The following is a 55761-nucleotide window of genomic DNA, read 5'->3' as shown; positions in this document are numbered from 1 at the left end:
TCGGACCAACCCCTTTGATCTCCTTGAGGTTGTCCGGACCACCTTCGCGCGCCTCGGCCAGCGTTGCAGGCTTGGACCCTTCTTCGGCCCCTTCGTTCTTGCCGTCACCATCGTAGTCCGGGGTCGCGGCCGCAGGCGCAGCTTTGGCGGATGTGCCGCTGCCACCTTCGTATTTCCATTCGCCCTTGCGTGATGCGAGGTCTTCCTGACCTGCCAGACGCGCGGACGGCTTGACCGCGGGACCGCTCTCGGCTGCGGGTTTGGCCGCAGCTGCCGGCGCTTCGGTCTTTGCTTTCTCGGTCGGTTTGGCCTCAGTCGCTGCGGCAGCGGCTGCCGGTGCAGCAACACCGACGGGTGCGGCTTTGGCAGGGCTGGTCGCTTCATCTGCTGTGGGCGCAGGCGGAACGGACGGCGGCGGCGCGTTGGGCGACGCAGCTTTCGGCGCAGACGCCTTGGGCGCAGGTGCGGACGTGTTTGCAACGCCCGACGTATCGATATTTCCCGGACCACGCGCCTCAGGAAGGCTGCGGCAGAAGATCCAGCTGAAGGCGAGCCCCAACACGACAAATGCAAGCCCGCCCATGAAGATCGAGCCAATCACGCCCCATCCACCGACGACCAGCAGCAGGATAACGACAAGTAAACCAACCCCTGCAGCCAAGGCCCATGACCAAAGCGCGCAGCTTATCCCGGAATTCTGTTGTTGCATTCGTACTCTCCCTGTCCGTGTTCAGATGTTACTTGTCGTAAACATCACCTTTCTTGACACGTGCAGAAAACTCTGTCTCGCCGCCTGAGGCAAGTGTCTTGGCCTGTTCAACCCAATTATCGCGGGTCACACGACCCTTGAAACCTTCAAGGTTCTGATCAACCCAAGCGACCTCGTCGGCCGTCCAGTTGGCGATCTGATCGAAGTGGAAAAATCCAAGACGATTACAGAGCGCGGCCAGTTTCGGACCGATGCCTTTTATGCGCTTCAGGTCGTCGCCTTTACCATCCCGCGCCTCGCTAAGGGTCTCGGGCTTGGTTCCCGGTCCTTCGGCAACCGGCGCTGCGGAGGCGGCGTCTTCTTTTTCGACCTGCTGTGCAGTGGTCGCCTTGGCGTATTTCCACGTCCCCTTCCGGGCTGCGAGTTCCGCCTCTCCCGCCAACTCCGTCGACGGTTTGATCACGGAGGTGTCTTCCGGCTTCGGCGCGTCTGCGGGTTTGGGGGCGGCCTCGGCTGCGGCGCGCGACGGCGCCACGGCCTCGTTGGCGGCCTTCGCCTGACTCTGCGGACGCCCACCGGCGTCCCCCCAGGGATGCAGCAGCGGCACTTCGGTGCCGTCGATCCGCTTCACCGTATCGCCGATATCGGTCGCCAGTTGCACCGATGCATTGTACTCATGCCGCCCGCTTTCGAAATCGGTCAGGCTGGTCAGGCCGGATTTCGGCTCTGCCGCATAGCGTCCATTCTGCGGGCCGGGCACCGGGACCTTGCCAGCGACCAACTCGTCGAGGATTTCACCAAACCGTTCTGCGGTCAGATCTTCGTAGTAATCCTTGCCGATCTGGGCCATCGGCGCGTTGGCACAGGCCCCGAGGCACTCGACCTCTTCCCAGCTGAGCTTACCATCGGCGGACAGAGTGTGCGGCTTCGCAGCGATCTTTTCCTTGCAGACAGCAACCAGATCCTCGGCGCCGCAGATCATGCAGGACGTGGTGCCGCAAATCTGGATATGCGCAACAGAACCAACCGGTTGCAGCTGAAACATGAAGTAGAACGACGCCACTTCAAGCGCCCGCATATAGGCCATCCCCAGCATATCGGCGACCGCCTCGATCGCAGGACGGGTCAGCCAGCCTTCCTGCTCCTGCGCGCGCCACAACAGCGGAATGATCGCGCTGGCCTGGCGACCTTCCGGGTACTTGGTGATCTGCGCTTCCGCCCACGCTTGGTTGTCCGGCGTGAAGGCAAAACTTGCGGGTTGTTCGGAATGAAGGCGTCGTAGCATATCGTATCCTATTGCGTCATCATGCAGACAACGGGAAAAGTCTTGGACGAGTGGTCGCGGCCCATCAGGCGCATATCCAACCCCGTCCGGATCATTCCGGTGCGCAGCTCCCTGTGATCAGGCGAACGCCACCATTCTCAAGCTTGACGGCTTGCTCGGATGCCACACGGAACGAAGCCGTTTGAATGACCTGTTCACGGGTCAGTCCAGTTTGAAGCTCAACCGGCAAGTAGTCGCTTTCGCCCACAAGATCGCATCCGATCGAGGCCACCGCCTCATCGAATGCCACAAGATCCTCCTGCGACACGCCTTCAGGCGGCATGGCACAGGCGGTCAGCAGGCCAAGACCTGCCAGCGGAGCGAAAACACGCGCACTCATCTGTCGATTTCTCCAAACACAACATCCATCGTACCGATGATGGCGGCCACATCGGCAAGCTGGTGCCCGCTCGCCACGTGGTCCATCGCCTGCAGGTGCAGGTATCCCGGCGCGCGCAGTTTGGCGCGGTAGGGTTTGTTGCTGCCATCGGCCACGAGGTAGACGCCGAATTCGCCCTTGGGCGCTTCGACAGCGGCGTAAACCTCACCGGCCGGAACGTGGAAACCCTCGGTATAGAGCTTGAAGTGATGGATCAGCGCTTCCATCGAGGTCTTCATCTCGGACCGCTTCGGCGGCGTGACCTTGCCGCGGGCAAGGATGTCGCCCTGCCCTTCGGGTGCACGCAGCTTCTCGATCGCCTGCTTGATGATCTTCAGCGACTGGCGCATCTCCTCCATGCGGACAAGGTAGCGGTCATAGCAGTCGCCGTTCTTGCCGACGGGGATCTGGAAGTCGAATTCATCGTAGCACTCATAAGGCTGTGCACGACGCAAATCCCACGCAAGACCAGAGCCGCGCACCATGACGCCCGAGAACCCCCAGTCGAGGATTTCTTCTTCGGTCACGACACCAATATCGGCGTTCCGCTGTTTGAAGATGCGGTTTTCCGTCAGAAGTCCGTCAATGTCCGCGATCACACGCGGGAACTCGTCGGCCCACTGGTCGATATCGTCGATCAGATCACCGGGCAGGTCCTGATGTACCCCGCCGGGGCGGAAATAGGCGGCGTGCAGACGCGCGCCGCAGGCACGCTCGTAGAACACCATCAGCTTTTCGCGCTCTTCAAAGCCCCAGAGCGGCGGCGTCAGCGCGCCCACGTCCATCGCCTGCGTCGTGATGTTCAGCAGGTGGTTCAGGATGCGGCCGATTTCGGAATAAAGGACCCGGATCAGCGATGCGCGACGCGGCACTTCCACGCCTGTCAGCTTTTCGATCGCCAGACACCACGCATGTTCCTGGTTCATCGGCGCCACGTAGTCGAGGCGGTCGAAATACGGCAGGTTCTGCAGGTAGGTGCGGCTTTCCATCAGCTTTTCGGTGCCACGGTGCAGCAGGCCGATATGCGGGTCGCAGCGTTCCACGATCTCGCCATCCAACTCAAGCACAAGCCGCAAAACGCCATGTGCCGCAGGGTGTTGCGGGCCGAAGTTAATGTTGAAGTTGCGGATCTTCTGCTCACCAGAGATCGCGTCAACACTTCCGTCGTCAAACTTGGAGCCGTCCATCATGACCGTCCTCCGCCACCGTTGTCCTTGAACGCCATGATCCAGAGAAAGACCAATGCGACCAGCGGGAAAATTGTCAAAAGTGCTGCCCAACTGGGCAAACCATAGCGTGGCAGGAGCTTCCAGAATGGAACGACGATCAACACGCCGATGATCAGAAACCAAATAAGGCCTCCGCCGCCCATGCCGTAGCCACCCATCACGCCTTCTCTTCCGTCTTTTCATCCCCCGGCAGCACGTATTGCGCGCCTTCCCAAGGGGACATGAAATCGAACTGCCGGTATTCCTGAACAAGGCTCACCGGCTCATAGACCACGCGCTTCTTTTCTTCGTCGTAGCGCACTTCGGTATAGCCCGTGGTCGGGAAGTCCTTGCGCAGCGGATAGCCGCGGAAACCGTAATCCGTGAGGATGCGGCGCAAGTCCGGATGCCCGGAGAACAGGATGCCGAACATGTCGAAAACTTCGCGCTCGAACCAGTTGGCGCTCGGATGCACACCGGTGATCGACGGAACCATCTCGTCTTCTCGGATGCTGACCCGCAGACGGATGCGGTGGTTCTGGTACATCGACAGGAAGTGGTAGACCACGTCAAACCGCTTGGGGCGATCCGGGTAATCCACAGCCGTAATGTCCACCAGAGATGAGAACTTGCAGGTCTGGTCAGACTTGAGGAAGTCGACGAAGCCGGCAATGTTCGACGGAGCCACGTCAACGTTCAGTTCGCCATGGGTCACATCCCAGGCAAGCACACAATCAGTACGCTTCAGCTCAATATGCTGGCCAAGTTCCTTGAGGGCTTCGCTCATCGTACAATTGTCCCTGTCCGGCGAATCTTCCGTTGCAGCGCCATGATGCCATAAAGCAGCGCTTCGGCTGTCGGCGGGCAGCCCGGCACGTAGACGTCAACCGGAACGATCCGGTCGCAGCCCCGCACCACGGAATAGCTGTAATGGTAGTACCCGCCCCCGTTGGCGCAGGACCCCATCGAGATCACGTAGCGCGGTTCGGGCATCTGGTCGTAAACCTTGCGCAGCGCCGGGGCCATCTTGTTCGTCAGCGTGCCCGCGACGATCATCAGATCCGACTGACGCGGGCTCGCGCGCGGCGCGGTGCCGAACCGCTCAAGGTCATAGCGCGGCATCGAGGTGTGCATCATCTCGACCGCACAACAGGCCAGACCGAAGGTCATCCAGTGCAGCGACCCGGTACGCGCCCAGTTGATGATGTCCTCGGTCGAGGTCAGCAGAAAGCCCTTGTCCGCAAGCTCGGAATTCAGCGCCTGCGTCGCGTATTCCTTGTCCGCACCAGCGGTATTGGCTCCGGTCATCACTCCCATTCGAGTGCTCCCTTCTTCCATTCATAGGCAAAGCCGATGGTCAGGACCGCAAGGAACACCATCATCGACCAGAAGCCCACCATGCTCACATCCTGGAACGCCACCGCCCAGGGGAAGAGGAACGCGATTTCGAGGTCGAAGATGATGAACAGGATCGACACGAGATAGAACCGAACATCGAACTTCATCCGGGCATCGTCAAAAGCATTAAAGCCACATTCGTAGGCCGACACTTTTTCCGGGTCCGGGTTGCGCACCGCGATGATCACGGCAGCGAGGATCAGGACGAGCCCCAATCCGATTGCAATGGCCAAAAATACGAGGATTGGCAGGTATTCCCGCAGCATGTCTTCCAAGACGAGGCTCCTTTTCCCATCGCGCACCGACACGCGCCGTCAAGTGGCGAGGTTGACTTGAGGCTGATCTACTCCCGTCTCTTCCGGGGGTCAACCGCAGGGCGACATCTTACCGAACTCTGCTATCCGCTTGAAAACAAGGCGCTTACCATGAAAATACCCCCTGTTTTGAACAACATGCGTCAATCGGTCGGAGCTTGGCCACCACCGATTCCGCACGGGTCCGCCGCAAAAGCGGCTCATCAAGTGTGCAATTGTATACCTTGATAGGCTTTGCACCTATTTCCGATACACCTCATGGCAGGCTTTACAGGCCGCGCCGATCCGACCCAGACCCGCGCGCAACTGCTCTTCGGTCTCGATGCTCGCCGCCAAAGCATCCGCTACCGCTTCCAAAGCCAGCGACTTTTCGGTGAAATCGTCGAAACGATCCCAGATCACCGGCAAAGCTTCGGAATTCGGATCGGTTTCCTGAACTTCAAACAAAGCAGGTGTCTGCCCGGCCAGCCTTGCTATCTCAGCCGCAGCGGCGCGGGCCGTGTCTGCATCGAAGCTGCGTTCGCCCTTGGCCATGGCCCCAAGCACCTTTGTGCTCTCCTGGGTCTCTTTCATTGCCTCCATCCGCGCCAATACGGTCGGGTTCTTGACCCCAGTATGCGCCACGGCCAGCGTTGCGAAACACAGCGACACAATTGTGACGGGTAAAATGATGCGAGTCATCCGCACTCCTTTCGTTCGGCTTTGGTATGCGCAGGGCGCGTCAGGCCGCCCCTTCATATCTTGTGAATACGTCTGTTGTGCCATCGCGACGGATCAGATGCACATCATAGGCTTCACGCTGGTTTTCCGGCCCCATCCCGGGAGATCCGAATGGCATCCCCGGAACGGCCAACCCGATCGCATCCGGACGTTCGCTCAACAGCCTGCGAATGTCGCGGGCCGGAACGTGACCTTCAATCACATACCCGTCCACATCAGCCGTATGGCACGACGCCATGTTTGCCGGAATGCCGCGCTTGATCTTCTCCTGCACAAGCGCACCGTTTGTGCGGGCTTCGGTGGTGATCTGGAAACCATCCTCTTCAAGAATATCGATCCAGGCCGAGCAGCATCCGCAATTCGGGTCCTTGAACACATGCATCCGGGGAGCGGTCTGCGCCATTGCGCCCATCGGCATCGCAATCACCGTCGCTGCACCACCTAGAAAAGCTCTGCGAGTGAATGTCGTCATCTTGTCCTGCATCCCTTTCGATACCTTTCCTTGGGGGACTAGGCCTTCCAGTGGGGGCAAGGTCAACAGCCACAGACACGTTTATTCACGCCAAAGCACCCGCAATCCTTCACGTCATCGCGAGCGTCGGACAGTGCTTGTGAGAGCTTAAACACTCCTCCGATCGAGAAATAGCGTTGTGCGGATGCGCGAACAGCCTCTCAGCAGAACCATGTCTTTTCGCAGTCTGAACTGCTGCAACGATGATGGTGCCGCATTCCTCCACCCTGTTATCCTGCCGCCTGCAACAAAGACCGAGGTCGTTTTTGGCCGCGACAGAGGGCCCGGAGCGCGCTGACAGTGGGTACGCCGATACCTGAAAGCCAGATCATGCAGCACCCCCTCTCCGACTTTCTCCATGATACGACCTACTCGGACATTCCCGAGGATGCCCGCCGTCTCGCCCGTCAATGGATGCTCGACCTGATCGGTGTGGCCGCCGGAGGTCAGCAGACGTCCCTGTCTCGCATCATACGCAACCACGCAGCACGGCAATTCGGGGGATCGGGCGCACAGATGCTCTTCGACGGGCGCGAGGTCAGCCCGGCAGGCGCGGCCCTCGCAGGAGGCATGACAATCGATGCTCTCGATGGCCATGACGGGCACAAGCTGACCAAGGGTCACGTCGGCTGCGGCATCTTCCCGTCACTGCTCGCCCTGTGCCAAGCAGAAAAGGACACAGAAGCGCAGCATTTTCTGACCTCCCTCGTGATCGGCTACGAGATCGGCACCCGCGCCGGGATCGCCCTGCACCGGACAGCACCGGACTACCACACGTCAGGGGCGTGGATCGCGGTGGCGGTGGCAGCCCTTGGCGCCCGTGTGCTGCGCTTGGATGCCGCGAGGACCCGCGAGGCAATGGGCATCGCCGAATACCACGGACCACGCAGCCAGATGATGCGCACAATAGATCATCCGACAATGGTCAAAGACGGATCGGGCTGGGGCGCGATGTCGGGGGTCTCTGCGGTCTATCTGGCAAAAGACGGGTTCACCGGTGCACCGGCTGTAACGGTCGAGCACGGCGACGTGGCGGACCTTTGGTCAGACCTTGGTCAGACATGGCGGATCCGCGAGCAGTATTTCAAACACTTTCCCGTCTGCCGCTGGGCGCAGCCCGCCCTTCAGGCCGTTCTCAACCTGCGCGCAGATCACGACCTGACATCGCATGATGTTGACCGTATCGAAATCACGACCTTCCACGAATCCCGCCGCCTTGCCGTGACAGACCCACGCACAACCGAAGAGGCGCAGTATTCCACCGCCTTCCCGACCGCTGTCGGTATGGTGCGTGGCACCTGTGGCCCGAAAGATATGCAGGAAAGCAGTTTTGCCGAGCCGGAAATCCAACGCCTCGCCCACTCAATGGACATCCGCGAAAGCGACACCCTTAACGCGGCCTTTCCTGCCCGCCGGATCGCCGAAGTGACGCTTGTTCTCAAAGATGGCCGGGAACTGAACTCCGGTCCGACCGAGGCCCTCGGCGATCCGGAAGACCCCGCAACCCTCGACACGGTGGTTGCCAAATTCCACGCCTATGCCGACCCGCTCCTTGGCGCAGAACGGGCAAATACCATTGAAGACCACGTTCTCAATCTGGGGACAGATTCCGGGGACGACATGTCGTTGCTTCTGTCCCTGCTAACCGCGCCTGTCTGAAGCGTCAGGCCGTCAGCACAACAAGCGCCATCGCCGACATGACCAGCGTGATCGGCCCCCAAACCGCCCGTTCCGGTTTGGACGGGGTAATCCAATTCAATACGGTTGTCACAACCTGCACCACAAATGCGACCCAGCCCGTCCATGCAGGCCAGCCCAGCCCCGGGAAGCCCGCCGCAGACAAGATGGCCAATCCCTGAAACAGCACCACCGGAATCGACACGGCCGCGATAATCCGCCCCGAGATCGGCAAGGCGCCCTCGTTCTGGCCACCCTGCGTATACCGGCCCAATGGCGCACCAAGGATCAGCGCAACCTGAAAAAACGCAATCGCCAGCGCGGCAGTGGCATAGAGATGTGCAATCTGTACCGTCATTGCCAGCTTGGGCTGCGCTTGTCGAAGAAAGCCCCGACCCCTTCGCGCGCCTCGTCCGATTGCCAGCGCCGCGCCAGAGCGTCGATGGCCAAGTCCACCTGCTCCTGCACCACCCGTCCAGCCAGATCGCGCATCAGCGCCTTGGCCTCGGCCACCGCCCCCGGCGCACAGGACAGGTAAGGCAGAACTTCAGCGTCAATGGCCGCATCCAGATCGTCGTGCTCAACCGTTCGGCTCAACAGGTTCAACCGCACGGCCTCTTCTGCCCCAAAGATCCGCGCCGACATAAAGACCTCCGACGCCCGCGTCGCCCCCATCCGAGCCAGCACATACGGCCCGATATTTGCCGGGATCAACCCAAGCCGCGTTTCGGTAAAGCCCAGCTTGGCCCCGGAAACCCCGATTGCCACATCGCAGACCGACACAAGGCCCACACCGCCACCCAGCGCATTGCCCTGCACCCGCCCGATCAGCGGCTGCGGCAGATCGTACAGCGCACCCAGCACGGTTGCGATCCGACGGCTTTCCACCCGGCGCGTCTCCGCATCCATGTCGAACTGCTCACGCATCCACGCCAGATCGCCACCGGCGCAGAAGGTCTTGCCGTCTGCTGCCAGCACCACAACCCGAACCTTCGTGTCTTTGGCCAAGCCCCGGGCCGCGTCCTCCAATTCGGTCATCATCTGCGCTGACAACGCGTTGTGCTTCTCGGCCCGCGCCAGGGTCAGTGTCGCAACGCCGCGTGCATCGGTCTCCACCCGGATCAAACTCATCCCCGCATCCTCCGCGCCATGTCGGCCGCCTCGGCCACCACATCCATGTCGAGCCCATGCTCATACCCCAAGGCAGCCACCCGTGCCGCCACCGCTTCTGTCGCCACATTGCCCGCAGCACCCGGCGCGTAAGGGCACCCTCCAAGGCCGCCGACGGCCGCATCGAACACCCGCAGCCCGAGGCCCAGCGATGCCTCGACATTGTCACAGGCCAGACCACCCGTGTCGTGGTAATGCCCGGCCAGTCTCTCGGCTGGCATCTCGCCCAAGACCGCTTTCAGCATCGCGACAATCCCCTCGGGCGTGGCGCGACCGATCGTGTCACCCAAAGACACCTCGTAGCAGCCCATATCGCGCAACGCCGCCACCACGCGCGCCACTGAGGCGGGCGCAACAGGGCCATCATAGGGACACTCCACCACGCAGGACACGTATCCCCGCACCGGCAGCCCCCGCTCAATCGCGGCCGCTGCCACCGGGCGGAACCGCTCCAGACTCTCTTCGATCGTCGCGTTGATATTGGCCTTGGAAAACCCTTCGGAGGCCGATCCGAAAATCGCCACCTCGTCAGCCCCCGCCGCCACCGCATCCTCAAACCCGCGCATGTTCGGGGTCAGCGCCGCATAGGACACGCCCGGCATCCGCGTGATCCCCGCCAGCACAGCACCCGAATCCGCCATCTGCGGCACCCATTTGGGGCTGACGAAACTGGCGCATTCGATCCGCCGGAACCCGGCACGTGACAGACAGTCGACCAGTGCGATTTTTTCCTCGACCGGGATCAGCCGCGCCTCATTCTGCAACCCGTCGCGCGGCCCCACTTCAAAGATCTCGACCCGTTCAGCCACAGTGCCACGCCCCTGCTTCTTCTTTTTCAAAATATGCACGGCGCGCCATCAGCCCGCCGCCTCCCACGCCGGGTAGAAGTCCTGCGTATAAAGCCGCGCCCCGCCCTCTGCCGGCAGGGATTTCTGAAACTCCGGCCGCTCGGTGATCCGGTCGTACCAGTCGGACACTGCCGGATGACCGTCCAGCGCCGCGAAATGACGCGCCATGTAGACCGCCTGCCCGACCGACACATCCGCTGCGGAAAACCCCGAGGTCAGAAGGTAATCGCGATTCTCCACCGGGGTGGACAGCCGCGCCTCAATCGCATCGTAGCATTTCTTCAATCGGGCCGCCTCGAGCTTCATCACGACGGGCGAGCGCATCGCATCCTCGTAGAGCATGATATGCTGCTGCGTCAGCGCCGCGGCATGCTGACTGATCGTCTCGGCGAAATGCACCCAGACGAGCCAGGCCATCCGGTCCGGATCCTCCGGCCCGCGCCCCATGTTCGCATCAGGAAACCGTTCACAAAGATATTCGGTGATCGCACCCGTCTCGAACATCCGTTCGCCATCGATTTCCAGCGCCGGAACGCGCCCGGCCGGCGACAGCGACAGGTATTCCGGGCTGCGCAGCGACTTGTCGAAGGCATGCAGAACAACCTCGAACTCGACCTCAAGCTCGTTAAGCAGCCAGAGCGTGCGCATCGACCGTGTCTGCGGGCAATGATGCAAACGGATCATGTCTCTTCCTCTTCCAGCCGGATCAGAACGGCCCCTGCCTCGACCTGCGATCCCGCCTCGGCCATCACTTCGGCCACAGTACCATCTCGCGCCGCAAGCAGGCTGTGCTCCATCTTCATCGCCTCGAGGATGGCCAGCCGATCGCCTTTGGAAACGCTCTGCCCGGCAGAGACGAAAACCTGCCGCACCAGCCCCGGCATCGGTGCTTCGATCAGATCGCTTGACGCCCCCGCGCCCGCTTCGACATCCAGCGGATCGACATGGCGCACCACCCGCGTCGGATCGCCAAACACCGTGGTAACGCCGCTTTCGACAAACACCGCCCGCGCGGGCTGACCGTCAAAGCGCCAGCCATTGGCCCCGTGCCGCGCCTGTACCAGAGTGTCATCCACGGTCACGTCAATCTCACCCGGCCCATGGGTCACAACACGGCAGGTCAGGACCTGCTCATCACAGGACACGACCACATCCTGCGCAATCGGAGCCCAAAGAGCAAACCCGTCCAGCGGCTGCGGCTCCCTGTTCAGACCGACAAGCGCCAGCGCCGCCTGCGCGATGCCCGCAGCACCGGCTTGCCCAACCGAAACGAGCGTCTCCAGATCGCGCCCGATCAAGCCGGTATCCACGATGCCGTTTGAAAAGCCCTCGTGCCGCGCCAGCGCTCCAAGGAAAGCGAGGTTCGTCACCGTTCCGGCAACCTGAGTTTCCGCCAAGGCCTGGCGCAGCTTGCGCAAGGCCACCGCGCGCGACGGACCGTGCACGATCACCTTGGCGATCATCGGGTCATAATGCGGGCTGATCACGTCGCCCGTCCGCACCCCGGTATCGGCCCGCGCGCCCTTGGGAAAGGCCAGATGCGCCAACCGCCCGGTCGCCGGCAGGAACCCGGCCGGCACGTCCTCGGCATAGAGCCGCGCCTCGAAGCTGTGGCCGCTGATCGACAGATCACCTTGAGCACGAGGCAACGGCTCACCCGCCGCCACCCGCAACTGCCACTCCACCAGATCGACACCGGTGATGGCCTCGGTCACGGGATGCTCCACCTGCAACCGCGTGTTCATCTCCATGAACCAGAACCCGTCGGGGCGCAGCCCGTCCGAACCATCGACGATGAACTCCACCGTGCCTGCGCCCTTGTAGCCGATGGCCTCGGCCGCGCGCACCGCCGCCTGTCCCATCGCCTCGCGCATCTCGGGCGTCATTCCGGGCGCGGGTGCTTCCTCGATCACCTTCTGGTGCCGCCGCTGAAGCGAGCAATCCCGCTCAAAGAGATGCACCGCTTTTTCACCATCGCCGAAAACCTGCACCTCGATGTGGCGCGGACTGGTGACGTATTTCTCGATCAGAACAGCGTCATTTCCAAACGCGCCCCGTGCTTCGGCCTTGGCGCTTTCCAGACCGTTGACGAAATCCTCGGCGCGCTCGACCAGACGCATCCCCTTGCCGCCGCCTCCGGCCACCGCCTTGATCAGCACCGGATACCCGATGGCCGCAGCCTCGACCTCCAGATGACCGGGATCCTGATCGGTACCGTGATAGCCCGGCACGACCGGTACGCCCGCCTTTGCCATCAGCGCCTTCGCGGCATCCTTCAGCCCCATCGCCCGGATCGCCTTGGCCGACGGGCCAATGAACACCAGCCCCGCCGCCTCGACCGCCTCGACGAAATCCGGGTTCTCCGACAGGAAGCCATAACCCGGATGGATCGCCTGCGCGCCTGTCGCCTGCGCCGCCGCAATAATCGCTTCCCCGCGCAGGTAACTCTCGCCGGGCGACGCGCCGCCAAGCGACACCGCCACATCCGCCATCTCCACATGACGCGCCTGCGCATCGACGTCGGAATGCACCGCCACGGTGCGCACCCCAAGGCGTCGGCACGTGTCGATCACCCGGCAGGCAATCTCGCCCCGGTTGGCTATCAGGATCGTGTCAAACATCTCGCACCACCGCTTCTCTTCATCTTGCCCGTAAACTCCGGGGGTTTGGGGGCTGGCCCCCAATGTGACCTGAGGTTTGGGGGTCGGCCCCCCAATTACATGCGGAACACGCCGAAACGCGTGTCCTCAATCGGTGCATTCAACGCCGCCTCCAGCGACAGCGACAGCACCGCGCGCGTCTTGCGCGGGTCGACGACCCCGTCATCCCACAGCCGGGCCGAGGCATAGAGCGGATGCGCCTGTTCCTCGAACATCTCGATGGTCGGGCGCTTGAATTCCGCTTCTTCCTCGGCCGACCACGAACCGCCGCCGCGTTCGATGGCGTCGCGCTTCACGGTCGCCAGAACGCCCGCTGCCTGTTCGCCGCCCATCACGCTGATGCGCGAGTTTGGCCAGGTCCACAGGAAGCGCGGCTGATAGGCCCGACCGGACATGCCGTAGTTGCCCGCACCGAAAGACCCGCCGACCAGCATGGTGATCTTCGGCACCGAGGTGCAGGCCACAGCCGTCACCATCTTCGCCCCATGCCGCGCGATGCCTTCGTTCTCGTATTTCCGACCCACCATGAACCCGGTGATGTTCTGCAGGAACACCAACGGGATCTTGCGCTGCGAACAGAGCTCGACGAAATGCGCACCCTTCTGTGCGGCCTCGGAAAACAGCACGCCGTTGTTCGCGATGATCCCCATGGGCCAGCCGTCGACATGGGCAAAGCCCGTCACCAAAGTCTCGCCAAAGCGCGGTTTGAACTCGTCGAAATAAGACCCATCGACCACACGCGCGATGACCTCGCGGATGTCATAAGGCGTGCGCAGATCGCCGGGGACAACGCCGAAAATCTCGTCAGGATCATATGCGGGATCTTCCGATGCTTGCCGCAGACCGGATTTCGGCGCTCCGCCCAATGACCCAACCGCCCGCCTTGCCAGCGCCAAGGCGTGTGCGTCATCCTCGGCCAGGTAATCCGCCACACCCGAGAGCCGCGTGTGCACATCACCGCCGCCCAGATCCTCGGCCGTGACAACCTCGCCTGTCGCCGCCTTCACCAAAGGCGGACCGGCGAGGAAGATCGTGCCCTGCTCTTTCACGATGATCGTCACATCCGACATCGCGGGCACATAGGCGCCGCCCGCCGTACAGGACCCCATCACCACCGCAATCTGCGCGATACCCTTCGCGCTCATCCGCGCCTGATTGTAGAAAATCCGCCCGAAATGGTCGCGGTCGGGGAAGACTTCGTCCTGATTGGGCAGGTTCGCGCCGCCCGAGTCGACCAGATAGATGCAGGGAAGATGGTTCTCTTCCGCGATCTCCTGCGCGCGCAGGTGTTTCTTGACGGTCATCGGGTAATAGGTGCCGCCCTTCACCGTGGCGTCGTTGCACACGACCATGACCTGACGGCCCATGACCCGGCCCACACCCGCGATCACACCGGCACAGGGCGCGGCCCCGTCGTAAAGCCCATGCGCAGCTGTGGCACCGACCTCCAGAAACGGCGATCCGGGATCGAGCAGGTTCGCCACACGGTCGCGGGGCAGCATCTTTCCGCGCGAGACGTGCCGTTCCCGTGCGCGGTCGCCCCCACCCGCAGCGGCCAGCTCTGCCGCCTCGCGCACCACGCGCAACGCCTCTTGGTGGGCAGCGATATTCGCCTTGAACTGTTCAGACGAGGCAATCGCCTGTGATCGAAGTTTCATCTTAGTGTCCCCGCATGTCGCGCAGCTCGATCGCGCGTCCGGCTGTCATGGTCAGGTGGCAGTTGGCCGCCACGATGGAACGGATGGTTCCATCCTGCCACATCGCGTAACGCGCGGCGCAATCGGCATCGCGAAAGGCAATCCACGCCCGTTGCGCATCGCGCAGGGCATCCGTCCGGTCCATGACCTGCGACAGCCCCTGTTCGTCGGCGGTTTCATTCGCCATCTGCGTCCACTTGTATTCCTCGTTCAGGATCACATCCCACATCGCGGTTTCGGCCTGGATGCACTCGGTGATCCCGATGGTGGTCGATCCGCCAGGCCGCTCCTGACATTGGCCCGATGCCTGCCCCAGACAGAGCGGATACAGCGCCCCGATCTCGGTGTTTTCAAAGCAATCCCGAACGAACTGTTGGTCGATTTTCAAGTCCCGCGCTCCGCCCATCTGCGGGGCGCACACCAGCGCCACGATCATCACTATGCGCTTCACGCCTGACCCTCCCGACTGGCCCGCGCCTTGAGCTCTTTGCGGATCACCTTGCCGGTGACGGTCATCGGCAACTCGTCCAGAAATTCGATTTCCCTTGGATAAGAATAACTTGCAAGGCGAACCTTAACCCAATCCTGAAGATCCGTTACCGAAGCGTTAACGCCGTCCTTGAGCACCACATAGGCCTTGACGATCTCTGTCCGCAGCGCGTCGGGTTTGCCCACTACACCACAGGTTGCGACCGCTGGATGGGTCAGCAGGCAATCCTCGATCTCTGCAGGTCCGATGCGATACCCGGCTGAGGTGATCACGTCATCCTCGCGCCCCAGAAAGGTAATCGTGTCGCCCTCCATGACCCCACGATCCCCGGTGACCAACCAATCGCCGCGATACTTCTCAGCGGTCTCTTCGGGCTTGCGCCAGTATTCCAGCATCATCGACGCCGATCCGCGCCGCACGGCGATGTCGCCCTCTCCGTCGCAGGGCACCCCATCCGGCCCGATCACCGCCACCTGATGCCCCGGCACAGCGCGACCCATCGACCCCGGCACAGCGTCAAAAGACGCGCCACAGGACGACACGATCATGTTGCATTCGGTCTGACCGTAGAATTCGTTGATCGTCACGCCAAACGCGTCGCGTCCCCAGGCCAGCATCTCGGCCCCGAGCGGTTCGCCGCCACTGGCGACCGAACGCAGACCGTCGATCCGGGCATCCGCCGCCTTGAGCATCCGCAGGGCGGTTGGTGGGAAAAACACATTGCGCACAGTGCCTTCCCGGCAAATCCTCGCGCACTCCTCGACCGAAAACTTCGGCATCCGCGCCGCAACCACCGGAACCCCAAGCGCCAGACCCGGCATGAGCACGTCGAACAGACCGCCGATCCACGCCCAATCGGCGGGCGTCCAGATCACGTCGCCGTCCTGCCCCAGGAAGTCGTGGCTCATCTCGACACCGGGCAAGTGCCCGGTCAGCACCCGATGCCCATGCAGCGCGCCTTTGGGCGCCCCCGTCGTGCCACTTGTGTAGATCAGCACCGCCGCGTCATCCGGTCCGGTCTCGACCATCGCGCGGGTGCCGGATGATGCGCCCAGATCGCTTCGGGTGACTGTTGCAACGCCCAGCCCGGTCAGTTGGACAACGCCTTCGAGGTCGGTCACGACAACGCCGAGCCCCGCATCTTCAATCCGCGTGCGCAGCGCTTCGGTCTTGAACAGTTTGAAAAGCGGGACCGAGATGGCGCCAAGCCGCCACGCCGCGATATGGGCCGCGGCGCACAAGGGGGATTGCGACAGCAAGACGCCCACCCGGTCGCCCTTCATCACGCCGCGCTCGATCAGCGCCACTTCAACCTGCCGTGACCGATACCAAAGATCGCCATAGGTCACGGGGCGCACACGCTCCGGCGTCACCTCGATGATCGCAACGCGCCCCGGATCGGTGGCGGCCCAACCATCACAAACCTGATGCGCCATGTTCAGCGATGCTGGCAGGTCCCAGTCGAAGCCTTTGCACAGCGCATCATATGGCGCGGGTTTGAGCATCGGGCGCGCGGTCATATCGATGGCCCCTCCGGCAAAGTCTGCCCCTCGGTGGACATCAGACGACCAAATCGGGTGACGTGATAGACCAGATCATTGCATTTCACGGTAATCCACGCCCCCTCGACCTGCCCGGCAAGCCCGACGCAATCGCCGACCTGCGCGGTGGAGCCGCCGTCCTGTGTGACATAGCGCGTGGCAATGGCGTTGATCACATCGGTCTCCGTTATCGTTGCCGCGATCCAACCATAGCGGAACGCAAGCAATGCGCCCACCAGCGTGGCAAGTCCCAGAGGCACGAACCACACCCAGCCTGGCATGGTCAGCTCATCGCCGCCATCATTTCGCGACCCACCAGCATACGCCGGATCTCGGACGTGCCCGCCCCGATCTCCATCAGCTTGGCATCGCGGAAGATGCGCGCAACCGGCGCGTCGGACAGGAAGCCCGCGCCGCCCATCGCCTGAACCGCCTGATGCGCCTGCACCATTGCCTGTTCGCTGGCATAGAGACAGCAGGCGGCCGCGTCCTGACGGGTCACATCCCCCCGGTCGCAGGCTTTGGCGACTTCGTAAACATAGGCGCGGGCCGAATTCATCGCCGTGTACATATCGGCCATCTTGCCCTGCATCAGTTGGAAATTGCCAATCGGCTGGCCGAACTGCTTGCGCTCGGCCATGTAGGGCATGATCTCGTCCAGACAGGCGGCCATGATGCCGAGGCCGATGCCTGCAAGGACCACGCGCTCGTAATCAAGGCCGGACATCAGCACGCGCACGCCCTTGCCCTCTTCGCCCAGCACGTTTTCGAAGGGCACTTCGACGTCGTCAAAGATCAGCTCGGCGGTGTTCGACCCACGCATCCCCAGCTTGTCGAAATGCGGGGAGGTGCTGAACCCTTTCATCGACTTTTCGATCAGGAAGGCGGTGATCCCCTTGGACCCGGCATCGGGATCGGTCTTGGCGTAGACAACCAGCGTGTCGGCATCCGGACCGTTGGTGATCCAGTACTTGTTGCCATTCAGCCGGTAGTGGTCGTTGCGCTTTTCGGCGCGCAGTTTCATCGACACCACGTCCGACCCTGCCCCGGGTTCGGACATCGCCAACGCGCCGACATGCTCACCGGAGATCAGCTTTGGCAGGCACTTTGCCTTTTGATCGGCGGTGCCGTTCAGCTTGATCTGGTTCACGCACAGGTTGGAATGTGCGCCATATGACAGCGAGACCGAGGCCGATGCCCGCGCCACCTCTTCCACGGCGACGGTATGTGCAAGATAGCCCATGCCGGCACCGCCGTATTCCTCGTCCACGGTGATGCCCAAAAGGCCAAGTTCGCCCATCTCGGTCCAAAGCTCTGCCGGGAAGTTGTTGGATCGGTCGATTTCGGCCGCCATCGGCTTGACGCGTTCCTGCGCCCAGCGATGCACCATCTCGCGGAGGCTGTTGACGTCTTCTCCCAGATCGAACTGCATGGTGGCATTGAACATACGCTGTCTCCCCCGACGCGATTTATTGAACGCTTGTTCAAATACTAATCGCAACCTAAGCCTTCGGTCAAGCGTTGGCTTCGTGTAGCCTCTGCACGTCTGCACGGCAGGCCCTCAGATCAAGGATTGTCCCATGCGAATTCTTCTCACCGCTGCCCTCCTCACTTGCGCCGCTCCCGTTTTTGCCGAGGAAGTCGGACAGGTTGGGGTCGACTGGGTCGGCAATGACATCATCATCGAAGCCATCAACGACCCGGATGTGGCTGGCGTGACGTGCCACATTGCCTATTTCGAGCGCGGCCTGATTGACCGGCTCAGCAAGGGCAACTGGTTCGAAGACCCGTCGAACGCGTCGATCTCATGCCGCCAGACCGGACCAATCACGATTGGTGATATCGACCGGAGTGACAGCGGCGAAGACGTGTTCCGCGCCTCGCGGTCGATCATCCTCAAATCGCTGCGGGTGAAGCGCATCTTCGACGAGAAGAATCAGACGCTGATCTACGTCGCCCACGCGGCGGAATTGACCGACGGGTCGGCCAAGGTGTCGATGTCCACCGTGCCGCTTTACGGGTCAGATTGAGCAGCCATCCTTGGGTTCGACCCGAAGGTGACTTCGTTTACCTACCCCAGCAGCCGCACCACGACCTCGGGCAGCTCGTCGAAGTGCTGGATGATCGCGTCCGGTTCCAGCGCGGCCATGTCCCCACCCGCAGGGCCGAATCCGACCAGCACACAGGCAACCCCCACAGCGCGTGCGGTGTCGCGATCCGTGACCGTGTCCCCGATCAGACAGCTTTGTCCGACAACGCCCCCCGCCCATTCGACCGCAGCGATGTAAGGCGCTGCATCCGGCTTGCGGGTGGGCAGCGTGTCAGCCCCGATCAACGAGCTGAACGCATCCCGCACCCCAAGGCGCGTCATCAGCGTTTCCGCCAGACCTTCGGGCTTGTTGGTGCAGATCCCTACAGCCATTCCATGTGACTTGAGCGCCTCAACCGCCTCCATCGCACCGGGATAGAGAACGGTATGCGTGTCAATCGCATCGCCATACGCTGACAGAAGCACCGGGTAATACTGGTCGATCAGATCAGCGGAATACTGCCCAGAGCGTTCCAACCCGAGCGTCAGCATCGCTTTTGCTCCACGCAGCGCCGTACCGGCATCCCCCATGGGGTCAAGCCGCGAGTCGAAACCCATACGCTCAAAGCAATGATTGGCTGCCGCAATCAAATCCCCACTGGTGTCGGCCAGCGTTCCATCGAGGTCAAAAATCACCGTCCGCACCGCATCTCTCCTGTCACATCTCGCAACCACAAGTGAAATAAGCCGCCTTGCGGCACTCGGCCAGAGCGATAAAAGGAGCAGAGGCAAAAGACAAAGAGAAACTCGATGAGCACAGCCCTAGTCATTCTAGCGGCGGGCAAAGGCACCCGCATGGAATCGGACCTTCCGAAAGTCCTGCACAAGATCGGCGGCGCGCCGCTCCTGCACCACGCGATGCTGTCCGCCTCGGCCTTGGAGCCGGAGCGCACAATCGTCGTGACCGGGCATGGAGCCGAGCTTGTCGATGCCGCCGCACAGGAGTTCGACCCAGACGCGATTGCCGTCCGCCAGGAAGAACAGTTGGGTACAGCCCATGCCGTCGCCCAGGCACGCGACGCGCTGGACGGCTTTGATGGCGACGTGATCGTACTTTACGGCGACACACCTTTCATCACCACGGATACGCTGGAACAGATGATCGCTGCGCGCGCGGCACATGATATCGTTGTGCTTGGGTTCGAGGCTGCTGATCCCGGTCGTTATGGCCGGTTGATCATGGATGGAACAACGCTGGATCGGATCGTCGAATTCAAGGACGCAACCGATGAAGAACGCGCCATAACACTCTGTAACTCTGGTGTTATCTGTGCCGATGCCCGCACGCTCTTTGATCTGGTGGCAGACGTGGGCAACGACAATGCCTCTGGCGAATACTACCTGACTGACATCATCGGTCTCGCCAACGCGCGCGGCCTCAAGGCCACCGCCGTCACCTGTGACGAGGCGGAAACACTTGGCATCAATTCCCGTCTGGAACTGGCCAATGCCGAAGCGCTTTTCCAACGGAACAAACGCCGCGCTTTGATCGAAGATGGCGTGGTGATGCAGGCCCCCGACACGGTGTTCCTGTCCTTTGACACGATCATCGGCCGCGACGCGGAAATCGAGCCCAACGTGGTCTTCGCCCCCGGCGTCACTGTCGAATCCGGCGCCCGCATCCGCGCCTTCAGCCATCTCGAAGGCGCGCATGTCAGCCGCGGTGCCACCGTCGGCCCGTTCGCCCGCCTGCGCCCCGGTGCCGAACTGGCGGAAGACGTGCATATCGGCAACTTCGTCGAGATCAAGAACGCTGCAATTGATGAAGGCGCAAAGGTCAATCACCTCACCTATATCGGCGATGCCGAGGTTGGCGCGCGGTCGAACATCGGAGCAGGCACCATTACCTGCAACTATGACGGCGTGATGAAGCACCGCACCACCATCGGACGCGACACGTTCATCGGATCGAACACCATGCTGGTCGCCCCGGTGGCCGTCGGCAACGAAGCGATGACCGCGACCGCCACCGTGGTGACCAAAGACGTCCCGGACGGCGCAATGGCCATCGCCCGAACGGAGCAGACCAACAAGGACGGTTTCGCGCGCAAGCTTTTCAGCATCCTGCGCGCCAAGAAAGCCAAGCAGGCAAAGGGTTAAGCGTATGTGTGGAATTGTGGGCGTTCTCGGAGAACACGAGGCAGCACCGCTGCTTGTCGAAGCGCTGAAACGGCTGGAATACCGCGGTTATGACAGCGCAGGGATCGCGACAGTCAACGAAGGCACACTGGATCGCCGCCGCGCCGTCGGCAAGCTGGTGAACCTGTCGGATCTGCTGGTCCATGACCCGCTGCCCGGCAAATCCGGCATCGGCCACACTCGCTGGGCCACCCATGGAGAGCCCAACACCAAGAACGCCCACCCGCACCAGTCCGGCCCGGTGGCGGTTGTCCACAATGGGATCATCGAGAACTACAAGGAACTGCGCGCCGAACTGGCGAGACACCAGATCACCCCGGAGACCGACACGGACACCGAAACCGTTGCCCTGCTGACCCATCACTACATGAAGCAGGGGATGAGCCATGTGGACGCGGCCCGTGCCTGTCTTGCACGACTGGACGGCGCTTTTGCGCTGGCGTTCCTGTTCGATGGCGAAGACGACCTGATCGTTGCCGCCCGCAAGGGCAGCCCCCTGGCCATCGGCCATGGTGAGGGCGAAATGTTCGTTGGATCGGACGCCATTGCGCTGGCTCCTCTGACGGATACGATCACCTATCTCGAAGAAGGCGATTGTGCCGTTCTGACCCGGCAAACGGTTGATATCTTTGATGAAAGTGGCGCCCGCGTGACCCGCCCAAGCCGCAAGATCAACACGGATGCGACCCGTGTGGACAAAGCCGGCTACAAACACTTCATGGCCAAGGAAATCGCCGAGCAACCCACGGTGCTTGCCGATGCGCTCCGAGCCTACCTGGACGGCAATCAGATCGTGATGCCCGACGCGCTGCCCGATTTCACCAAGATCGACCGGATCACAATGGTGGCCTGCGGCACGGCTTTCTATGCCTGCCTGACAGCGAAATACTGGTTCGAACAGCTGGCCAGACTTCCTGTCGAAGTCGATATCGCGTCCGAGTTCCGTTACCGCGAACCTCCGGTCACACCGGGCACGATTGCGCTCTTTGTATCGCAGTCGGGCGAAACCGCCGACACTCTGGCCGCGCTGAGGTACTGCGCCGGGAAGGCTGACAGCATCCTGTCCGTCGTCAATGTATCGGAAAGCTCCATCGCACGTGAAAGCGACATCGCCCTGCCCATCCACGCAGGGGTCGAGGTGGGCGTCGCCTCGACCAAGGCGTTTACATGCCAGCTCAACACGCTGCTGCTTCTCGCGCTGAAAGCGGCCGTCGAACGAGGCGCAATGTCTGCTGGCGACTGCGCTGAAAAACTGACCCAGCTGCGCGCTCTGCCGGGGCTGTTCAACGCCACGCTGGATCGTGACCCTACAATCGCCGACGCGGCGCGGCAGATCGCAGAGGCTCGCGATGTCCTGTTCCTCGGGCGCGGCCTGATGCACCCCCTCGCCCTTGAAGGCGCCCTTAAACTCAAAGAAATCAGCTATATACATGCCGAAGCTTACGCATCAGGCGAACTCAAGCATGGCCCCATTGCGCTGATCGACAAATCTGTACCCGTGATCGTCATGGCCCCGCGCGACGCACTGTTTGAAAAGACCGTGTCCAACATGCAGGAAGTCATGGCCCGTGGCGGGAAAGTCTGCCTCATCACAGATGCCGCTGGCGCAGAAGCCACCGGATCAGACGTTTGGCGTACCATTACCCTGCCCGAAGTCGATCCGGTCCTGTCGCCTCTGCTGTACGCATTGCCTGCGCAGCTTCTCGCCTATCATGCAGCAATCGCCAAAGGCACAGACGTGGATCAGCCCCGCAACCTCGCCAAATCCGTTACCGTGGAATGACACTGGACGAGGCTCTGTCGGAACTGCGCGCCCGGGCGCAAACGGGGCGCGCAGAACAGATGGCCGCCTATCACAAGGTCGACCGCCCCTATCTGGGCGTCGCCAACCCTGACACCGACGCACTTGTCCGGGACTGGCGCCAGCAGATTGACCTCGACACACGGCTGCGGTTGGCGGCGGATCTCTGGAACACCAATATCTTTGAAGCGCGCGTGGCCGCCTCCAAACTGCTGACACAGGCCCGGATCAAACCATCCGACGAGGCCGCATGGCAGCTGATCCAAAGCTGGGTGCCAGATTTCGACAGCTGGGCCATTGCCGATCACGCCTGCATGGCCGGTCAACGCCGTCTGACCGCTGATCCCTCCCGCCTCGATACAGTGGATACATGGACAGCCAGCGATCATATGTGGACCCGGCGCGCCGCGTTGGTCATCACCCTGCCGTGGACCAAGCAAAACCACCCCACCGCCGATGAAACCGCAGCCCGCGACCGCATCCTTGGGTGGGCCGCAGGCTATCTCGATGACACCGACTGGTTCATTCAGAAAGCCGTGGCGTGGTGGCTCCGGGACCTCTCACGCCACGACCCTGATCGCGCCCGAGCGTTCCTCTCCAAACACGGTGACCGGATGAAACCCTTCGCCCGCAAGGAAGCGGCGCGGCATTTATCCGCCTGAAAACAGCACAACCTCCGCCAAACCCGTCAAGGGCACACCGATCAACCGCATCGCGGCAAGTGACATCCGGCTTCCGGTGCCGTCAGCGGGAAGCAGATCGACCTGGGCAGATTGCCCGGTATCGGGATTAACAACGCGCCCCTTGCCCGGCGCGGAGACAAGCGAGGTCTCGACCCAGAACCCCGGTCGCGTCGGATCGCCCAGCGACACGATTGTTGACCCGAGTGCGCGCTCGGCACTTACCGGTGCGCTGGCAGCTGCTTCGCGTTCGTCGCGGGTGGTGGTGTCGAACTCTTCAACCGTCCGCGCTGTCGGGGGCGGTCGACGGGCAGATGTATCGAGCGTTTCGGGCCGCGACTGGGGACGCATCTGCCCATCAGCAACCGCTTGGACAGGCGGTGCATCCTGTGTTTCTTTTGGCAGAATCCCGCATCCTGCCAGAACGGCACAAAGCCCCAGAATTCCAAGTTTCTTCTGCACCGATACCTCCGACCATCGTCCCACAAAACCATATCGTCCCATACTTGCCCAGCCCCGAACGAAAGGCTAGGCTCTGCGGCATGACACCGCTTATTGATCCCTTTCAGCGCGCGATCTCCTACCTTCGCGTCTCCGTGACCGACCGCTGCGATTTCCGCTGCGTCTATTGCATGTCGGAAAACATGACGTTCCTTCCAAAGAAGGAACTGCTGACGCTGGAAGAGCTGGACCGTATGTGTTCGACCTTCATCCGCCTCGGCGTGGAGAAGCTCCGGATTACCGGGGGTGAACCGCTGGTCCGGCGGGACATCATGACGTTCTTCCGGGCGATGACCCGGCATCTGGATGCGGGCGCGCTCAAGGAACTGACGCTGACGACAAACGGCTCGCAGCTCGACCGCTTTGCTGGTGACCTTTTCGATGCCGGTGTACGCCGGATCAATATCTCGCTCGACACGCTGGACGAACAGAAATTCGCGGACATCACCCGTTGGGGCCGCCTGCCCCAGGTTATCAAGGGGATTGATGCCGCTCAAAAGGCCGGCATGCGGGTCAAGATCAACACGGTGGCCCTCAAGGGCTTCAACGAGGATGAGTTGTTCACCCTCACCGAATGGTGCAAGAGCCGGGACATGGATCTGACCTTCATCGAGGTCATGCCGATGGGCGATATCGGCAACGAGGACCGCTTGGGCCAGTACTGGAAACTCAGCGACCTGCGCGACGAACTGCGCAAGGAATACACACTGACCGACCTGCCCGAACGCACCGGCGGCCCCGCGCGGTATGTCCGTGTCGAGGAAACGGGACAGAAGATCGGCTTCATCACGCCGCTCACGCATAATTTCTGCGAAAGCTGCAACCGCGTCCGACTGACCTGCACCGGCGAACTGTTCATGTGTCTGGGGCAGGAAGACAATGCCGACCTGCGCTCGGCCCTGCGCAACCACCCCAACAGCGATGCCCCACTGGAACAGGCGATCCGCGACGCGATTGCGCTGAAACCCAAGGGGCATGACTTTGATTATTCCCGCCAGACCGTCGATGGACGCGTCTCGCGACACATGAGCCACACCGGCGGTTGAATTGCGGTGCATGCGAGGGGCCAGCCCCTCGCGCTCCCCGAGGTATTTTCAGCCCAAAGAAACCCATACATCGCAAGAACGCCCGCCACGAGCAGATCGCGGCGGGCGTTGAAGCAATCCGACATGTCAGTCGCTTCTTCGGGCACGGTCATCGGCGCCTCCGCCTGTACCGTATCTCAGAAATAGCCCGACAGCCTTAACAATTGGTTTCTTCGGGCCCAAAATACCTCGGGGTTTGGGGCAGCGCCCCAATCGCTTGGCGCGCAAGAAGCGCGGCAAGCTGATACTGTGCGCCGCAGGCGCGCATTTGATCACACCCGCGAAATCTGCCCGCCGCCAACTGGCGCCCGCACACCTGTCGTACCTGGTGCCGAGGTCGGAAGCCCACGCAGCACCCGCACAGCGAGATAGGCGAAGGCCTGCGCTTCAAGCATATCGCCGTCCAATCCCACCGTTTCGACCGGCAGCACCGGACAGTCGAGCGCGCTTTCCAGCATTGCCATCATCACCGGGTTGCGCCGCCCGCCTCCCGTGACCAGCACCCGCTCCGGCGGAACCGGACAATGCTCCATACCCTGCATAACCGACGCCGCCGCCATCGCCGTCATGGTCGCCGCTGCATCCGCATCGCCCAGTTCCCTCACGAGATCGAGCATGAGGGAAAAATCATTTCGATCCAGAGACTTGGGCGGCATCTTGCGGAAGTACCCTTCCTCAAGGAACAACTCCAGAGCACCATCGACCACTTCGCCCTGCGATGCCAACGCGCCGTCTTGGTCGAACGACAAACCGCGTCGTTCCATCAGCAGATCGTTGATCGGCGCATTGGCCGGCCCGGTGTCAAACGCGAGAAGAGCGCCCTCCTCCTCCGGCGCGCGCGACAATGGATCAACCCAGGTCAGATTACCCACGCCGCCGAGGTTCAGAAAGGCCAGAGGCGCCTCCGCCCCGATCCATTTCGCACAGGCCCAGTGGAAAAACGGTGCAAGCGGCGCGCCCTCGCCTCCCAACTCGACATCGTTCGAGCGGAAATCCCACACAACCGTGCGCGCCAGCGCCTCGGCCAGGGCCGCTCCATCGCCCAGTTGATGTGTACCGCGCCCACGCGGCTCGTGCGCCAGCGTCTGGCCGTGGAAGCCGACAACATCCGCATCGAACCCTTTGAGCGCGGCTATATGCGCCCGCAGCACGACATCCGCCGCCGCATCAAGGTCGTCGCCCGGCCATTTGCCCAACGCCGCACGCAGAACCACCTGTTCGTCAATCGAATAGGCGCGGTAACCCGACGCGCCGAACTCGGAAATCGTCACCCCATCTGTCCGCACCAGCGCCGCATCGACCCCGTCCAGAGACGTGCCCGACATTGCGCCCAAGGCCCAGATCGGTTCTGCCAACTTGCCCTTCACCTTTTGCCCTGCCCTGCGTATAGCTGCCCCCACCATTCTATAACGAGGCAACCCCATGACCTACCATCCCAAATCGGACTTCATGCGCGTCATGATGGAGCGTGGCTTTCTGGCCGACTGCACCGATTATCAGGGCCTTGACGAGGCACTGATCAAAGGGGTGGTGCCGGGCTATATCGGGTTCGACGCCACGGCGAAATCGCTGCATGTGGGCAGTCTCATCCAGATCATGATGCTGCGCTGGCTGCAGAAAACCGGGCACAAGCCGATCACGCTCATGGGCGGCGGCACCACCAAGGTGGGCGACCCGTCCTTTCGTGCGGACGAACGCCCGCTTCTGACGCCGGAACAGATCGACGACAATATCGACGGCATCAAGCAGGTCTTCGCCAAGTACATCTCATACGATGACGGCCCCACTGGCGCGCTGATGCTCAACAACGCCGAATGGCTGGACGGGTTGAACTACCTCGATTTCCTGCGCGATATCGGGCGGCATTTCAGCGTCAACCGCATGCTGTCGTTCGAGAGCGTGAAATCGCGCCTCGACCGCGAACAGTCGCTGTCCTTCCTCGAATTCAACTACATGATCCTGCAGGCCTACGACTTCCTCGAACTGAACCGCCGTTACGGCTGCCTGGTGCAGTTCGGCGGCTCGGACCAGTGGGGCAATATCGTCAACGGCATCGACCTGACCCGCCGCGTGCTGGATCACGAGATCTACGGCCTCACCTCGCCGCTGCTGACCACGAGCGACGGCAAGAAGATGGGCAAATCCGCCGATGGCGCGGTCTGGCTCAATGCCGACATGCGCTCGCCCTATGAATTCTGGCAGTTCTGGCGCAACACCACCGATGCCGATGTGGGCCGCTTCCTCAAGCTCTATACTGAGCTGCCGATCGAGGAATGCAACCGCCTTGGCGCGCTGGCCGGGTCCGAGATCAACGACGCCAAGATCATCCTCGCCAACGAGGTGACAATGCTCTGCCATGGCGCCGAGGCCGCTGCGGCAGCCGAGGCCACCGCGCGCGAAGTGTTCGAGAAAGGCGGCATCGGGGATGACCTGCCGACCGTCGCCCTGACTTCGGACGAGATCGGTGACGGCATTTCCATCGTGCAACTGATCGTCAAGACAGGCCTCGCCAAATCCGGCAAGGAGGCCAAGCGCCTGATCGCCGAAAACGGTGCGCGGCTTGATGACGAACCACTCACCGATGCGGGACTGATGATCGACGCGGCGGCCCTTGCCAACCCGATCAAGCTCAGCGCCGGCAAGAAGCGCCACGCTCTGGTGAAGATGGGCTGAACAAAAAAACAGCGCCCGGCGTCTTTGAGGATGCCGGGCGCGCGTTAACAAAACGGCAACCTTCCCGCGCGATGTTGCGCACATGTTGCCCAATCCGCTCCCGCAATCAGATGCTTACGCCAACACCCTGCGCGCCCTTGGGACGCGGGTGCGCACCGACGCGATTGGTCATCAGGGGCGCTGCCTGATCCAAACCCGTCACATCCCGCTCATTGGACCCGTCAACCTCATCTCTCGCGGTCCGGTCGGGCTTGCCGCCGCAGATGAGGCCGCGTACCTGCACAGTCTTGACCTGCGCGGACCGCTGATCGTGAACACCAACAGCCCGGAAACACCAACCGACGGGTTGATCAGGCTGTCCAGACCGAAATCCGTGGCTTTGCTTCCGCTCTGCGAACCACGCCGAATGCGGAAGACCTTGCACCCTTCCTGGCGCGGTGCCCTGAACAAGGCGGAAAAGGGCGATCTGCGTATCACCAACACGGCATATCACCCGACGCACCACGCCTGGCTCATCCAAGCCGAACGCGCCCAGCAAAAATCACAAGGCTACCGCAACTGGCCCATACGCCTGCTCGACACGTTTGCCCGGGAAAACCCCGGTCAGGCCCGCGTCATCACCGCGCAGAACAGCGACGGACCGATCGCCGGAATGCTGATCCTCTGCCATCGACCGTGGTCGACCTATCACATCGCCGTCACGACGAAGGCCGGTCGCGCGGCAAATGCGCATACTCTCATGCTGTGGAAGACGATGATCTGGCTGCAGGCCCGAGGCTACAGCACTTTGGATCTCGGTCTGCTCACCGGACCGGACGGTCTTGACCGGTTCAAGCTCCGCACCGGCGCACACAGACATCACCTGGGCGGCACATGGCTGCGCCTCCTGCCTGCGTTTCGCCGTCAGTTCCCAAGCATCCAGATGCCCTCCGGCCAGAAGGCGTGATAGGCAAAGGCGAACATCACGTCATGCGGCACATCCCGGCCCTGCCCGTCGCGCACCCGGATCGACCCGACATCGCGGCCATCCCCGATCCGGCCCGTATCCAGCGCCGAGGCTTGCCCCGAGCGCCAAGAGATCACAACACCGGCCTCGCGGACTTCGCCCTCGCGCGCCAGCCGCTCCATGGGCCAGGCCCGGTCCCCCACCCGGATCACCCGCGCAAGCGCATCAATCCCATGCGGCGGCAAGTCTCCTGAATAAAGGAACGGACGCGCCGAACTGTCATAGCCCCGATACGGATTGCGCCCATAGTCACGGTTGTGGCCCGGCTCCGCCATCACCAACCCGTTGGGATGACGCTCCAGAAACTCGGCCCAGCTTTCCATCCAGCTTGGCAGCGTCCTCAACTCGGCCCCGGTCAGGTCGCCGACAATCGCTTCACCAATCGCCTGCTGCCACCAGCTTTCCGTCTCCCGGTCATACATGATCATGTCGGAATGGCGCAGCTTGCCGGATACGCCAAAGCTCAACACCCGGCCATCGATCCGCCGGTCAAAAGTCAGTGCCGAATTGCAGAGCGGGCAGAAGGTCACCGCCACGGGCACACCACCCACCACATCGTTCACGATCTCATGCCAAGTCAGATAGCGGATCGGATAGGCCCGCGCCTGTCCACCCATCTCAAGCGTGATCACCGGCTCCGTCGGGTCAATCCCGGCCTTGTCCGAGGCGGGCACGAAATCCGGATTGTCCAACGCCGGGATGCCATCCTTGGGTGGCCCACCGGACAGGATCTCCACCCAATTGGATACAGAGGTCTTTTCGAAATTCGTGTCCGGCCATTCATACCGCCAGAACTCGGGGCTCGCCCAGACCGATGAGGCCAGAACAAGTGCCAGCAGAACCGAAACAAATGGCAGACGCATCAGACATCCTCCCCCTGATGCGATCAGTTTGCCGTAAAACCCGCGACGTGCACAGTCCGCCACACGCGTCTGTGACAGGGCGCGATCCGCTGCTTCTTCTTTTTACAAATATGCAAATGCGACTTTGCAAATCTTCAAACCCCCATGTCAGAGGCGAGACTTTGCAAACTTCAGCCGCCGCCGATGCCGCCCAAGGGCGGCAGCGGCTCAAACAGAGCGTGGCCCGATAGGGGCCACGCGCCGTAAAATCACTCGATCACCGTCACATCGGCCATCACATCGGGGCGGCCCATGACTTCGCCATTGCGACCTTCGCCGCGTTTGATCGCATCGACCACATCCATGCCTTCGGTCACAGTTCCGACAACGGTGTATTGACCGTTCAGGAAATAGCCTTCCTGGAACATGATGAAAAACTGGGAATTGGCCGAGTTCGGGTTCTGCGACCGCGCCATACCGACGACACCGCGATCAAACGGAAGATCGGAGAATTCCGCAGGCAGGTCGGGTCGGTCAGAACCACCGCGTCCCGCCATGCGCATGTCGCCACCTTCCAGCTTGCCGAACTGCACGTCGCCGGTCTGCGCCATGAACCCGTCGATCACCCGGTGAAAGACGATGCCGTCATAGGCACCCTCTTCCGCAAGTGCGGTGATCTGAGCCACGTGCTGCGGCGCCACGTCCTCGAAGAGGTCAATCACGACGGTTCCATTGGCCTCGCCCGCAATCTCGATCTGCAGACCTGTGGCCAGCGCCGGGGACGCCAGCAGCGAAAAGGCCAGCGCCAGCTTACGCATCTGCAGCCACCTTGACCGAGATCATCCGGTCCGGGTTCGCAGGCGGCTCACCACGGGTGATCGCGTCCACGTGTTCCATGCCGGAAATCACGCGGCCATAAACCGTGTACTGACCGTTCAGGAAATGGTTGTCCTTGAAGTTGATGAAGAACTGCGAATTGGCCGAGTTCGGGTTCTGCGACCGCGCCGCGCCCAGCGTGCCCCGGTCGTGCGGCAGTTTGGAGAACTCCGCCGGCAGGTCCGGCAGGTCCGACCCACCCGTGCCCGCGCGGCGCAGGTTGAAACCGTCTTCCATGTCGCCATGCTCCACGTCGCCGGTCTGCGCCATGAAGCCGTCGATCACCCGGTGGAAACACACGTTGTCATAGGCGCCGGAGCGGGCCAGTTCCTTCATGCGTTCGGAATGCTTCGGTGCCACATCCGGCAGCAGTTCGATGGTGACGGTGCCGTCCTTCAGTTCGATGAGGATCGTGTTCTCGGGGTCTTTGATCTCGGCCATGCCGCGCTCCTTCAGATGTAAAGTTGCGGCAACACTTAAGCCGCAGCATGCCGATTGCCAAGGACCGCATTGACCTCCGGCCCGCTCCCGGCCATCACGGGGCAAAGTGATCAGGAGGGGCATATGGCCTGGAAAACGCTCGACGACATGGATCTCGCTGGCAAGCGCGTGCTGACACGGGTGGACATCAACGTTCCGCTGGAAAACGGACGGGTGACGGATGCCACGCGCATCACCCGGATCGTCCCGACGATCACCGACATTCTGGCCAAGGGCGGAACGCCGATCCTGCTGGCGCATTTCGGGCGCCCAAAGGGCAAACCGAACCCCGAAATGAGCCTGCGCCTTGTCCAGCCGGCATTGGAAGAGGCGCTTGGCCGCGACGTGACCTTCATGGAACGACCGTCGCGCGACGAGATCGACGCCCTGCCCGCTGACGCGGTGGTGCTGGTGGAAAACACCCGGTTCACCCCGATGGAAGAGGCGAACGACCCCAAAATGGCGCAGTTCCTGGCCTCTCTTGGCGATGTCTATTGCAACGACGCTTTCTCGGCCGCGCATCGCGCCCATGCCTCGACCGAGGGTGTGGCGCATCTGCTGCCGTCCTGTGCCGGTCGTCTGATGGAGGCCGAATTGCGCGCATTGGAGGCGGCGCTGAGCAATCCGCAACGCCCCGTCGTGGCCGTGGTCGGCGGCGCGAAGGTGTCCACCAAGCTCGACCTGCTGTCGAATCTCATTGAAAAGGTGGACATCCTCGTGATCGGCGGCGGCATGGCCAACACCTTCCTCGCGGCACAGGGCGTGGATGTGGGCAAGTCGCTCTGCGAACACGATCTGGCCGACACTGCCCGCGCGATTGCTGAAAAAGCCACCCAGACCGGCTGCGAACTGCTGTTGCCGCGTGACGTGGTTGTGGCGCGTGAATTCAAGGCGGGGGCCGAGGCGCAGACCGTCAAGACCGAAGACTGCCCCTCGGATGCGATGATCCTCGACGCCGGCCCCGACAGCGTGGCGCATATCTGCCAGGCGTTTGACCGCGCGAAGACCCTGATCTGGAACGGCCCGCTGGGCGCGTTTGAAATCCCGCCCTTCGATGCGGCTACCAATGCAGCGGCGGCGTATGCGGCGGGGCTCAGCCGGTCGGGCAAGCTGATTTCGGTCGCGGGCGGGGGTGACACTGTCGCGGCGCTGAACAAGGCGGATGCGGCAGAGAGCTTCACCTACATTTCGACCGCAGGCGGGGCGTTCCTTGAATGGATGGAAGGCAAAACCCTGCCGGGTGTCGCCGCCTTGGGCTGATCCTGGCCCAAGGGCGAGTCCTGAAAGCAACAGCCGCAGGCTTCCTGAAGGTTTTGATGAAAAAAACATGACAGGGGAATTCCCTCGCGGAGTCCCCTGTGCAATTGTGACGCCACGCGCCCGGAAAGAGGTGCGATCAGAGGCAGATGATGACGCAACACCGCACACGACCAGCCCTTGGGGGACTTGTGTTTTTCGCAGGCTCGTTCTGCGTGGGTGCCTATTTCATCTTTGCTGCCGTTCAGGGCGATTACGGCGTGTTCCGCCGCGCCGAGATACTCGTCGAAACGCGAGAGCTGGAGGCCGAACTCGAGGCGCTCGAAATCGAAGTGGCGCGGATGGAAAACCTCACCCGGCGCCTCTCGGACACCTATCTTGATCTGGACCTGCTGGATGAACGCGCCCGTGACATGCTGGGCATGATCCGCACGGACGAAATCGTGGTGCGCTGACCCAGACGTTCCGCTGGCGGGATTTGCAGTCAGATGAACAGTACCAGCAGTCCGAGGAAGGGCAGCGCGGCGACCAGATCGGCCATGCCGTCATCGCTGTCATCCTCAGCCTCATCAAGCGCCTCCGCCTCTTCCATCGCGAGGAATTCATCGGGCGCTGCAGTGGCGGCGACTGTGGGAAAATCAATCACGCTGTCGTCGGTTTCGACCGCCGCTTCTTCTGTGAACGGGTCGATCATCGGTTCCGGCAGGGCTTCGGGTGCTTCGTTCGAAATCACGTCCTGAAATTCCTGCGACGGGGTAAAGCCGAACATTCGGACCTGCATGATCTCACCCTGATCCATCTGCACGGACAGCGTTGTACCCGCCATCACACTGGCCGGATCAAGCGCCTCGATTTCAACGGTTGAGGTGTTCGCCCCGATCGGATCGCCCTCGGTGACACCAAGAACCGTAATTTCGACGCGGCCGGCTTCGGACACCAGCCCCGAGAAATCCACCGACGTATCGGCCCCACCCTCTTCGGTGGCGGCGACGTAGAACAACAATTCATCCGGTTCCCAGAAACCGTGCAGCGCGATGCCGTCTTCCTCGACCTCGGTATCCGCACCGCTTTCCGGCGTGAGGTCGATCGCGGTTTTGCCGGGCAGCGCCTCTTGCATCATGCTGAAGATCGCCCCGCCCGGCGTCAGGTCGGCCTGACCGTCATCAACGCTCAATGTGTTGGGCGTGTTCTGAATGAGCGGCCAGACATGCGCCGTTTCAACATCATACCGGAGGAATTCCTCCATGATGTTGATCATCTCGTGGGACTGGTGCAGCCCGTAATCGCTGTTGCGGTCCAGCGACCCGGTGTTACCGGCAGTGTTCCATTCCGTCACCGCAATCTGCGCCTCGGGGATCTGTTCGCCCCATGTTTCGTCAGTATTGTTGAGGAAGAAGCTGCGCTGGCTTTCGGTCACCTGCCCGCGCGAGTAAACATGCACCGCGACCTGATCGACAGCGCTGCGCTCCGCCTCGGTGTCGAATTCGGACAGGATCATTTCGTTGGCGACGTTGGTCCAGTTGACCTCACCCGAACTGTAAAGACTGTCCGCGTCGAGGTTCAGGCCATGGCTGGCATTGAGGGCGGCAAGGATGTCTGCACCGGTCATATCGCCGCTGAACTGTTCATTCAGACGCGCATAGTCGAAGTTCGCGCCGGACTGCACGATGATGTCCGCGTCCGAATTCAGAGCGTTGAGTTCATCGTTGACGATGACCGCCATTTCACTCGCAAGGCGGCCATACTCGACCGAGGTCATCTGGCCGCTGCCCCAGTATTCGTTGCCCAGTTCGAACGCCTCGATCTCGGCCGATCCGTGTACGCCGCTGACCACATCACGCACGAAGCCGCGCAGCGCATCCTCGTCGATGGCCGCGAACCGGTCCCCGTTTGCATCCGCCGTTGTCGAGAGCAGATTGCGGGTCGGAATCACGACGGTCACCGACAGCCCCTCGGCCCCGGCGTATGACAGCGCTTCGTTGAGCGGAATGAAATCGCGCATTTCGCCGGTATCGCGGTCGGTGACGAGCGACGCATTGGGATTGGTGATGTCGAAATACCGTTCCGTCAGGGAACCGCCGGGGTAACGGAAGGATCCAACGCCCAGTTCCTCGATCAGGCGGTCATAGTCGCCGCCCTGCTCCAGTGAAGACCGTGTCGCAAGCACATTTGCGCCGAACAGCCCCTGAGAGGCTTCAGATCCCATAAATCCATACGCAGAGATTTCTGGCATAATTGTGGTCCCGAACTGAGCAGAGGCCTTAATCTCTCCTTATTTCAGCCACGATGTCTCTAGATTTGGTTAAATCAGCCCAATTTTGGCCATCATTGTCCGTCGGTCTTGAACAGTCCCCAGAGCGCTCCTGCCATTGTTCTGCCACATCTCGATTGCGGACAAAGGCCCTGCCCCGAATCAATGCAAAGCACGCGCGGCAAGACGGGCGCTTACGACCAAGTCGGCACTTGCGTTCGCCGAAGGGATGATCGTAGGCTGCCAAAAAAGGTTTAACGCTAAACAGTTTCGCAGGGAGGCGCCCATGGCGGCACGCAAAACATCGGCCAAGGCAGCAAGCCAGCCGAATGTCTCGGCAGAGGAACTCACCGCCTATTACCGCGACATGCTGCTGATCCGGCGGTTCGAGGAAAAGGCCGGCCAGCTCTATGGCATGGGTCTCATCGGCGGGTTCTGTCACCTTTACATCGGTCAGGAAGCCGTGGTTGTCGGGCTTGAGGCCGCCGCCGACGAAGGCGACAAGCGTATCACCTCCTACCGCGATCACGGTCACATGCTGGCCTGCGGCATGGACCCGAACGGCGTGATGGCCGAACTGACGGGACGCGAGGGCGGCTATTCCAAGGGCAAAGGCGGCTCCATGCACATGTTCTCCAAGGAAAAAGATTTCTACGGCGGACATGGTATCGTTGGCGCGCAGGTGCCGCTGGGCGCGGGCCTGGCCTTTGCGGACAAATACAAGGGCACCGACCGTGTAACCTTCACCTATTTCGGCGATGGCGCCGCCAACCAGGGCCAGGTCTACGAGACCTTCAACATGGCCGCGCTCTGGCAGCTTCCTGTGATTTTCGTCATTGAAAACAACCAGTACGCCATGGGCACCGCACAGCGCCGTTCAACCTCGACCCCAGATCTGCACACCCGCGGCGAAGCCTTCGGCATCCCCGGCGAGGCGGTCGACGGGATGGACGTTCTGGCGGTCAAGGCGGCTGGCGACAAGGCCGTCAAACACTGCCGCTCTGGCAAAGGCCCCTACATTCTCGAGGTCAAAACCTACCGCTATCGCGGCCACTCCATGTCGGACCCGGCCAAGTACCGCACCCGTGAAGAGGTGCAGAAAATGCGTGAGGAACGCGACGCCATCGAACATGTCCGCGAGATGCTGCTGACCGGCAAACACGCGACCGAAGACGACCTCAAAGCCATCGACAAAGAGATCAAGGCCATCGTCAACGCCAGCGCCGATTTCGCCCGCGAAAGCCCGGAACCGAGCCTCGATGAACTCTGGACAGATATTTACGCAGAGGAGGCCGTGTGATGGCGACCGAAGTACTCATGCCCGCCCTCTCGCCCACCATGGAAGAAGGCACGCTGGCCAAATGGCTGGTCAAGGAAGGCGACACCGTCAGCGCCGGTGACATCCTGGCCGAGATCGAAACCGATAAGGCGACGATGGAATTCGAAGCGGTGGACGAAGGCATCGTCGGCAAGATCCTGATCGCCGAAGGCACCGAAGGTGTGCGCGTCAACACCCCTATCGCGGTGCTGGTCGAAGACGGCGAAAGCGTCGCAGACGCGACACCGTCAGCCCCTGCGGCGACCGCTGCACCGGTTGCGGCCACGGCTAGCGCCCCTGCCAAACCTGCGGAAGCGGAACCCGCCTTGGCAGCACCCAAGGCTGAAGCCCCCTGGCCGGAAGGCACCAAGACCAAACAGACAACCGTCCGCGAAGCGCTCCGCGACGCGATGGCCGAAGAAATGCGCCGCGACGAGGACGTGTTCCTCATGGGCGAAGAAGTCGGCGAATACCAGGGTGCCTACAAGATCAGCCAGGGACTGCTGGACGAATTCGGCGCGCGCCGGGTGATGGACACGCCGATCACCGAACACGGCTTCACCGGCATCGCCGTTGGCGCCGCCTTTGGTGGCCTGCGTCCGATCGTCGAGTTCATGACGTTCAACTTCGCCATGCAAGCCATTGATCAGATTATCAATTCCGCCGCAAAGACGCTTTATATGTCGGGTGGGCAGATGGGCGCTCCGATGGTGTTCCGGGGCCCCAATGGCGCAGCCGCCCGTGTGGCCGCGCAGCACAGCCAGGACTACGCCGCGTGGTACGCGCACATCCCCGGTCTGAAGGTGGTGATGCCCTACTCAGCCTCCGACGCCAAAGGCCTGCTGAAGACCGCGATCCGCGACCCGAACCCGGTGATCTTCCTCGAAAACGAAATCCTCTATGGCAAGAGCTTCGAGGTGCCCGAGATCGACGATTACACCGTCCCCTTCGGCAAGGCGCGCGTCTGGCGCGAAGGCTCGGACCTGACCATCGTCAGCTTCGGCATCGGCATGACCTACGCCCTGGACGCCGCGGAAAAGCTTGCACAAGACGGGATCGAGGCCGAGGTGATCGACCTGCGCACCCTGCGCCCGATCGACTATGACACCGTGCTGGCCTCGGTGCAGAAAACCAACCGCTGCATCACGGTCGAAGAAGGCTTCCCCGTCGGTGCCATCGGCAACCACCTTTCCGCCGTCATCATGGAACGCGCGTTTGATTATCTCGACGCACCGGTGCTGAACCTGACCGGCAAGGACGTGCCCATGCCCTATGCCGCGAACCTCGAAAAACACGCGCTGGTGACAACGGCCGAAGTGATCGAGGCGGCGAAAAAGGTCTGCTACCGATGAATGGTGACTTGACCGTCCGCACCCGCGACGTCGCCCGCGAGGCCTATCACGTGGTCACACCCGAAGGCGCGGCTTTGGTTCCGGAATGCCTGATGGACAGATTCCCGAACGAGGCCCGCCCGTCGCATCAGTCGGCCTACGAATGGATCGGCGCGCACAAGCGTCAGATCACGCGAGCCGTAGCGACGCTGAAAGCCGGGAAAACACCCAAAGACCCTTATGACCTCATCACCCTGATCGAGGAGACCTGACATGCCAATCGAAATCCTCATGCCCGCCCTCTCCCCCACGATGGAGGAAGGCACGCTGGCAAAATGGCTGGTCAAGGAAGGCGACGCGGTGTCATCCGGCGATGTGATCGCCGAGATCGAAACCGACAAGGCGACGATGGAAGTCGAAGCCGTCGATGAAGGTGTGATCGGCAAGATCCTCGTTGCCGAAGGTACCGCAGACGTAAAGGTCAACACCCCCATCGCGATGCTGCTCGAAGACGGCGAAAGCGCCGACGATCTCGACGCTGCACCGGCCCCCACTCCACAAGCGGCCCCGGCCAAACCCGCCGAAGACGCATCCACACCCACTGCCGCGCCCCCTGCGCCGGCCAAAAGCGGTGACCGCGTCTTCGCCTCCCCCCTCGCCCGCCGCATCGCCGCCGAGAAAGGGCTCGATCTGAGCCAGATCACAGGCTCCGGCCCGCGCGGACGCATTGTCAAAGCCGATGTCGAAGGCGCCAGCGCGCAACCCTCCGCCGCCCCGGCCCAAGCCGCCGCACCTGCCGCCGCCGATCCGACGCCGGCCGCAAAACCGGTCGATGCCAACGCCATCGCCCGCATGTACGAAGGCCGCGCCTATAACGAACTGCCGCTCGACGGCATGCGCAAGACCATCGCCGCACGTCTGTCCGAGGCCAAACAGACCATCCCGCATTTCTACCTGCGCCGGTCCGTCACCCTCGACCCTCTCATGGCTTTCCGTGCCCAGCTCAACGCACAGCTCGAAAAGCGCGGCGTCAAACTCAGCGTGAATGACTTCATCATCAAAGCCTGCGCGCTGGCTCTGCAACAGGTACCCGCCGCCAATGCCGTCTGGGCGGGCGACCGCATTCTGCAACTCGAACCCTCGGATGTGGCTGTGGCCGTCGCCATCGAAGGCGGTCTCTTCACACCCGTTCTGAAAGACGCGCACCAGAAATCCCTTTCTGCGCTCTCGTCTGAAATGAAAGACCTCGCCACCCGCGCCCGCGACCGCAAACTCGCGCCGCATGAATACCAGGGCGGCAGCTTTGCCATCTCCAACCTCGGGATGTTCGGCATCGAAAACTTCGACGCTGTCATCAACCCGCCGCATGGCGCCATCCTCGCAGTCGGGGCAGGCCTGAAAAAACCGGTGGTTGGCGAAGACGGCACCGTCAAAGTCGCAACGGTCATGTCCATGACACTGTCCGTGGATCACCGCGTGATCGACGGCGCCCTCGGCGCAGAACTGCTGCAAGTCATTGTCGACAATCTGGAAAACCCGATGGCCATGCTGGCCTGACCCTGGCTTCTTTGGGCTGAAAATATCTCGGGGGAGTCACCCGAAGGGTGGCGGGGGCAGCGCCCCCTGTTTCCGTCACCGGAAACAGGCGATGCGTCACCGCATCGCCTTCGCTCGTATCACGCGCCAGAGCGCAGAATCTGATCCATGCTGATTGCAGGCTGCGAACACCCGGCCTCGCCCACGATCCGCGCCGGCACACCCGCCACGGTCTTGCAGGGCGGCACTTCCTCCAGCACCACGGACCCGGCCGCGACGCGCGAGCAATTGCCAACCTTGATATTGCCAAGCACCTTCGCCCCAGCCCCAATGAGCACACCGTCACCGATCTTCGGATGCCGGTCTTCCTCTTCCTTGCCGGTCCCGCCCAGCGTCACGGAATGCAGCATCGACACGTTGTCGCCCACGACAGCCGTTTCGCCGATCACGATGGAATGGGCATGGTCGATCATGATCCCCTGCCCGATCTTCGCGGCCGGGTGGATATCGACACCAAACGCCTCCGAGCAGCGCATCTGCACGAAATAGGCCAGATCCGTCCGTCCCTGCCGCCAGAGCCAATTGCCCACACGGTAGCACTGGATCGCCTGGAATCCTTTGAAAAACAGCAACGGTTGCAGGAACCGATGGCAGGCCGGGTCGCGCTCATAAACCGCTACGATATCCGCGCGCGCTGCCATGGCGAGACTGGGATCGGACGCAAAGGCTTCATCACAGATTTCGCGCAGAATCTGCTCGGTCATCTCGCCATTGGCCAGTTTCAGCGAAATCCGGTAGCTCAGTGCCCGCTCGAGGCTGGGGTGGTGCAGCACCGAGTAATGGATCATGCCCCCAAGCAGCGGTTCCTTGGCCACCGCTTCGTCCGCTTCCTTGACGATGCGGGCCCAGACCGGATCGACCGATGCGAGTTTTGCGCGTGTTTCAGCCATGCCATCTCTCCTTTGACGTGCCGGGTATAGCAGATAGGATCGAATATCGAAAACGCAAAGCCGTGATGGCAGGGATCAACATTTTGAATGATGCAGACCGCAGCAGGTTTCGGGCCTTGATCAAAGACCGTCTGACCGATCTCGATGCCGAAGACGGCCTTGGCCGCGACGGGCAATCGGTTGTCACGCTGGATCAACAGGCCGTAGGCCGCCTCTCCCGGCAGGATGCGCTGCTCAGCCAGTCGATGGCGAAAGCCACTCAGGCGCGGCGGGACGGTCTTCGCAAAGCCCTGCACGCGGCGCTCACCCGGATCGATGATGGCGATTTCGGTTATTGCGAGGACTGCGGAGACAACATCGCCCCAAAACGGCTGGAACTGGACCCCACAGCCCGCCGCTGTATTAGCTGCGCGTCGGGCTGATCCAACCGGGCGCACAGAGCATCGATCACGCAGCGCCACGCCGCCAGGCCTTCGCGATCCTGAAACGACGCCGATCCGCGCCGTTGGTAGCGCAGAGCCGCAGCCATCAGACTGCCGTCCCCAAACACAGGATGGGCAGCCCCGTGGATGAGACGATGACTTTCGGCAAGATCAGCTTCTCGCAGCAAGCGTGCGACAACGGCGGCGCGCTGCTCGGCCGAGACCGCAGCAACAACCGAAACCGCGGCCAGCACGTCGTTATAGATCACCGGCGTCACAGGCTTACGGCAATGCGCGCAGCAGGTCCGGGTCCAAAGCGGTCGGACAGCTGCGCCACTTCGACCTCAATCTGCCCTGCGACAGCATCCTCGGACTGCATCGCTGCCGTGTATATCCATTCCGCAGCCGACAGCTCCACTGTCCTGACCGGGACGCCTCCGGCAAGAACCCGCAGCACATAGGCTTCCCGATCTTCCCCCAGCGGAATATCAGGCAAGTCCCAACCGTCCGCATCGATCCGCCCTCTGCGAATCCAGGATATGGACAGATCAGCACCGCCCATCGACGCCGACAGATGGACAGGGCTGTAAGGGCGCAACCCCACGCCTTCAAAGGCATGAACCTCGTGCCGGTACACCGCATGATCAACCGGTTTGTCCGCTGGTCCGATCCTGTAGTGTCTGTCCTGTCCTCTTTGCGCAGCTGCGAGGGCAATCTGTCGTGGTGAGCCATCAAGCAGTACGAAATACGCCCCCGCACCCAGCACGTCCGACACCAGCGCATCGGTGCCATACTGTCCCCGCAGGAGATTGGACAACCTCCAAACGTCGGGTGCAATCAACTGCGCCGTCTGGAACTGGATCACCTCCCAGGCCCCTGGCTCTCCGGTTCCAAGCGCCGCAAGGTTTGCACCCCCCAGCAACCCCGCCTCGCTGACCGACGACAGGCTGCCCGATGTCAGCGTGACATCAATCTGCGTCGCATGATCCAGCAGCCCCGAAGGCCCACGCGCAACCGGATCGACCGTCACCCCGACGGTCGATGCCACAGCAACCAGCCCGTTCAGAGAATAGCCCGCATCCTCGGCCGCATCGTAGACCGCCACATCCCCCGGCCACGGGTCGGCCGTCACCGCCAGATGCGGCGCATGGGGCACCTCATCGCCGGTGATCAGCGGCAGATCGAGGAAGAGCGGCAGCACCGGCCCGGAGGCAACATACCGCTGCGACGGCGTAGGATCGTCCGGGAAATCTGCCGGATGGTAAACCTCAGGCTCGATCCGCACCGCATCAATCAGTTGATGCGTCGTCTGTTCCACCCGGTCGATGCGCACGGTCATGTCTCCGGCCTCGGCCGGCAACCGCACCACATCCCCCGCGCCCAGCGCCTGCTGTGACAATGGCAGCGCAAAGCGCACCGCATCCCGCGACACCCGCGCCTCGCTCAGCCAGCGTTCCACCGCCTGCCGCCCCTCTGGCCGCGTCAGGAGCAGCGGCACCTCGCTTTCGGCCACCGCATGCGTGCTTTCGTCCGGCAGCGCCGATTCCTCCGCGATATTGCGATAGTCCCCATCCGCTTCGACGAAGTTCAGCCGCACTCTTCCCGACATCTCGGCCTCCGAGCTGCGGCTCTGCACCACGTCGGCACCCAGATCGACATGCGCCGCAAGCTGGTCGTCGGCCAAGGACACGGCCTGCGCTCCATTGCGATTGCGGAAAACAAGAACCCCGTCGCGTTCAATGGCATCGAACCCATAGGCCATCATCAACGGCTGCAACGCACGCCGCGCGTCAGACACGTTCGGCGCAAGGTAGCCGCGCACAAAGCCGTAAAGCGCACTCACATCATAGTCATGCAGCCCCGAGCGCTCGCAAATCTCAGAAACAACCGAGGCCAGAGTCCGCCCCGACACCCGCCCATTGATCCAGTGGCCACGTCGATAATTCGGTCCGTCCGACCACATCTCGTCCGTATTCGGAAACCACGGATAGGGCCGCGCGTCCCACGCCCAGACAAACACCCGCCCCATGTCGATCATCGGCTCACCGGTAACGCCGGATACGGGGTTGTTCGCCGGATCGCCCCAATAGCTCAGCATTGCCCGCAGATACTGATGCTGGATCAACTCATCGCGCAACCCGTTCGCATAGGCCGGCAACGTGCTCTCCGAACTCTTCGGATCCAGAAACTTGTTCGGCTCATTCGTCGCCTTATTCACCGCCGCACACCCGATCTCATCCACCCAGGCGCCGTCAAACTGCGGCCCGCGCAAACTCTCCGGATCATGCGCCGAACAGGCCACCGCCTCAGCCCCGTTGGGCCAGCGCAGCATCCGCCGCGTCGCAAGCCATTCGGGCCGCCGATCAGGCGGCGAACAGGCCATGATCCCGCTGTCGCCAAAGATCATCACCTCGCGCACCTGATCCAATGTCTCGCCCACCAGCGCCAGACGCCGCGCGCGCCCGGCATCCTTCGGCCGCGACCCCTCGACCACCTGTCGCACCCATTCGGCACCGGCGCGGGTTTTCCCCGCGCCGCGCCCACCAAGGATCACCCATGACCGCCAGTCCCCCTCGGGGGGCAACTGGTGCGGATGCGCCCAGAACTCGAACAGATAGCGCAGCGCCAACAGCGCCCCGTCCACCTCTTCAAGACTGCTCAGAAACGCGTCCTTCTCGGCAACACTGGCGGAGGCGATCAAGTCGGCACCCGACCGCAACCCGCGCCGCATCGAGGTCAAGCCCGTAAGCTCCGTCAATGGCGGCATGTTCTCGGCGATGTCTTTCAATCTGAACCTCCGTTTCCTTGGCGTGTTTCAGCCAGACACGAAGATCGGCAAGCGCCTTGGCTGCCTCGCTGGCCGTGCCTGTTTCTCCGGCCTCCACTTTCCTGCGCAGAGCCGCCACCATCTCGCGGATGGCCCGCAATTCCTGCGCAATGGCCTCGCGCTCGGTCTCAAGCGCGCGGCCCGTTTCTTCTGCAGTGATCAGAACCATGCGATCCCTGCCTCCTGTGCTGAATGGATCTCCGTCCATCGACGCACCGGCAGGTCCCGGGTCGCCCCGTAACCTGTTGATGCCTAGCAGGCACCGGGCACTAGACTGCACATCAGGAAAGAAGCGCCTAACGCGGCGCGCGGCGGGTTTACACCCTGGAAAGACTTCGCCCCCGAGGCCACAAGACCCATGAGCCCGCCACAAATTGAAGTGATTCAGGTTTCCTTAACCACACCACGCGCGGTTCAGAAAATCCCCCGCCGCAGCAGGTTCAGGCCAAGGATCAGGAAGACGTACAGCACCAGCTTGCGGAAACCCTCATTCGAAAACCGCTTCCGCAACTTGGCCCCCAGTGAGAACCCCAGCAGGGTCGGCAGGATCAACAGCAGCGACACAAGGCCCAGTTCCTGTGTCACCAGCCCCTGCTGCACATAGGCCACCGAAAAAGGTACGCCGCCCACGAACAGCAAAAGACCCGTCGCCCGCACAAACTCGTCCTTGGGCACCTGCCGTGCGCTCATATACATGATGATGGGGGCAATCCAGACGCCCGACAGCCCGCCCAGAATGCCCGCAAAACTGCCAAAGGCCACCTGCGCCAGCCTGTCAAACCGGTCGGGAATACGCGGCATGGCAAAGCGCAGATTCAACACCGCGAAAGACACGATGGACAGACCGAGGGCCAGAAAAATCACCCGGTCCGACACCTCGGCAGACAGCAGAACGGTCAGGAACACGCTCACGCCAAGCAAAATCGCAAAGACCCAATACCGCGAGATCGCCCCGCGCAGATCTCCCATCGTCCAGATCTGCCATGCGTTCGAAGCGATGATCGGCCCAAGCCCCATCGCAATCGCCGTTCTGGGATCGATGACCATGGTCAACATGCTGATCGCGGCTGTGGGCAGTCCGATGCCCACCAGCCCCTTGACCGACCCGGCAACGACGAACACCACCGCGCCGATCAACAGCAGTTCGATCAGGCCCATGACGCGCCCACCGGATCAATCACGCGACGGGTCAATTCTCCCGTTGCGCCTCAAGCGCCCGGTATGCCGCAACATTCTCGTTATGCTCCGCCAGAGTTTCCGCGAAATTGTGTCCATCTGCCGGATCAAGCGTCTTGGCAACGAAGAAGATGTAACCGGTGTCATCCGGATTCAGAGCCGCCTCGATGCTGGCCCGTCCTGGATTGGCAATCGGGGTCGGTGGCAGCCCGTCGATCACATAGGTGTTCCACGGCGTTTCCGCCCGCAATTCGCTCTGCCGGATCCCACGCCCCAGCACGCCCTGACCACGGGTGATTCCGTAAATCACGGTCGGGTCAGTCTGAAGCCGCATACCCTGCTCCAGACGGTTGACGAAGACGCTCGACACAAGGAACCGCTCGTCCGGTGTGCCGGTCTCCTTCTCGATGATCGACGCCATGATCAGCGCCTCCTCGGGGCTGTCATACGGCAGACCGTCCTGCCGGTTTGCCCAGGCTTCCGCCAGAATCCGGTCCTGCGCCGACACCATCCGCTCCAGCAGCTCAGCCCGCGTGTCGCCGGGGCTGATTTCATAACTGTCAGGGGCCAGAGACCCCTCTGCCGGGATCTCTTCGATCTCGCCCTCCAGAACGTCGATCTGGTTCAGCTCCTGCACGATCTGCCAGCTGGTCACACCTTCCGCCAGAGCCACCCGATACCGCGTATCGGCTTCGGCCTTCACCTCGGTATACTCTTCCGGAACCGCATCCTCAGCCGGATCGAACTCTGCAATTTCAACAAAGCGTCCGGTCGCCGGGTCAAGCTCCCGAACCTGCACCGTGGCGCGCGTGATGCCCACGCGATAGACCACTTCAGTACCGCAGGTGCTCGCCCCGCCCCGCGTCACGATATCGACGATCTGCGCCATCGACGCGCCTTCGGGCACAAGGTACGACCCCGCCTTCAACTGCGAGGTCTTTCCCGCATAATCCGCACCGATCCTGAACAGCGCCGCGCTGGACACAGCGCCATCCTCTGCAAGGGACTCGGACACCCGACGAAAATTGCTCCCGCGTTCGACCTGCACGCAGATTGCCTGCTCCAACGGCCCTTCCGAGACGTAACTGTTCTGCGCCCAGATCAGGACGCCGCCGAACAGAAAGAACAGAACGACGAGAAAAGTCAGTGCGTTAGACGCAATGTGACGCCACATGATTTAGCGATCCACCCGCCCGAAAACGACGCTGGCATTGGTGCCGCCAAAGCCGAACGAGTTCGACAGTGCATAGGTGATCTCGCGCTCCCGCTTGACCTTCGGAGCCAGATCGACAGCCGTCTCGACAGCAGGCGTGTCGAGGTTCAGCGTCGGCGGCGCAACCTGATCCCGGATCGCAAGGATCGAGAAGATCGCCTCGATTGCCCCGGCCGCGCCCAGAAGGTGTCCTGTCGCGGATTTGGTCGATGACATCGTCACCTTGCCCGCCGCATCCCCCATCATCCGCTCGACCGCGCCCAATTCGATCACATCCGCCATGGTCGAGGTGCCATGCGCGTTGATGTAGTCGATATCCGCGGGCTCGATCCCTGCGTGCTTCAACGCCGCGCGCATCGAGCGCTCACCACCTTCACCATCCTCGGACGGCGCAGTGATGTGATAGGCATCCCCCGACAGGCCATAACCACAAACCTCGGCGTAAATCTTGGCGCCACGCGCCTTGGCGTGTTCGTATTCTTCAAGCACCACGACGCCCGCACCCTCTCCCATGACAAACCCGTCACGGTCCGCATCGTAAGGACGGCTCGCCGCCTTCGGATCATCGCCACGCTTGGTGGACAGCGCCTTGCACGCGTTGAAGCCCGCGATCCCGATTTCGGAAATCGCCGCCTCGGCGCCACCGGCCACCATCACATCCGCATCTCCGAACATGATCAGCCGCGCCGCATCACCAATCGCATGGGCACCCGTCGAACACGCCGTCACAACCGCGTGGTTCGGCCCCTTGAAGCCGTATTTGATCGACACATTGCCCGAAATCAGGTTGATCAGCGCGCCCGGGATAAAGAACGGCGACACCCGGCGCGGGCCCTTGTCACGGATCAAGAGCGCGGTTTCGGCGATGGAATTAAGACCACCGATCCCCGACCCAATCATCACACCGGTGCGCAACCGGCTTTCCTCGTCCTCAGGCATCCAGCCCGCATCCGTCACCGCCTGCTGCGCAGCCGCCATACCGAACAGGATGAACTCGTCGACTTTACGCTGTTCTTTCTTCTCCAGATAGGCATCGGGATTGAACGTCCCATCCGAGCCATCACCATAGGGCACTTCGCAGGCATAGGTCGTCGCCAGATGGCTCGCGTCGAATTTCGAAATCGTTCCTGCGCCGGACTGCCCGTCCAGGAGGCGCGACCAACTCGCCTCGACCCCGTCTGCCAACGGTGTCACCAATCCCAAGCCCGTCACAACTACTCGACGCATCGCGTTGCCCTTCCCTCGAATGCTCTTGTCCGCTCTTACCCCGTTCGCGCAAGCGCCCGCAAGAGTCCAGCCGCCCATCAGGGTATTCTTGCCGGTCTGTCTCCGTTCCGCGCGCCAGTTTCCGTCAACGGAAACAGGCGATGCGTCAACGCATCGTCCACCTAGCCCCAGCGCTCACCAAGATCCGCCTTGGCCCGGTCAATCCAATGCTCCTGCAACCACGGCGTCGGCCTGGCGTATCGGATCAGCGACCCGCGATACCCCGCAACCGCCTCAGGCATCTTGGGCCGCCCGTGGAAACACACGACCCGCGCATCGCCCGGCAGACGCGCCGGATGCAGGTAATTGCCTGGAAACGGATTGCAATCATACTTGAAGCTCACCACCCAATTCCCCGGAATATAGGTAAAAACTCCGTTCTCCATTGCCTTGTGTGAGGTATAGCGCTGCTCTGACCCGCGCGCGATTTCAACCTCGCGATACGCGTCTGCCGCCAGATCCTCGTACAGAAACCCATGCACCGCCGGATCATAGCGAAACACCGACCCGTGCCCGGTGGGCCGCCCCTTGCGCGCCTCGGTCCAGTCGTGGCGCATCACCACATGGCCCGGGGCCAGGGTCAGCAGATCGTCCAGCGATCCGGTGATGACCACGTCCAGATCGAACCCCAGAACCGGACCCTCCAGATCAGGGATCAACCCCGGCTTGAACAGCGATACCTTGCGCATCGCCCCCTGTCGGTTCGCCACCTTCAGCGCCGCCGCCATCGGCTCGGCAAAAGGCTCCACCGGCAGGTCCAGAACCTCGATCTCGGGATGCAGCCCCTCGGCATGTTCCGTCATGCACAGGAACCGCACCGGGCAGGACAGGTTGCGCCGCACCCCGGAATAAAGCCGGTTGACATATTCCGGTCCGAACAGCGTGCCCCATTTGATGCAGGCGACAGTGGCATGAGATGGCATGGTCATGCGTCCGCTTAGCAACGGTTTGGCCGAATGACCAGATGCCGCTTGGCGTCCCGCAGCACCGCAGGTATAATGGCGCTATCCGAAGCTGAGATGCAGGAGGACATGATGGAGATTGTGCGCACCCTGCGGGTGTCAGGCTGATCGCCGCACCTGGTCTGAACAATTGCCCCACCGGGGCAGGCTTCTCAGCGACAGGAATACTCCCTTGACCACATATACCCTGACCGATCTCGGATGGTCGGACCACTTTGCGCGTCAGCTCTCCGAAGATGACGCTGCCCTCACCCCTGCCCGCATCTCAGAGGTGCATCGCAGCCAGCTCATCGCGCTGTCCGAAGCGGGCGATCTGCGCCTCATCCCCACCGACAGCGCCGGGGCCTATGCCGTGGGCGACTGGGTGCTGACCGACGGCACCAGCGCGCTCCGCAGGCTTGACCCCGTCACCGACCTGCACCGCCGCGCGGCGGGTCATGCCGTGGGCGCGCAGCGCATCGCGGCCAATGTCGACACCGTGGGCCTTGTCACCTCGTGCAACGCCGATTTCAACGTCGCGCGGCTGGAGCGGTACCTGGCCCTCGCCCTCGCATCGAACGCTCTGCCGCTGGTGATCCTCACCAAGGCCGATCTCTGCGATGATCCCGACAGCTACAAGCGGAAAGCCGAGAGGATGTCACCGCTGGTCACGGCGATCACCGTCAACGCCAAGGATCCAGAGGACGTGAAACGCCTCACCCCGTGGTGCCGCAATGCGCAGACCTTGGCGCTGCTCGGCTCCTCCGGTGTCGGCAAGACAACCCTGCGCAACGCCCTAACGGGCGAGACCGAAGCCACCCAGGGCATCCGCGAGGACGACGCCAAGGGCCGCCACACCACCACCCATCGCGCCCTGCGTCCGACACTGGCGGGCGGCTGGCTGATCGACACGCCGGGGATGCGCGAACTGCAACTCTCGGGCACCAGCGGCGGGTTGGAAGAGCTGTTCGACGACATCGAGACTCTTGCGGCAGAGTGCAAATTCTCGAACTGCGCACATGACACCGAACCCGGATGTGCGGTCAAAGCGGCTCTGGAGAATGGGTCGCTCGAACAAGCCCGGTTCGATCGCTGGCAGAAACTGCGGCGCGAGGATCAGTACAACTCCGAAACCATCGCCGCCGCCCGCGCCCGGCAGAAATCCTTTGGCCGGGTGGTGAAAGAGGCGATGAGCACGAAAAGCCGCTACAAGCGCGGGTATGAGGATTGAAACGCAAGAACGGCGGGCTGAAAGGCCCGCCTTTTTCATGAAATGGCGCGGATGGGTGATCTTCGTGACGCCAACGCGGGATGGCCGGTCCGTCACCGGAGCGTTGACGCCGCACAGCGGATAACTGTCCAGCGCTCGCTCTTTTACATACTGGCGTCAGATTGCCAGTGTGAGCCTCGTGAGCCAGTCCTGCAACATGGCTTTGAAAAGAGCCGGGCGCTCCCAACTCAGCGAATGTCCTGCCATGTCGAGCAGCCCGTAGGTGGCCCGCGGATAGCTTTCCAGCATCGCCATCGTGTCGACATAGCCGGAGATCGAATCCTGCCGTCCGGACACGATCAACGAAGGCTTGTCGAAACGCGATGCCAGCATGTCATCGTGGTAAGTGAAAAGAAAATGATCTGCCACGCGCGCCTCGAGATCACTGTCATGCATCTCAGCAGCCGGCACCTTGGTGCGGCGGATTTTCTCAATGATCTCGGCGTTCTGGATCACCAGTCTTTCGGCCCGGCCCGTCACCGCAGATGGCTGGCCTTCAAGCAGGTGTGGTTCGGCAATCATGGGCCGGGCTGCAGGCTTTGGCGGCGGCGGGTCCGTGGGAAATCCCCCCGGCACGATAAGACACAAGCCTGCAATGAATTCCGGATGGGAATACCCCAAACCCTGAGCGATGTAGCTACCACGCGATTCACCAATCACGGCGACACCGTTGCCATCTGAAATGGAACGCGCAAAATCAAGGACGCAACTAGCAACATCGTTCTGTGACCGGACCTCCTGAAAACCGGATGATTGTCCGCATCCGGGCAAGTCCACGTACACCCTGCGCCACCCGTCCAGCCCTGGAAAGCAGGGTTCAATGGCATCAACCATGTGTCGATGGTCCAGCTTGCCTCCGTGAAGGACAAGCAACGGAAACCCAGAGCCGTGTTCAACGAAATTCAATTTGGGCATGGTGCAACTCCTGACCCTACGTAAGTAACCTCAACCGTCTTTGATGTCACTTGGCCGATCCAAGTGTTGAAACGGATGCACGATGCGTCCGAGAGCTGCGCCCGCACTGTTTGTCCAAATCTGAGTGCGCGGCATCCAATCTGATCCTGGCGCGCGCGCACCCCAATGGCGCTTTTCTGCACGATTGGCCTTTGGCTGTCGCGATGCCGCACCCATGCTCAGCCAATGGGCTTCGTCGCGACGCCCTCGCAAACACGTTGACCTTCGCGAAGGTGGCCGGATAGCAAAACGGCGGACCACCACAGCCCGCCGTTCCAATTACACTGACGCGAGGACTTACGCCGCAGGCATCCGGCGTTCGACGATCTCGGCCCACCACGAACAGCCCGCCGGAATCGCCTCGTCGTTGAAGTTGTATTCCGGGTGATGCACAGCCGCGCTGTCGCCATTGCCGACAAGGATGTAGGCACCGGGGCGTTCTTCGAGCATGAAGGCGAAATCCTCGCCGCCCATCACCAGCGGAGCCTCTTCGCAGTCACCCGAGACCGCCTTGGCAACCTCGGCGGCGAAATCCGTCTGTTCCTCGTGATTCACCATCACCGGATAACCGCGGTGGTATGTGACGTCCACGGTCCCGCCGAATGTCGCGGCGATCCCGGCGCAGATATCCTTGATCCGCGTCTCGGCCAGGTCGCGCATATCCTTGGACATGGTGCGCACAGTGCCTTTGAGCTGAACCCGCTGAGGGATCACGTTGAACGCCTTGGACGAGGTCTCGAAAGAGGTCACCGACACCACGACCTGATCAATCGGATCGGCGTTCCGGCTTGCGATGGTCTGCAACGCCAGCACCGCCTGCGCCGCCATCACGGTGGTGTCCACCGTTTCCTGTGGCTTGGCCGCATGTCCCCCGCGCCCCTCGAAGGTGATGTCGAACTGGTCCGTTGCGGCAAAGAACGCGCCGGGACGGATGGCAAAGCTGCCAACCGGCTTTCCGGGCCAGTTGTGCATCCCGTACACCTCCTGGATGCCCCAGCGCTCCATCATGCCATCTTCGCACATCTCACGGCCACCGCCGCCGCCCTCTTCTGCGGGCTGGAAGATCACCACAACCGTGCCGTCGAAATTGCGGGTCTCGGACAGGTACTTGGCTGCACCCAAGAGCATCGCGGTATGGCCGTCGTGACCACAGGCATGCATCGCGCCATCGGTCTTGGATTTGTACTCCAACCCCGTCTGTTCGTGGATCGGCAGCGCATCCATGTCGGCGCGCAGGCCAATGACCTTGCCGGACGTATCGCTCTTGCCCTTGATGACACCGACGACCCCGGTACGCCCAATGCCGGTGACGATCTCATCGCAGCCAAACTCCTTGAGCCGCTCGGCCACAAGCGCGCTTGTGCGGTGCGTTTCGAACAGAATTTCCGGGTTTTCATGGAAATCCCGTCGCCATGCGGTGATTTCATCCTGCAATTCGGCAAAGCGGTTCTTGACCGGCATATGGGTCATCCTCGTGTCTGGTGAATGGGGTGTCTCGCCATGAAGGTGGCGCAGACTGCGCCCGGCTTCAAGGGGGGCTAAAGCGCCGGTCCCAATTCCATGCGACTGCCATCGCTGAAACGACCGTACCGGAAACGGCGCAGGTCATGCCCCGGCGCATCGCCGCAGACCAGATCGGCCAGCACCCGGCCCATGCCCGGACCGATGCCGAACCCATGCCCGCTCATCCCCGTTCCGATCGTCAGACCGGGAATCGCATCCACCCGGTCCACCACCGGAACAACGTCTGGCATTGTGTCGATCATCCCTGCCCACATCGCGCGGTAGCGGATCGGTCCCACCTCGGGAAACAGCTTTTCCACCTCCGCTGCCACCTTGCGCAGCTTGCCGGCGTGCGGCGTCGGGTTCAGCACGCGGATGCCCTCGAAGGGCGACACCTCGTCCTCGGCCCATTGGCGCTTGGTGCCCCAACCATCCGGGTAGCCCTTGGGGGCCATCGGCAAAAAGCGCGTGCCGAACGGATCGGCCATCAGCTGCGCGCGGAACTTCGGCAGTGCGCGGAACGCGTCCGGCCCCACGAAAAGCTCGTGAAAGCCGCCTGCCGCCAGCGACGCCCCACCATCCGCACGCGTGCGGAAGGCGAACTTGCCCCCCGCCGCAGCACCCTGATGCGGCAGATGCACCGGCTCGCTCGCACCCACACTGGCGCGCACGGAAAGCTGTGGGATTGCCACCCCATGCGCCCGCAGGAACAGCGAAGACCACGCGCCCCCCGCGACCACCACGTCGGAACAGGCGATCCGCCCAGCCTCGCTGAACACTCCGATGATACGCCCCGCCGCGATGTCCAGCTTGCGCGCGGCACAGCCCTCTACGATCACCGCGCCTTCGCGCACCGCGATCCCGGCCAGCGCAGGCACCGCAACCCAAGGCTCGGCCCGCATGTCCGAGGGAGTGGTCAGCGCACCGGTGAATTCACCCCCGGCCAGTTCCGGGAACCGCACTTTGAGCGCGGCGCGGTCCAACACCTCGGTATCCACGCCCTGTGCGGTGGCATAGGGCAGCCAATCGGCAAAGCCCTGCAGCTCTTTCTCGCTCTCCGCGAGATAGGACACACCGGTCCGTTTGAGGCCGATATCCACATTCGTCTGGCTGGCCAACTCGGTCCAGAGGCGGTTCGCCTCGACCATGATCGGCAATTCGTCAGGGTCGCGCCCCTGCTGCCGGATCCAGCCCCAGTTGCGCGAGGATTGCTCTCCCGCGATGCGCCCCTTTTCGAGCAGCACCACCCGCCGCCCCTTGCGGGCGAGGTACAGCGCCGTGCAAACACCGATCACCCCGCCACCAATAACCACCACATCGGTCTCGGATGGCGGTGGTCCGGGAAAGGCCACCGGGCTCGCTTCGGAAATCGGGAAAGGCATCATGCCGAGAGATGCTCCAGCAGCCGTTCCATGAACGCCTGTCCTTCGTTGAACTGTGCGACGGTGATGTATTCGTCCGGCTGATGCGCCACCGCAATGTCACCGGGGCCGCAGACCACAACCGAATAGCCCGCGCTCTGGAAATGGCTCGCCTCGGTGCCGTAGGACACGTACTGCGTGCCGTTGTCGCCGGTCAGCTGCCGCACAAGCGTTTCCGCGGCGCCACCATCTTCGGGCTTGAAGGGTGGCAGGGAAAACACGGGCGTGATCTCGATCCACGCCTCGGGGCGCACAGCTTTCATTTCCGCCTCGATCTCAGCAGCCGCCTCGCGCAGCTTGGACTCCCATTGTTCGAGCGTTTCGCCCGGCACGACGCGGAAGCCCAGACCGAACTCGCAATCCTTGGCGGTGATGTTGTGTGCCGTGCCGCCTTTGATTTGGCCGACATGCACATTGGTGTAAGGCGGGTTGAACTGCGCCGCGATCGGCCCCGGTTCGGCAGCGGCACTTTCCGCGTTCATGCGGTTCGCCCACTCGATCAGCTTGGCCCCGTACATGATGGCGCTGACGCCGGTGTGCATGATCGAGGAATGAACCTCGAACCCATGCATATGCACCCAGAATGTGTTGCCGCCTTTATGCCCGGTCACAGCCTTGAGCATCGTCGGTTCTCCCACGATCACCGTCTCGGCTTTGGGCACCACGCCCTGCATCGCCTCGATCAGGGGTGGCGCGCCGGTGCAGCCGATTTCCTCGTCATAGCTGAGCGCAACCTGCACAGGCCGTGACACGCCGCGATGCTGTGCCTCGACCAGTGCCCAGATGGCCAACGCGTCAAAGCCCTTCATGTCTGTCGTGCCGCGCCCGAACAGTTTGCCGTCCTTTTCGATCACGGTGAAAGGATCGGTGCTCCATGGCTGACCATCAGTAGGCACCACGTCGGTGTGACCGGACAGAACCACCCCGCCGCCGACCTCTGGCCCGACATGCGCAAACAGCGCGGCCTTGGTCGGATCGTCAGATTTCACATGCCGGTGGCTCTGCACCCCGTGTTCCGACAGGTATTCCTCGACCCAGTCGATCAGCGGCAGGTTGGTGTCACGGCTGACGGTTGGAAATTTTACCAGTTGGTCAAGAATCTGGCGCGGTGTCAGGCGATTGGGCATGGTCTCACTTCTGGGCTGAGGGCAGCAGGTAATCTGCGTAAACCGGATGATGGTCCGATGGCCATTCGCCGTCAAACTTCTCTTGCAGAACAACTGGTCCGGCGGCGAGATCAACATCCGGTGTGCGGCTTAAATGGTCAATGGCTCCAATAAGATGCACGCCTCTGTTCAAGTAGTACGTCGCGCCGGGCGTCTGATCGAATCGGACACCAGACTCTTCGAGTATGTCCATCGTGCGCGACCCGTGCAGCGCATTGAGATCGCCAACCAGAAACACGGTCTCTCCGGCCTCGGTCCACGGCGTCAGACGATCCCGCACCAATTCTGCCGACAGCCGGCGGTTCGAGCGGCTGGAATATTCGAAATGCACATTCACCACACGGAACCGATCCCCCGTGTCGCGGTCCTCAAACCGCGCCCAGGACGCAAAGGCCGGGTAAGACCCGTTGAAGGTCCGTGAATAGATCACATCCGGCGTTTCGGAAAAGAAAAACCATCCCTGTTCAAGTGGTTGCAGACGTTTCTTCAAATAGAAGAAAGGCTGTGTCGATGGAAATTCGCGCCAGTCTCCGGTGGCCGTCACACTGTATTCCGAATTCTGATCCAACAGGTAGTCGCGGGCCAGATTGACCGAGCCATCGCTGCCGCGCTGAAAGCTTTCCATCTCCTGAAACGCAACAATATCGGCCCGTAACGCCTTGAAAGCCTTGTCCAATGGCGCTTTCCGACGATCCCAGTCACCGACGGACCAAGCCCCGGTCTCCTGCCCGAGGATGATGTAGTGCACGTTGTAGCTGGCGATCCGAAGTGCGTCGCCTTCGGGGGCCTGTACCGACACGTCAGAGTCGCTGTTGGTGACATGCAGCGCGCAGGCAACCAGGGTCACCAGCGCAAACACCGCCATACCCCCACGCAAAAGACGCAACAGAAACCGTTTCATGGGTTGAGCCTACAGGCCAAACCGCATGTGGTCAGTAGCCGCTGTCGGTGATCAGCACTTTGTGACCGGGTTCGACTTCGCGGTACTCCGAGGGAGCCGGATCGTAGTCAAGACCGTGGATCGGCGAGGGAATCGGTTTGAAATTCAGATCTTTCTCTGACTTGCGCTTGCGCGGATCGGCAATCGGCACCGCTTTCATAAGTGCCTGCGTATAGGGATGCTGCGGGTTCTCAAACACTGCCCGACGTGGGCCAAGCTCCACAATCCGTCCCAGATACATCACCCCGACATAATGGCTCACTCGTTCGACCACGGCCATGTCGTGACTGATGAAAAGATAGGACAGTCCCAGTTCTGCCTGAAGTTCCAGCATCAGGTTCAACACCTGCGCCTGCACCGACACATCGAGCGCCGATACCGCCTCGTCCGCAACGATGAGCTTGGGGTTCAGCGCCAGTGCGCGGGCAATCGCGATCCGCTGACGCTGTCCACCGGACAATTCATGCGGATAGCGCTGCATGAAACTGCGCGGCAGTTCGACCCGGTCGAACAGCATTTCGACCCGTTTGCGCATCTCCGCACTGGATCCCATACCGAAATTGCGCATCGGCTCCGAGACCTGATCGGCCAGCTGCATCTGCGGATTGAGCGAGGCAAACGGATCCTGGAACACCATCTGCATGTCGCGCCGCGCATTGCGCAGTTCGGGCTGACTGAGCGCCATGATGTCCTTACCATCAAGGAAGATGCTGCCCGTCTGCGGCTCCACCAGCCTCAGAATGGACCGCCCCGCCGTCGATTTCCCGCAGCCGGATTCGCCCACAAGACTGAGCGTCTGCCCCTTGTTTACGGAAAAGGACACGTCCTCGACCGCGTGCACATTCGCAACGGTGCGACGGAAGAAGCCCCCCTTGACCGGAAACCGCGTCGTGAGGTGTTTGACCTCCAGCAGAACCTCGTCCGATCCGGTGATCGGCGGCACGTCAGACCCGTCCCGCCCAAGCAGACGCATCGGGCGCGGCAGATCGGTGCCTGTCATTTCGCCCAGCTTGGGAACTGCTGCCAGCAACGCCTGCGTGTAGGGGTGCTGCGGGTTTTCGAAAATCTCTTCGACCGTGCCTTCTTCAACCTTGTTCCCGCGGAACATCACCACAACGCGGTCAGCCATCTGCGCGACCACGGCCATGTCATGCGTGATGAACATCACGGCCGTGCCGGTCTCACGCTTGAGCCGGTCCAT

At 62.1% G+C, this 55761-nt stretch carries 57 protein-coding genes (2 of these 57 running past the window's edge); 16 read left to right on the top strand and 41 right to left on the bottom strand.

Annotated elements, in window-relative coordinates; translation table 11 throughout:
* From MGEO_RS05835 to MGEO_RS05790, 10 genes are all read right to left on the bottom strand, one after another.
* Positions 1-709 carry the 5' portion of a hypothetical protein gene (locus MGEO_RS05835; protein ID WP_085635774.1) on the bottom strand. 209 nt of this gene lie to the left of the window's left edge, so only the first 709 of its 918 coding nucleotides appear in the window; it begins with the start codon at positions 707-709; its stop codon lies beyond the left edge, outside the window.
* 28 nt (positions 710-737) lie between these two features.
* Positions 738-1994, bottom strand: a complete 1257-nt coding sequence (locus tag MGEO_RS05830; protein WP_085635773.1) for an NADH-quinone oxidoreductase subunit E — start codon at positions 1992-1994, stop codon at positions 738-740.
* A 91-nt stretch (positions 1995-2085) separates the two neighbouring features.
* Positions 2086-2373, bottom strand: coding sequence for a hypothetical protein (locus tag MGEO_RS05825; protein WP_085635772.1), 288 nt, complete (start codon positions 2371-2373; stop codon positions 2086-2088).
* Positions 2370-3599, bottom strand: coding sequence for an NADH-quinone oxidoreductase subunit D (locus MGEO_RS05820; RefSeq protein WP_198948088.1), 1230 nt, complete (start codon positions 3597-3599; stop codon positions 2370-2372). Before MGEO_RS05820 ends, MGEO_RS05825 begins: the two co-directional genes overlap by 4 nt.
* Positions 3599-3799 carry a hypothetical protein gene (locus tag MGEO_RS05815; RefSeq protein WP_233139685.1) on the bottom strand — a complete coding sequence of 67 codons (201 nt, stop codon included), beginning with the start codon at positions 3797-3799 and terminating at the stop codon, positions 3599-3601. Before MGEO_RS05815 ends, MGEO_RS05820 begins: the two co-directional genes overlap by 1 nt.
* Complete coding sequence (locus MGEO_RS05810) at positions 3799-4407, bottom strand: NADH-quinone oxidoreductase subunit C (RefSeq protein ID WP_085635770.1); 609 nt, start codon at positions 4405-4407, stop codon at positions 3799-3801. The genes MGEO_RS05815 and MGEO_RS05810 overlap by 1 nt, the downstream gene beginning before the upstream one ends.
* On the bottom strand, positions 4404-4928 hold the full coding sequence (locus MGEO_RS05805) for a NuoB/complex I 20 kDa subunit family protein (protein WP_085635921.1): 525 nt from the start codon (positions 4926-4928) through the stop codon (positions 4404-4406). Before MGEO_RS05805 ends, MGEO_RS05810 begins: the two co-directional genes overlap by 4 nt.
* The gene (locus tag MGEO_RS05800) at positions 4928-5293 is read right to left on the bottom strand and encodes an NADH-quinone oxidoreductase subunit A (RefSeq protein WP_085635769.1); all 366 of its coding nucleotides are present in this window, start codon (positions 5291-5293) and stop codon (positions 4928-4930) included. The genes MGEO_RS05805 and MGEO_RS05800 overlap by 1 nt, the downstream gene beginning before the upstream one ends.
* A 279-nt stretch (positions 5294-5572) precedes the next feature.
* The gene (locus MGEO_RS05795) at positions 5573-6013 is read right to left on the bottom strand and encodes a c-type cytochrome (protein WP_106299116.1); all 441 of its coding nucleotides are present in this window, start codon (positions 6011-6013) and stop codon (positions 5573-5575) included.
* 40 nt (positions 6014-6053) lie between these two features.
* On the bottom strand, positions 6054-6524 hold the full coding sequence (locus MGEO_RS05790; RefSeq protein ID WP_085635919.1) for a DUF411 domain-containing protein: 471 nt from the start codon (positions 6522-6524) through the stop codon (positions 6054-6056).
* A 369-nt stretch (positions 6525-6893) separates the two neighbouring features.
* Between MGEO_RS05790 and MGEO_RS05785 the strand changes: the two genes are divergently transcribed.
* A complete protein-coding gene (locus tag MGEO_RS05785) occupies positions 6894-8222 on the top strand; it encodes an MmgE/PrpD family protein (RefSeq protein WP_085635768.1) in 1329 nt (442 codons plus the stop codon).
* Between the two features lie 4 nt (positions 8223-8226).
* On the opposite strand, the gene MGEO_RS05780 is transcribed toward MGEO_RS05785, so the two are convergent.
* The 10 genes from MGEO_RS05780 to MGEO_RS05735 form a co-directional block, all read right to left on the bottom strand.
* A complete protein-coding gene (locus MGEO_RS05780) occupies positions 8227-8598 on the bottom strand; it encodes a hypothetical protein (RefSeq protein ID WP_085635767.1) in 372 nt (123 codons plus the stop codon).
* Positions 8595-9371, bottom strand: coding sequence for a crotonase/enoyl-CoA hydratase family protein (locus MGEO_RS05775; protein ID WP_085635766.1), 777 nt, complete (start codon positions 9369-9371; stop codon positions 8595-8597). The genes MGEO_RS05780 and MGEO_RS05775 overlap by 4 nt, the downstream gene beginning before the upstream one ends.
* Complete coding sequence (locus MGEO_RS05770; RefSeq protein WP_085635765.1) at positions 9368-10219, bottom strand: hydroxymethylglutaryl-CoA lyase; 852 nt, start codon at positions 10217-10219, stop codon at positions 9368-9370. Before MGEO_RS05770 ends, MGEO_RS05775 begins: the two co-directional genes overlap by 4 nt.
* Positions 10220-10267: 48 nt before the next feature.
* Positions 10268-10942: a glutathione S-transferase family protein gene (locus tag MGEO_RS05765; RefSeq protein ID WP_085635764.1), complete on the bottom strand. Its 675-nt coding sequence runs from the start codon at positions 10940-10942 to the stop codon at positions 10268-10270.
* Positions 10939-12879, bottom strand: coding sequence for an ATP-binding protein (locus MGEO_RS05760; protein ID WP_085635763.1), 1941 nt, complete (start codon positions 12877-12879; stop codon positions 10939-10941). The genes MGEO_RS05765 and MGEO_RS05760 overlap by 4 nt, the downstream gene beginning before the upstream one ends.
* Positions 12880-12974: 95 nt before the next feature.
* Positions 12975-14576, bottom strand: coding sequence for a carboxyl transferase domain-containing protein (locus MGEO_RS05755; protein ID WP_085635762.1), 1602 nt, complete (start codon positions 14574-14576; stop codon positions 12975-12977).
* Between the two features lies 1 nt (position 14577).
* Positions 14578-15066 (bottom strand): lysozyme inhibitor LprI family protein, encoded by a 489-nt coding sequence (locus MGEO_RS05750; RefSeq protein ID WP_143746235.1) that lies wholly within the window; start codon positions 15064-15066, stop codon positions 14578-14580.
* Positions 15063-16625: an AMP-binding protein gene (locus MGEO_RS05745; protein WP_233139684.1), complete on the bottom strand. Its 1563-nt coding sequence runs from the start codon at positions 16623-16625 to the stop codon at positions 15063-15065. Before MGEO_RS05745 ends, MGEO_RS05750 begins: the two co-directional genes overlap by 4 nt.
* On the bottom strand, positions 16622-16927 hold the full coding sequence (locus MGEO_RS05740) for a hypothetical protein (protein WP_085635760.1): 306 nt from the start codon (positions 16925-16927) through the stop codon (positions 16622-16624). Before MGEO_RS05740 ends, MGEO_RS05745 begins: the two co-directional genes overlap by 4 nt.
* A gap of 2 nt (positions 16928-16929) precedes the next feature.
* Positions 16930-18093 carry an isovaleryl-CoA dehydrogenase gene (locus MGEO_RS05735; RefSeq protein WP_085635759.1) on the bottom strand — a complete coding sequence of 388 codons (1164 nt, stop codon included), beginning with the start codon at positions 18091-18093 and terminating at the stop codon, positions 16930-16932.
* Between the two features lie 133 nt (positions 18094-18226).
* Between MGEO_RS05735 and MGEO_RS05730 the strand changes: the two genes are divergently transcribed.
* Entirely contained in the window at positions 18227-18676 is a 450-nt protein-coding gene (locus MGEO_RS05730; protein WP_085635758.1) for a CreA family protein, read from the top strand.
* A gap of 41 nt (positions 18677-18717) precedes the next feature.
* Here the strand turns inward: MGEO_RS05730 and MGEO_RS05725 are convergent, their stop codons facing one another.
* Positions 18718-19380: an HAD hydrolase-like protein gene (locus tag MGEO_RS05725; protein WP_085635757.1), complete on the bottom strand. Its 663-nt coding sequence runs from the start codon at positions 19378-19380 to the stop codon at positions 18718-18720.
* Positions 19381-19485: 105 nt separating this feature from the next.
* Between MGEO_RS05725 and glmU the strand changes: the two genes are divergently transcribed.
* From glmU to MGEO_RS05710, 3 genes are read left to right on the top strand one after another with little or no spacing between them, the layout of a single operon-like run.
* Positions 19486-20835 carry a bifunctional UDP-N-acetylglucosamine diphosphorylase/glucosamine-1-phosphate N-acetyltransferase GlmU gene (glmU, locus tag MGEO_RS05720; RefSeq protein WP_085635756.1) on the top strand — a complete coding sequence of 450 codons (1350 nt, stop codon included), beginning with the start codon at positions 19486-19488 and terminating at the stop codon, positions 20833-20835.
* A gap of 4 nt (positions 20836-20839) precedes the next feature.
* Positions 20840-22657 carry a glutamine--fructose-6-phosphate transaminase (isomerizing) gene (glmS, locus tag MGEO_RS05715; protein ID WP_085635755.1) on the top strand — a complete coding sequence of 606 codons (1818 nt, stop codon included), beginning with the start codon at positions 20840-20842 and terminating at the stop codon, positions 22655-22657.
* Positions 22654-23337 (top strand): DNA alkylation repair protein, encoded by a 684-nt coding sequence (locus MGEO_RS05710; protein ID WP_085635754.1) that lies wholly within the window; start codon positions 22654-22656, stop codon positions 23335-23337. Before glmS ends, MGEO_RS05710 begins: the two co-directional genes overlap by 4 nt.
* Here MGEO_RS05710 and MGEO_RS05705 read toward each other — a convergent pair.
* Positions 23326-23817 (bottom strand): hypothetical protein, encoded by a 492-nt coding sequence (locus MGEO_RS05705; protein WP_106299121.1) that lies wholly within the window; start codon positions 23815-23817, stop codon positions 23326-23328. The genes MGEO_RS05710 and MGEO_RS05705 overlap by 12 nt on opposite strands.
* Before the next feature lie 80 nt (positions 23818-23897).
* On the opposite strand from MGEO_RS05705, the gene moaA reads away from it, so the two are divergent.
* Positions 23898-24902 (top strand): GTP 3',8-cyclase MoaA, encoded by a 1005-nt coding sequence (moaA, locus tag MGEO_RS05700; RefSeq protein WP_085635752.1) that lies wholly within the window; start codon positions 23898-23900, stop codon positions 24900-24902.
* 311 nt (positions 24903-25213) lie between these two features.
* On the opposite strand, the gene MGEO_RS05695 is transcribed toward moaA, so the two are convergent.
* Positions 25214-26344 (bottom strand): anhydro-N-acetylmuramic acid kinase, encoded by a 1131-nt coding sequence (locus MGEO_RS05695; RefSeq protein WP_085635751.1) that lies wholly within the window; start codon positions 26342-26344, stop codon positions 25214-25216.
* Positions 26345-26363: 19 nt separating this feature from the next.
* Here MGEO_RS05695 and tyrS point away from each other — a divergent pair, with 19 nt between their 5' ends.
* Both tyrS and MGEO_RS05685 read left to right on the top strand, forming a co-directional pair.
* Complete coding sequence (tyrS, locus tag MGEO_RS05690) at positions 26364-27614, top strand: tyrosine--tRNA ligase (protein WP_085635750.1); 1251 nt, start codon at positions 26364-26366, stop codon at positions 27612-27614.
* 82 nt (positions 27615-27696) lie between these two features.
* Positions 27697-28560, top strand: coding sequence for a GNAT family N-acetyltransferase (locus tag MGEO_RS05685; protein ID WP_085635749.1), 864 nt, complete (start codon positions 27697-27699; stop codon positions 28558-28560).
* Here the strand turns inward: MGEO_RS05685 and MGEO_RS05680 are convergent.
* The 3 genes from MGEO_RS05680 to MGEO_RS05670 form a co-directional block, all read right to left on the bottom strand.
* Positions 28518-29483: a DUF3179 domain-containing protein gene (locus tag MGEO_RS05680; RefSeq protein WP_085635748.1), complete on the bottom strand. Its 966-nt coding sequence runs from the start codon at positions 29481-29483 to the stop codon at positions 28518-28520. The two genes, MGEO_RS05685 and MGEO_RS05680, sit on opposite strands and share 43 nt — an antisense overlap.
* Positions 29484-29731: 248 nt before the next feature.
* The gene (locus tag MGEO_RS05675) at positions 29732-30280 is read right to left on the bottom strand and encodes a peptidylprolyl isomerase (RefSeq protein ID WP_085635747.1); all 549 of its coding nucleotides are present in this window, start codon (positions 30278-30280) and stop codon (positions 29732-29734) included.
* On the bottom strand, positions 30273-30779 hold the full coding sequence (locus MGEO_RS05670) for a peptidylprolyl isomerase (protein WP_085635746.1): 507 nt from the start codon (positions 30777-30779) through the stop codon (positions 30273-30275). Before MGEO_RS05670 ends, MGEO_RS05675 begins: the two co-directional genes overlap by 8 nt.
* 123 nt (positions 30780-30902) lie before the next feature.
* Here MGEO_RS05670 and MGEO_RS05665 point away from each other — a divergent pair, with 123 nt between their 5' ends.
* Together MGEO_RS05665 and MGEO_RS05660 are read left to right on the top strand one after the other, a co-directional pair.
* A complete protein-coding gene (locus MGEO_RS05665) occupies positions 30903-32078 on the top strand; it encodes a phosphoglycerate kinase (RefSeq protein ID WP_085635745.1) in 1176 nt (391 codons plus the stop codon).
* 149 nt (positions 32079-32227) lie between these two features.
* Positions 32228-32530, top strand: coding sequence for an FtsB family cell division protein (locus tag MGEO_RS05660; RefSeq protein WP_085635917.1), 303 nt, complete (start codon positions 32228-32230; stop codon positions 32528-32530).
* A 29-nt stretch (positions 32531-32559) separates the two neighbouring features.
* Here the strand turns inward: MGEO_RS05660 and MGEO_RS05655 are convergent, their stop codons facing one another.
* Positions 32560-34281: a hypothetical protein gene (locus MGEO_RS05655; protein WP_085635744.1), complete on the bottom strand. Its 1722-nt coding sequence runs from the start codon at positions 34279-34281 to the stop codon at positions 32560-32562.
* Positions 34282-34612: 331 nt separating this feature from the next.
* Between MGEO_RS05655 and pdhA the strand changes: the two genes are divergently transcribed.
* The 4 genes from pdhA to MGEO_RS05635 are packed head-to-tail and all read left to right on the top strand — an operon-like array spanning position 34613 to position 38532.
* Positions 34613-35626, top strand: coding sequence for a pyruvate dehydrogenase (acetyl-transferring) E1 component subunit alpha (gene pdhA, locus MGEO_RS05650; protein WP_085635743.1), 1014 nt, complete (start codon positions 34613-34615; stop codon positions 35624-35626).
* Complete coding sequence (locus MGEO_RS05645) at positions 35626-36996, top strand: pyruvate dehydrogenase complex E1 component subunit beta (protein ID WP_085635742.1); 1371 nt, start codon at positions 35626-35628, stop codon at positions 36994-36996. Before pdhA ends, MGEO_RS05645 begins: the two co-directional genes overlap by 1 nt.
* Complete coding sequence (locus MGEO_RS05640; protein WP_085635741.1) at positions 36993-37247, top strand: hypothetical protein; 255 nt, start codon at positions 36993-36995, stop codon at positions 37245-37247. Before MGEO_RS05645 ends, MGEO_RS05640 begins: the two co-directional genes overlap by 4 nt.
* A gap of 1 nt (position 37248) precedes the next feature.
* A complete protein-coding gene (locus tag MGEO_RS05635; RefSeq protein ID WP_085635740.1) occupies positions 37249-38532 on the top strand; it encodes a pyruvate dehydrogenase complex dihydrolipoamide acetyltransferase in 1284 nt (427 codons plus the stop codon).
* A 119-nt stretch (positions 38533-38651) separates the two neighbouring features.
* Here MGEO_RS05635 and cysE read toward each other — a convergent pair whose 3' ends face one another.
* Positions 38652-39461: a serine O-acetyltransferase gene (gene cysE / locus MGEO_RS05630; protein WP_085635739.1), complete on the bottom strand. Its 810-nt coding sequence runs from the start codon at positions 39459-39461 to the stop codon at positions 38652-38654.
* A gap of 116 nt (positions 39462-39577) precedes the next feature.
* Here cysE and MGEO_RS05625 point away from each other — a divergent pair, with 116 nt between their 5' ends.
* Positions 39578-39883: a TraR/DksA family transcriptional regulator gene (locus MGEO_RS05625; RefSeq protein ID WP_233139681.1), complete on the top strand. Its 306-nt coding sequence runs from the start codon at positions 39578-39580 to the stop codon at positions 39881-39883.
* Here the strand turns inward: MGEO_RS05625 and MGEO_RS21990 are convergent.
* From MGEO_RS21990 to MGEO_RS05590, 7 genes are all read right to left on the bottom strand, one after another.
* Entirely contained in the window at positions 39793-40152 is a 360-nt protein-coding gene (locus MGEO_RS21990; RefSeq protein ID WP_456299100.1) for a DUF7742 family protein, read from the bottom strand. The two genes, MGEO_RS05625 and MGEO_RS21990, sit on opposite strands and share 91 nt — an antisense overlap.
* Positions 40153-40157: 5 nt before the next feature.
* Positions 40158-42584 (bottom strand): phage tail protein, encoded by a 2427-nt coding sequence (locus MGEO_RS05620; protein ID WP_233139677.1) that lies wholly within the window; start codon positions 42582-42584, stop codon positions 40158-40160.
* Positions 42532-42879, bottom strand: a complete 348-nt coding sequence (locus MGEO_RS21120; RefSeq protein ID WP_143746234.1) for a hypothetical protein — start codon at positions 42877-42879, stop codon at positions 42532-42534. Before MGEO_RS21120 ends, MGEO_RS05620 begins: the two co-directional genes overlap by 53 nt.
* 245 nt (positions 42880-43124) lie before the next feature.
* Complete coding sequence (locus MGEO_RS05605; RefSeq protein WP_085635736.1) at positions 43125-43868, bottom strand: sulfite exporter TauE/SafE family protein; 744 nt, start codon at positions 43866-43868, stop codon at positions 43125-43127.
* 31 nt (positions 43869-43899) lie between these two features.
* Complete coding sequence (gene mltG / locus MGEO_RS05600) at positions 43900-45060, bottom strand: endolytic transglycosylase MltG (protein ID WP_085635735.1); 1161 nt, start codon at positions 45058-45060, stop codon at positions 43900-43902.
* Positions 45061-45063: 3 nt separating this feature from the next.
* Positions 45064-46326 (bottom strand): beta-ketoacyl-ACP synthase II, encoded by a 1263-nt coding sequence (gene fabF, locus MGEO_RS05595; RefSeq protein ID WP_085635734.1) that lies wholly within the window; start codon positions 46324-46326, stop codon positions 45064-45066.
* A gap of 161 nt (positions 46327-46487) precedes the next feature.
* Positions 46488-47294, bottom strand: a complete 807-nt coding sequence (locus tag MGEO_RS05590; RefSeq protein ID WP_106299119.1) for an O-fucosyltransferase family protein — start codon at positions 47292-47294, stop codon at positions 46488-46490.
* A gap of 205 nt (positions 47295-47499) precedes the next feature.
* Here MGEO_RS05590 and rsgA point away from each other — a divergent pair, with 205 nt between their 5' ends.
* The gene (gene rsgA, locus MGEO_RS05585) at positions 47500-48537 is read left to right on the top strand and encodes a ribosome small subunit-dependent GTPase A (protein ID WP_085635733.1); all 1038 of its coding nucleotides are present in this window, start codon (positions 47500-47502) and stop codon (positions 48535-48537) included.
* 156 nt (positions 48538-48693) lie between these two features.
* Here the strand turns inward: rsgA and MGEO_RS05580 are convergent, their stop codons facing one another.
* The 6 genes from MGEO_RS05580 to MGEO_RS05555 form a co-directional block, all read right to left on the bottom strand.
* Complete coding sequence (locus MGEO_RS05580; RefSeq protein ID WP_085635732.1) at positions 48694-49491, bottom strand: alpha/beta fold hydrolase; 798 nt, start codon at positions 49489-49491, stop codon at positions 48694-48696.
* Positions 49492-49827: 336 nt separating this feature from the next.
* The gene (locus tag MGEO_RS05575; protein ID WP_085635731.1) at positions 49828-50991 is read right to left on the bottom strand and encodes a M20 aminoacylase family protein; all 1164 of its coding nucleotides are present in this window, start codon (positions 50989-50991) and stop codon (positions 49828-49830) included.
* A 77-nt stretch (positions 50992-51068) separates the two neighbouring features.
* On the bottom strand, positions 51069-52418 hold the full coding sequence (locus MGEO_RS05570; protein ID WP_085635730.1) for an NAD(P)/FAD-dependent oxidoreductase: 1350 nt from the start codon (positions 52416-52418) through the stop codon (positions 51069-51071).
* Positions 52415-53581, bottom strand: a complete 1167-nt coding sequence (argE, locus tag MGEO_RS05565) for an acetylornithine deacetylase (protein WP_085635729.1) — start codon at positions 53579-53581, stop codon at positions 52415-52417. Before argE ends, MGEO_RS05570 begins: the two co-directional genes overlap by 4 nt.
* Before the next feature lie 4 nt (positions 53582-53585).
* On the bottom strand, positions 53586-54521 hold the full coding sequence (locus MGEO_RS05560) for an endonuclease/exonuclease/phosphatase family protein (protein ID WP_085635728.1): 936 nt from the start codon (positions 54519-54521) through the stop codon (positions 53586-53588).
* 31 nt (positions 54522-54552) lie between these two features.
* On the bottom strand, positions 54553-55761 hold the 3' portion of the coding sequence (locus MGEO_RS05555; RefSeq protein WP_085635727.1) for an ABC transporter ATP-binding protein. The gene runs 612 nt beyond the window's last position; 1209 of the gene's 1821 nt are visible here — the last part of the coding sequence; the start codon falls outside the window, past its right edge; its stop codon occupies positions 54553-54555.

Source organism: Marivita geojedonensis, assembly GCF_002115805.1.
Lineage (GTDB): Bacteria > Pseudomonadota > Alphaproteobacteria > Rhodobacterales > Rhodobacteraceae > Marivita > Marivita geojedonensis.
The sequence above is the reverse complement of the archived record's forward strand: the minus strand, read 5'-3'. Positions and strand labels throughout refer to the sequence as shown.

Excerpts from the sequence above, each read along its gene's own strand:
- MGEO_RS05830 (WP_085635773.1), bottom strand. The coding sequence starts at position 1,994 with ATGCTACGACGCCTTCATTCCGAACAACCCGCAAGTTTTGCCTTCACG.
- MGEO_RS05825 (WP_085635772.1), bottom strand. The coding sequence starts at position 2,373 with ATGAGTGCGCGTGTTTTCGCTCCGCTGGCAGGTCTTGGCCTGCTGACC.
- MGEO_RS05820 (WP_198948088.1), bottom strand. The coding sequence starts at position 3,599 with ATGGACGGCTCCAAGTTTGACGACGGAAGTGTTGACGCGATCTCTGGT.
- MGEO_RS05815 (WP_233139685.1), bottom strand. The coding sequence starts at position 3,799 with ATGGGTGGCTACGGCATGGGCGGCGGAGGCCTTATTTGGTTTCTGATC.
- MGEO_RS05810 (WP_085635770.1), bottom strand. The coding sequence starts at position 4,407 with ATGAGCGAAGCCCTCAAGGAACTTGGCCAGCATATTGAGCTGAAGCGT.
- MGEO_RS05805 (WP_085635921.1), bottom strand. The coding sequence starts at position 4,928 with ATGACCGGAGCCAATACCGCTGGTGCGGACAAGGAATACGCGACGCAG.
- MGEO_RS05795 (WP_106299116.1), bottom strand. The coding sequence starts at position 6,013 with ATGACTCGCATCATTTTACCCGTCACAATTGTGTCGCTGTGTTTCGCA.
- MGEO_RS05790 (WP_085635919.1), bottom strand. The coding sequence starts at position 6,524 with ATGACGACATTCACTCGCAGAGCTTTTCTAGGTGGTGCAGCGACGGTG.
- MGEO_RS05785 (WP_085635768.1), top strand. The coding sequence starts at position 6,894 with ATGCAGCACCCCCTCTCCGACTTTCTCCATGATACGACCTACTCGGAC.
- MGEO_RS05780 (WP_085635767.1), bottom strand. The coding sequence starts at position 8,598 with ATGACGGTACAGATTGCACATCTCTATGCCACTGCCGCGCTGGCGATT.
- MGEO_RS05775 (WP_085635766.1), bottom strand. The coding sequence starts at position 9,371 with ATGAGTTTGATCCGGGTGGAGACCGATGCACGCGGCGTTGCGACACTG.
- MGEO_RS05765 (WP_085635764.1), bottom strand. The coding sequence starts at position 10,942 with ATGATCCGTTTGCATCATTGCCCGCAGACACGGTCGATGCGCACGCTC.
- MGEO_RS05760 (WP_085635763.1), bottom strand. The coding sequence starts at position 12,879 with ATGTTTGACACGATCCTGATAGCCAACCGGGGCGAGATTGCCTGCCGG.
- MGEO_RS05755 (WP_085635762.1), bottom strand. The coding sequence starts at position 14,576 with ATGAAACTTCGATCACAGGCGATTGCCTCGTCTGAACAGTTCAAGGCG.
- MGEO_RS05745 (WP_233139684.1), bottom strand. The coding sequence starts at position 16,625 with ATGACCGCGCGCCCGATGCTCAAACCCGCGCCATATGATGCGCTGTGC.
- MGEO_RS05740 (WP_085635760.1), bottom strand. The coding sequence starts at position 16,927 with ATGCCAGGCTGGGTGTGGTTCGTGCCTCTGGGACTTGCCACGCTGGTG.
- MGEO_RS05735 (WP_085635759.1), bottom strand. The coding sequence starts at position 18,093 with ATGTTCAATGCCACCATGCAGTTCGATCTGGGAGAAGACGTCAACAGC.
- MGEO_RS05730 (WP_085635758.1), top strand. The coding sequence starts at position 18,227 with ATGCGAATTCTTCTCACCGCTGCCCTCCTCACTTGCGCCGCTCCCGTT.
- glmU (WP_085635756.1), top strand. The coding sequence starts at position 19,486 with ATGAGCACAGCCCTAGTCATTCTAGCGGCGGGCAAAGGCACCCGCATG.
- glmS (WP_085635755.1), top strand. The coding sequence starts at position 20,840 with ATGTGTGGAATTGTGGGCGTTCTCGGAGAACACGAGGCAGCACCGCTG.
- MGEO_RS05710 (WP_085635754.1), top strand. The coding sequence starts at position 22,654 with ATGACACTGGACGAGGCTCTGTCGGAACTGCGCGCCCGGGCGCAAACG.
- moaA (WP_085635752.1), top strand. The coding sequence starts at position 23,898 with ATGACACCGCTTATTGATCCCTTTCAGCGCGCGATCTCCTACCTTCGC.
- MGEO_RS05695 (WP_085635751.1), bottom strand. The coding sequence starts at position 26,344 with ATGGTGGGGGCAGCTATACGCAGGGCAGGGCAAAAGGTGAAGGGCAAG.
- tyrS (WP_085635750.1), top strand. The coding sequence starts at position 26,364 with ATGACCTACCATCCCAAATCGGACTTCATGCGCGTCATGATGGAGCGT.
- MGEO_RS05685 (WP_085635749.1), top strand. The coding sequence starts at position 27,697 with ATGTTGCCCAATCCGCTCCCGCAATCAGATGCTTACGCCAACACCCTG.
- MGEO_RS05680 (WP_085635748.1), bottom strand. The coding sequence starts at position 29,483 with ATGCGTCTGCCATTTGTTTCGGTTCTGCTGGCACTTGTTCTGGCCTCA.
- MGEO_RS05675 (WP_085635747.1), bottom strand. The coding sequence starts at position 30,280 with ATGCGTAAGCTGGCGCTGGCCTTTTCGCTGCTGGCGTCCCCGGCGCTG.
- MGEO_RS05670 (WP_085635746.1), bottom strand. The coding sequence starts at position 30,779 with ATGGCCGAGATCAAAGACCCCGAGAACACGATCCTCATCGAACTGAAG.
- MGEO_RS05665 (WP_085635745.1), top strand. The coding sequence starts at position 30,903 with ATGGCCTGGAAAACGCTCGACGACATGGATCTCGCTGGCAAGCGCGTG.
- MGEO_RS05660 (WP_085635917.1), top strand. The coding sequence starts at position 32,228 with ATGACGCAACACCGCACACGACCAGCCCTTGGGGGACTTGTGTTTTTC.
- MGEO_RS05655 (WP_085635744.1), bottom strand. The coding sequence starts at position 34,281 with ATGGGATCTGAAGCCTCTCAGGGGCTGTTCGGCGCAAATGTGCTTGCG.
- pdhA (WP_085635743.1), top strand. The coding sequence starts at position 34,613 with ATGGCGGCACGCAAAACATCGGCCAAGGCAGCAAGCCAGCCGAATGTC.
- MGEO_RS05645 (WP_085635742.1), top strand. The coding sequence starts at position 35,626 with ATGGCGACCGAAGTACTCATGCCCGCCCTCTCGCCCACCATGGAAGAA.
- MGEO_RS05640 (WP_085635741.1), top strand. The coding sequence starts at position 36,993 with ATGAATGGTGACTTGACCGTCCGCACCCGCGACGTCGCCCGCGAGGCC.
- MGEO_RS05635 (WP_085635740.1), top strand. The coding sequence starts at position 37,249 with ATGCCAATCGAAATCCTCATGCCCGCCCTCTCCCCCACGATGGAGGAA.
- cysE (WP_085635739.1), bottom strand. The coding sequence starts at position 39,461 with ATGGCTGAAACACGCGCAAAACTCGCATCGGTCGATCCGGTCTGGGCC.
- MGEO_RS21120 (WP_143746234.1), bottom strand. The coding sequence starts at position 42,879 with ATGGTTCTGATCACTGCAGAAGAAACGGGCCGCGCGCTTGAGACCGAG.
- MGEO_RS05605 (WP_085635736.1), bottom strand. The coding sequence starts at position 43,868 with ATGGGCCTGATCGAACTGCTGTTGATCGGCGCGGTGGTGTTCGTCGTT.
- mltG (WP_085635735.1), bottom strand. The coding sequence starts at position 45,060 with ATGTGGCGTCACATTGCGTCTAACGCACTGACTTTTCTCGTCGTTCTG.
- fabF (WP_085635734.1), bottom strand. The coding sequence starts at position 46,326 with ATGCGTCGAGTAGTTGTGACGGGCTTGGGATTGGTGACACCGTTGGCA.
- MGEO_RS05590 (WP_106299119.1), bottom strand. The coding sequence starts at position 47,294 with ATGACCATGCCATCTCATGCCACTGTCGCCTGCATCAAATGGGGCACG.
- MGEO_RS05580 (WP_085635732.1), bottom strand. The coding sequence starts at position 49,491 with ATGCCCAAATTGAATTTCGTTGAACACGGCTCTGGGTTTCCGTTGCTT.
- MGEO_RS05575 (WP_085635731.1), bottom strand. The coding sequence starts at position 50,991 with ATGCCGGTCAAGAACCGCTTTGCCGAATTGCAGGATGAAATCACCGCA.
- MGEO_RS05570 (WP_085635730.1), bottom strand. The coding sequence starts at position 52,418 with ATGATGCCTTTCCCGATTTCCGAAGCGAGCCCGGTGGCCTTTCCCGGA.
- argE (WP_085635729.1), bottom strand. The coding sequence starts at position 53,581 with ATGCCCAATCGCCTGACACCGCGCCAGATTCTTGACCAACTGGTAAAA.
- MGEO_RS05560 (WP_085635728.1), bottom strand. The coding sequence starts at position 54,521 with ATGAAACGGTTTCTGTTGCGTCTTTTGCGTGGGGGTATGGCGGTGTTT.